General features: G+C 65.3%; 37 protein-coding genes (2 of these 37 cut by a window edge). 14 read left to right on the top strand and 23 right to left on the bottom strand.

Annotation, left to right across the window (positions count from 1 at the left end):
- Window positions 1–3,488 carry the 5' portion of a hemagglutinin repeat-containing protein gene (locus tag BM408_RS19760; protein WP_175541851.1) on the bottom strand. It extends 3,106 nt beyond the left edge of the window, so the window shows 3,488 of its 6,594 coding nt (coding positions 1–3,488); its start codon is at window positions 3,486–3,488; the stop codon falls past the left edge of the window.
- A 458-nt stretch (window positions 3,489–3,946) separates the two neighbouring features.
- Window positions 3,947–4,771: a phosphate/phosphite/phosphonate ABC transporter substrate-binding protein gene (locus BM408_RS19765; protein WP_092132117.1), complete on the bottom strand. Its 825-nt coding sequence runs from the start codon at window positions 4,769–4,771 to the stop codon at window positions 3,947–3,949.
- Between the two features lie 393 nt (window positions 4,772–5,164).
- Between BM408_RS19765 and BM408_RS19770 the strand changes: the two genes are divergently transcribed.
- The 7 genes from BM408_RS19770 to BM408_RS19800 all read left to right on the top strand — a co-directional run bounded on the left by BM408_RS19770 (window position 5,165) and on the right by BM408_RS19800 (window position 13,409).
- Complete coding sequence (locus BM408_RS19770) at window positions 5,165–5,680, top strand: hypothetical protein (protein ID WP_175541852.1); 516 nt, start codon at window positions 5,165–5,167, stop codon at window positions 5,678–5,680.
- A 95-nt stretch (window positions 5,681–5,775) separates the two neighbouring features.
- On the top strand, window positions 5,776–6,951 hold the full coding sequence (locus tag BM408_RS19775) for a phospholipase A (RefSeq protein WP_254774888.1): 1,176 nt from the start codon (window positions 5,776–5,778) through the stop codon (window positions 6,949–6,951).
- Window positions 6,952–7,020: 69 nt separating this feature from the next.
- Complete coding sequence (locus tag BM408_RS19780; RefSeq protein ID WP_092132120.1) at window positions 7,021–8,352, top strand: cation:proton antiporter; 1,332 nt, start codon at window positions 7,021–7,023, stop codon at window positions 8,350–8,352.
- A 101-nt stretch (window positions 8,353–8,453) separates the two neighbouring features.
- Complete coding sequence (locus BM408_RS19785) at window positions 8,454–9,653, top strand: imelysin family protein (RefSeq protein ID WP_092132121.1); 1,200 nt, start codon at window positions 8,454–8,456, stop codon at window positions 9,651–9,653.
- A gap of 24 nt (window positions 9,654–9,677) precedes the next feature.
- On the top strand, window positions 9,678–11,114 hold the full coding sequence (locus tag BM408_RS19790; RefSeq protein WP_371327034.1) for a di-heme oxidoreductase family protein: 1,437 nt from the start codon (window positions 9,678–9,680) through the stop codon (window positions 11,112–11,114).
- A 56-nt stretch (window positions 11,115–11,170) separates the two neighbouring features.
- Window positions 11,171–12,277: an imelysin family protein gene (locus BM408_RS19795; protein WP_092132124.1), complete on the top strand. Its 1,107-nt coding sequence runs from the start codon at window positions 11,171–11,173 to the stop codon at window positions 12,275–12,277.
- 1 nt (window position 12,278) lies between these two features.
- Window positions 12,279–13,409, top strand: coding sequence for a DUF1513 domain-containing protein (locus BM408_RS19800; RefSeq protein ID WP_092132201.1), 1,131 nt, complete (start codon window positions 12,279–12,281; stop codon window positions 13,407–13,409).
- Window positions 13,410–13,445: 36 nt separating this feature from the next.
- Here the strand turns inward: BM408_RS19800 and BM408_RS19805 are convergent, their stop codons facing one another.
- The 14 genes from BM408_RS19805 to BM408_RS19870 form a co-directional block, all read right to left on the bottom strand.
- Window positions 13,446–14,600, bottom strand: a complete 1,155-nt coding sequence (locus BM408_RS19805) for a hypothetical protein (RefSeq protein ID WP_175541853.1) — start codon at window positions 14,598–14,600, stop codon at window positions 13,446–13,448.
- A gap of 106 nt (window positions 14,601–14,706) precedes the next feature.
- Window positions 14,707–15,375 (bottom strand): histidine phosphatase family protein, encoded by a 669-nt coding sequence (locus BM408_RS19810; RefSeq protein WP_092132126.1) that lies wholly within the window; start codon window positions 15,373–15,375, stop codon window positions 14,707–14,709.
- A 51-nt stretch (window positions 15,376–15,426) separates the two neighbouring features.
- The gene (locus BM408_RS19815; RefSeq protein WP_092132127.1) at window positions 15,427–16,428 is read right to left on the bottom strand and encodes a threonine dehydratase; all 1,002 of its coding nucleotides are present in this window, start codon (window positions 16,426–16,428) and stop codon (window positions 15,427–15,429) included.
- Window positions 16,425–17,063 (bottom strand): LysE family translocator, encoded by a 639-nt coding sequence (locus BM408_RS19820; RefSeq protein WP_092132129.1) that lies wholly within the window; start codon window positions 17,061–17,063, stop codon window positions 16,425–16,427. The genes BM408_RS19815 and BM408_RS19820 overlap by 4 nt, the downstream gene beginning before the upstream one ends.
- A gap of 1 nt (window position 17,064) precedes the next feature.
- Window positions 17,065–17,778 carry a VOC family protein gene (locus BM408_RS19825; RefSeq protein WP_092132130.1) on the bottom strand — a complete coding sequence of 238 codons (714 nt, stop codon included), beginning with the start codon at window positions 17,776–17,778 and terminating at the stop codon, window positions 17,065–17,067.
- 26 nt (window positions 17,779–17,804) lie between these two features.
- A complete protein-coding gene (locus BM408_RS19830; protein WP_092132132.1) occupies window positions 17,805–18,737 on the bottom strand; it encodes a PhzF family phenazine biosynthesis protein in 933 nt (310 codons plus the stop codon).
- 48 nt (window positions 18,738–18,785) lie between these two features.
- On the bottom strand, window positions 18,786–19,406 hold the full coding sequence (locus BM408_RS19835) for a glutathione S-transferase (RefSeq protein ID WP_092132133.1): 621 nt from the start codon (window positions 19,404–19,406) through the stop codon (window positions 18,786–18,788).
- Window positions 19,407–19,408: 2 nt separating this feature from the next.
- Window positions 19,409–20,047: a LysE family translocator gene (locus BM408_RS19840; RefSeq protein ID WP_092132135.1), complete on the bottom strand. Its 639-nt coding sequence runs from the start codon at window positions 20,045–20,047 to the stop codon at window positions 19,409–19,411.
- Window positions 20,044–21,243 carry an aminotransferase-like domain-containing protein gene (locus BM408_RS19845; protein WP_092132204.1) on the bottom strand — a complete coding sequence of 400 codons (1,200 nt, stop codon included), beginning with the start codon at window positions 21,241–21,243 and terminating at the stop codon, window positions 20,044–20,046. The genes BM408_RS19840 and BM408_RS19845 overlap by 4 nt, the downstream gene beginning before the upstream one ends.
- Window positions 21,244–21,327: 84 nt before the next feature.
- Window positions 21,328–21,960: a DJ-1/PfpI family protein gene (locus tag BM408_RS19850; RefSeq protein WP_092132136.1), complete on the bottom strand. Its 633-nt coding sequence runs from the start codon at window positions 21,958–21,960 to the stop codon at window positions 21,328–21,330.
- Window positions 21,961–21,990: 30 nt separating this feature from the next.
- A complete protein-coding gene (locus tag BM408_RS19855) occupies window positions 21,991–22,320 on the bottom strand; it encodes a DHCW motif cupin fold protein (protein ID WP_092132138.1) in 330 nt (109 codons plus the stop codon).
- Window positions 22,317–22,664, bottom strand: a complete 348-nt coding sequence (locus tag BM408_RS19860; RefSeq protein WP_092132139.1) for an antibiotic biosynthesis monooxygenase family protein — start codon at window positions 22,662–22,664, stop codon at window positions 22,317–22,319. Before BM408_RS19860 ends, BM408_RS19855 begins: the two co-directional genes overlap by 4 nt.
- A complete protein-coding gene (locus BM408_RS19865; RefSeq protein ID WP_092132141.1) occupies window positions 22,664–23,620 on the bottom strand; it encodes a DMT family transporter in 957 nt (318 codons plus the stop codon). The genes BM408_RS19860 and BM408_RS19865 overlap by 1 nt, the downstream gene beginning before the upstream one ends.
- On the bottom strand, window positions 23,617–24,228 hold the full coding sequence (locus BM408_RS19870) for a LysE family translocator (protein ID WP_092132142.1): 612 nt from the start codon (window positions 24,226–24,228) through the stop codon (window positions 23,617–23,619). The genes BM408_RS19865 and BM408_RS19870 overlap by 4 nt, the downstream gene beginning before the upstream one ends.
- 144 nt (window positions 24,229–24,372) lie before the next feature.
- Between BM408_RS19870 and BM408_RS19875 the strand changes: the two genes are divergently transcribed.
- The 5 genes from BM408_RS19875 (at window position 24,373) to BM408_RS19895 (ending at window position 40,132) form a co-directional block, all read left to right on the top strand.
- Window positions 24,373–25,866 (top strand): aminotransferase-like domain-containing protein, encoded by a 1,494-nt coding sequence (locus tag BM408_RS19875; protein ID WP_092132144.1) that lies wholly within the window; start codon window positions 24,373–24,375, stop codon window positions 25,864–25,866.
- Window positions 25,867–26,318: 452 nt separating this feature from the next.
- Entirely contained in the window at window positions 26,319–26,819 is a 501-nt protein-coding gene (locus BM408_RS19880; RefSeq protein ID WP_092132145.1) for a DUF11 domain-containing protein, read from the top strand.
- Between the two features lie 60 nt (window positions 26,820–26,879).
- On the top strand, window positions 26,880–29,528 hold the full coding sequence (locus tag BM408_RS19885) for a beta strand repeat-containing protein (protein WP_092132147.1): 2,649 nt from the start codon (window positions 26,880–26,882) through the stop codon (window positions 29,526–29,528).
- Window positions 29,529–29,645: 117 nt separating this feature from the next.
- Window positions 29,646–35,726: an SdrD B-like domain-containing protein gene (locus BM408_RS19890; protein WP_139237384.1), complete on the top strand. Its 6,081-nt coding sequence runs from the start codon at window positions 29,646–29,648 to the stop codon at window positions 35,724–35,726.
- 41 nt (window positions 35,727–35,767) lie between these two features.
- Window positions 35,768–40,132, top strand: a complete 4,365-nt coding sequence (locus BM408_RS19895) for a beta strand repeat-containing protein (RefSeq protein WP_092132150.1) — start codon at window positions 35,768–35,770, stop codon at window positions 40,130–40,132.
- Between the two features lie 18 nt (window positions 40,133–40,150).
- Here the strand turns inward: BM408_RS19895 and BM408_RS19900 are convergent, their stop codons facing one another.
- From BM408_RS19900 to BM408_RS19930, 7 genes are all read right to left on the bottom strand, one after another.
- Window positions 40,151–40,486, bottom strand: a complete 336-nt coding sequence (locus tag BM408_RS19900) for a hypothetical protein (RefSeq protein WP_092132151.1) — start codon at window positions 40,484–40,486, stop codon at window positions 40,151–40,153.
- 48 nt (window positions 40,487–40,534) lie between these two features.
- Window positions 40,535–41,827 (bottom strand): flavin monoamine oxidase family protein, encoded by a 1,293-nt coding sequence (locus tag BM408_RS19905; protein ID WP_092132153.1) that lies wholly within the window; start codon window positions 41,825–41,827, stop codon window positions 40,535–40,537.
- Between the two features lie 418 nt (window positions 41,828–42,245).
- Window positions 42,246–42,656 carry a hypothetical protein gene (locus BM408_RS19910; RefSeq protein ID WP_139237385.1) on the bottom strand — a complete coding sequence of 137 codons (411 nt, stop codon included), beginning with the start codon at window positions 42,654–42,656 and terminating at the stop codon, window positions 42,246–42,248.
- 187 nt (window positions 42,657–42,843) lie between these two features.
- Window positions 42,844–43,308 carry a hypothetical protein gene (locus tag BM408_RS19915; RefSeq protein WP_092132156.1) on the bottom strand — a complete coding sequence of 155 codons (465 nt, stop codon included), beginning with the start codon at window positions 43,306–43,308 and terminating at the stop codon, window positions 42,844–42,846.
- Window positions 43,309–43,310: 2 nt separating this feature from the next.
- Window positions 43,311–43,637, bottom strand: a complete 327-nt coding sequence (locus tag BM408_RS23280; RefSeq protein WP_092132157.1) for an EndoU domain-containing protein — start codon at window positions 43,635–43,637, stop codon at window positions 43,311–43,313.
- A gap of 155 nt (window positions 43,638–43,792) precedes the next feature.
- Entirely contained in the window at window positions 43,793–45,538 is a 1,746-nt protein-coding gene (locus BM408_RS19925) for a phospholipase D family protein (protein ID WP_092132206.1), read from the bottom strand.
- Window positions 45,539–45,675: 137 nt separating this feature from the next.
- On the bottom strand, window positions 45,676–47,604 hold the full coding sequence (locus BM408_RS19930) for an ATP-binding cassette domain-containing protein (protein ID WP_092132159.1): 1,929 nt from the start codon (window positions 47,602–47,604) through the stop codon (window positions 45,676–45,678).
- 207 nt (window positions 47,605–47,811) lie between these two features.
- Here BM408_RS19930 and BM408_RS19935 point away from each other — a divergent pair, with 207 nt between their 5' ends.
- Together BM408_RS19935 and BM408_RS19940 are read left to right on the top strand one after the other, a co-directional pair.
- Window positions 47,812–48,291, top strand: coding sequence for a (2Fe-2S)-binding protein (locus BM408_RS19935; RefSeq protein WP_092132160.1), 480 nt, complete (start codon window positions 47,812–47,814; stop codon window positions 48,289–48,291).
- Window positions 48,288–49,829, top strand: the 5' portion of a protein-coding gene (locus tag BM408_RS19940; protein WP_092132161.1) for a xanthine dehydrogenase family protein molybdopterin-binding subunit. 768 nt of this gene lie beyond the right edge of the window; the window shows 1,542 of its 2,310 coding nt (coding positions 1–1,542); its start codon is at window positions 48,288–48,290; its stop codon lies beyond the right edge, outside the window. Before BM408_RS19935 ends, BM408_RS19940 begins: the two co-directional genes overlap by 4 nt.

The raw sequence follows: 49,829 nt of genomic DNA on the forward strand, positions 1-49,829 counted from the left end.
ACGAGAGCGGTGGCCGCATGCAGCGTCATGGCGCCGGCGCTGAGGATGCGGCCCGGGCTGCTTTGTGTGATGACGGGCGTTTGCGGCGTCGAGGTGTAGTCGCGAAAGCCCTCGACGATGACGGCGTTGGCGACGACGGTCATGCGCATCGCATCAATCTGCGCCTGCAGTGCGATCCACGGGGCGGGGTCCACATCAGACGTGGTCTGCGGCCGGGCAACGCCGAAAACATCCCACACAGGACTGCTGGCGTCGTAGCCAAAAAACGCCGCAACAGGGGTTGACACCAGGCCGTCCCGGAAGCCCGTCAGCAGATTGTGCGCAGGAACGTAGGCGCTGGGGCCGAGAAAGTACGGCGCGTACTTGATGTCCGAGTAAGGAGCCCCCTTCAGCAGCAGGCGGCCCCTGCCGTCAACGTTGAGGTGACCGGTGTAGGGCGGTACGCCGTCTTCCGACGCCCAGCGTCCGGGGCCGCCATAGATCTGCTCCTTGCTCGTCGTGTCCCAGTAGGCGTAGCCGCCGCCAATACCTGTCTTGTAGGTCTCGGCGCTGACCACCCAGCCCACATCGTTCGCCGTGTAATTGCCTTGCGCTGTGATGTACTCCCTGCCGCTGCCGCTGCCGCTGCCGCTGCCACTGCTGGCGCTGCCCGTCTGCACGGTGTAGGCGAAGTTGGGGTTGGTGTTGTTGATCTGGCCGGCCGTGATGGCCAGGCCGCCCAGCGACTCGATGGTGCCGCCGCTGTTGTTGACAGCGCCGGCCTGGCCTGTGGCATGGCCGGCGCCGTCCAGGCTGCCGCCAATGGTGAGCGCATCGACCGCCGTACCGCCGCTGAAGATCAGCGCGCCTTCGCCGTTGTTCAAAGTCTGCGTACCGATGTCGAGCCGGTTACGGGCGGCGATCACGGCATCGGCACGCGTGCTGCCTACGGTTTCGGTGCTGTTGTTGACGGTGGTGGCGGCAATGGCGACATGGTCGCCGTAGATGCGACCGGTGCCGATGTTGGTCAGGGTGGCGGCGTTGATGCGGGTCTCGGTGCCATCGATGACGCCGCGATTGGTAAAGGTGTTGGCGGCGGTGACCGTGGTGTTGACGCCGCTGATCACGCCAGTGGCGGCGTTGTTGACATTGGCGGCTGAAGCGGCCAGGTTGCGCCCAGCCTGCAGTTTGCCGCTGTTGCTGAGGTTACCGGTGGTGGAGACGCTGACGTCGCGGTTGGCGATAACGTCGCCGGTGTTGTTGAAGTCACTGGTCAGCGTGAGCGACAAGTCCTGCTGCGACAGCAGGCTGCCGTTGCCGCCCAGGCTGGCGGCGTTGGCCGAGAGGGAAAGACCGGCAATGACGGTGCCTCCCGCATTGGTGACGGCCAGCGTCCTGGTGGCGGCCGTGTCTTGCAATGTGGCCGTGTTACCCGCACTGATCAGGCCGGCGTTATTGTTGATGCTGCCGGAGCTGGTGACGGTGGCGTTGACGCTGGTGCGTATCGCGCCCGAATCATTGGCGATCGAGGCGGCTGTGATGGCGATGTTTTTGCCCTCCACGCCCTGGTTGGCGGCGGAGGTGTTGCTGTTGACCACGCTGGCAGCGGCCAATGTGACCGTCTCATCGCTGCGGACCAGGCCGCCGGTGTTGGTGATGACGCCAGGCCCTGCGGCCACAGAGACATTGCCCACGGCCTGCAGCTGGCCGCCGCTGTTGTTGAAGCCGGTGGTGGTGAAGTCTGCAGTGGATTCGCTGACGATCTGTCCGCCGGCGTTGCTCACATTGCCTGCGGTGGCGGTCAACGCGCTCTTCGCCCCGATAGAGCCGGTTGCGTTGTTCAGTTCGCCCGTCAGCAGGTTGACGGCGCCCTGGGACGTGATGCCGCCCGCGCCGCCGCTGTAGCCCGCAGCGTTCGTGTTTGTCAGCGTCTGGCCGTGGGTGTTGATTGCCAATGCGCCGGTGGATTGAATCAGGCCGGCGGTGTTGGTCAGCGCGCCGCTGGCTATCGTGGTGATGCCGCTGGCAGAGACGGTGCCGCCAGTGTTGTTGAACGCTTGCAGGTGGGTGTCGACGCTGATGGCTGTGCCAGTGATGGTGCTGCCGGTGTTGATCAACCCTGTGTTGCTTAGCGTGACGTTGCCGCCGGCGCTCAAACGCCCGCCCTGTGCCGCGCCGCCGGCCACGGTGTTGCTGGTGGCGCCCGTGGTGGTCACGGCGAGGTAGCCGCTCACCGAGGCGACGGTGCCGGACGCATTGGACAGGCTGGCGGCGTTGACGGTGACCGCACCGTTACCTGCAACAGTGGCTTGCGTGTTTTGCAGTGCGCCTGCCGCAGTGACAGTCAGGGTGCCGTTGGCCACGATCATGGCGCCTGCTTCATTGGCGAGGCCGGCGCCCGTGCTGATGCTGCTGTTGCCCTGGGCGCTGATGACCGCGCCGGCGCCGGTGTTGGTGATGGCGCCGGTTGTGGTGATGTAGGTATTGCCTGTGGCCTGGATTTGCCCGCTGTTGGTGAGCCACCCGTTAGCCTGTAGCACCAGATCGCCGCCGCTCGCGCCTATAACGCCGGCGTTGCGCACGCCCAGACCGGTCTCAGTGCCAATAAGGAAAATCTTGCCGGCATACATGCCGCCGACCTGGGCGACGTCAACAGCGTAAGTAGGTGCCGCGCCAGTTCCAGCGATAGGCGTGGCGCTGGTGTGGTCGGCGTTGATGTCGTTGGCGCCAGTGGCCACGCGCAGCTCTTTGGCCCAGATGCCGGCGTTGACCTGCACGGCGCGGGCGAGGATGCCGGTGTAGTCGGCCGTAGAAGTGTCCAGGCCCGCGCCGCCCACGGTGATGTTGCCGCCCTGCACACGAAAGCCGTCGAGCGCGCCGCCGTTGATGACCGGGGTACCGGTGGTCAACGTGACGCGGCTGGCGTTGAGGAAACCGCCGCCGTTGACGTTGATGCCGGCCGGGTTGGCGATGACGACTTCGGCGCGCTGGCCGGCGACTTCGACATAACCGCGGATCTGGCTGGGGTTGGCCGACTGCACTTCGTTAAGGATGACGCGCGCCGGGCCGGTGGCCAGCCAGGGGTTGGCGCCGACAAAACCGCCCAGCTGGGTTTGCACATTGGTACGGCTGTTGTTGAGGATGGCGCCGTTTTGCTGCACATCAAACTGGCTGTAGGTGTTGCGGCTGACACCGGCTGCGCTGGGCGTCTGGATGTTGACCTGCGGCAGGCCGTTGGCCGTTTGCAGCACGGTGGGGCGCTGGCCGGCGGGCGCGCCGGGGGCCGCAACGATTTGCGCGTGCAAGGTTGGCTGTAAACACAGAACCAGGCCCAGCGCCGACAGCACCGCAAAGCGCAGCGGGTGCAGGCTGGCTTGCAAACCCTGCGGGCCTGCACTGCCGGCCGTGTCGCCGCTGGCGGCTTTGCCCTGGGCGCTGGCGGTTTCGGCCACCACCATGCGTTGGCCGCGTTTGGCGTTAAAGACGATGCGGTGCAGGTTTTTGTTCATGGCAATGCGCATGCAAGGGCAAAGCCGGCGCATGACATGCATGCGTCGATTTTTTGTTGTGCGAATTTTTGGGTGCACGCTGGCACCATCTGGGGTGATGCACCCAAGTCATCGTGTGGCTTGGCCAATCACGCTCTCCCTGATTCCGATTTTTTATGGCCCTGAGCCGTGCGCCCAAAGCAGAGGAATTGTAGATTTGGGGAGAGGGGGGCAGTAAGCCGTGTTAGCTTGATTTGGCGAAAAAATTATTGCGTTCGTTGCCAATCGGAAAGATCAGGCAAACGATAGCGAGTCCACTTGTGTACATGAGCAAAGCGAAATTACCAGTAAATTCACGGCTGTTTACCCACGTACTTCCTGGGTCGAAGGCTGGTTCAGGTCATGGACTCCGCCGAACATCCTGCTGCCGGCGTTTTAGTCCTTAAGGTCAAGTTAACTTGATAGTTATCGCGGGCCCTTTACACGCCCAGCCACTTGCCCAGCTCCATCAGCTTGCCCTGGTCATACTGGGCAAAGCCCTGCACCGTGAGCGACTCCAGCCGCTTCTTGCCGTCGGCGGATTGATCCAGCCCCACAAAGTAGGCGGTGAGCTGGGCGCGTTCCGCTTCGCTCAGCTTGCCGCTGGCGATCAGGTGCTTGATGGGCACGGGCTTGCTGGTGGCCAGCACTTTGCCGCCTTTGGCTTGCCAGTCTTTCACCACGGCGCGTGACGCGGTGACGCCCGAGGTCACCATGTTGTTTTCCACCATGAAGGGCACGGCGTCCTGCAGCTTCACGTAAACAGTGTCCTGCGGCTGTGGCCCCAGCGCATCACGCAGGGTGGCGCGCATGATCACCGAGGTGATGGAGTCTTCGCTGGGCGCGCCAACTTTGTGGCCCTTCAGGTCGGCCAGGCTTTTCAGCGGCGAATCGCTGCGCACCATGAAGGATGCGCTGTATTCGGTGAAGCCTTTGGTCACCGCGACGAGGTGGTAACCGTTTTTGGAGAGCGCGCGGATGGAGTGGTGCGCGGGGTGCACCCAGGCGAGGTCATAGCGTTGCTCGGCCAGGCCTGCGGCCAGCTCTTTGTAGTCGGTGACGGCCTGCACCTTCACGGGCCGCTTGAGCAGTTTGCCCAGGTCTTCGGACAGCTCGCGAAAGCGCTCTACGGTGGCGCCGGGGTTGACGCGGTAGGTCACGCCCTCATTCACGGCAAATACCAGCGGGGCCTGCGCCCGGGCTTGTCCGGCCAGGACTCCCGTCAGGGCCAGTGCCATCACACATACACGCGAAAAAACCTTCATCAAAACACCTTTGTCGATAATGGGGTGGAAGACCGGGCACCTCGAAGATCCCCGTTCGGCGAGCGGCCATTTAACCGCCGGCTTGCCTACGAAATTCGTACAAATGAACAATTTCCCAAGTCTGGCTTGAGAACCCGCTACTGAAAAGCTGACCTTAGTGTCCTTGATACAAATGTTTGCAACTCGCGGGTTTTACCTGTGTTGCGCCTGATACAAGACGTATTCGTGAGATAGTTCGCAAGCCTTGCGGCATGCGTGTTGCTTAAACCCTGCACCCGGCTGACCGCAAAAACCGTTTATCTTTTTCGCCGCATGCGTGGTGCTTTGCCAGCTTCGCGGCTTCCTTCAGTTTCCGTTTCGAACGGCTTCGCCGGCCGTTCACCTGACTCGTCCATGATCTCGAAATTTTTCCGCCCCGCTCTTTTCTTGATAAGCGCTTGCGCAATTGCAATAGCCACAGGGGCTACGGCCCAGACCTCGCCGCCGGGCAAGCCTGAGGGCGTCTGCCCCGCCGCGGCAGACCTGAAAGCCGAGCAGCTCTACGGCCTGTGGGTGGCGCAATTCACCAACCCGCCGGCCGGCCTGCCGGCGCGGGCCACGATGCTGCTGGAGCGGCATGCCGAATTTTCCGAAAGCCTGGCCGGTGTCGTGAGCCGCGACCTCGGCACGGCCGCCGGCTCCAAGGCCATTGCAGGCCACGCCGCCAAGGCCGCGCTCGCCGGCGATTTGGATGGCGGCATGCTGCTGCTGGACGAGTCGTCCGACAATGTCAGCATCACCGGCACCTGGAACGGCGAGATGGCCAAGGGCTCTTGCGGCAAGGTGTTCCAGGGCACCTGGAAAGACACCAGCAGCAGCGCGCCCGAGAACGCGCCCGATATTCCTTTCACGCTGACCCGACTGCCTTGACCGCAGAATCCGCACGCAGAACATTCATAACACGCAGAACACCACCGGACTCAAAGTTGCCCATGAGACTGATACCGAAATCCTTTCTTTCCGCCATGCGCTTGCCGGGAGCCGGCCTCCTGGCGCTCCTGCTCCTTTTTGCAGCGACCCCCGGGCAGGCGCAAAACCTTCCCGCCCGCGGCCCCAGCATGGGCTGGCAAACCTGCCAGGCCATGAAGGGCGACCCCACCGCGCAACTGGCGTGCTTCCAGCAATGGGCGGATTCGCAAACACCGGCCAACACCCCCGCGCCCAGCCTGACCACCGCCCCAGCCAACCCGGCCACCGGCCAGCCCGCCACACCGGTATTGCTGCTGCCATCGCTGAACACCGAGGCGCCCGACGGCAAGCCCATCGGCTGCAAGAACACCAAGTACTCCGAGCTCTCGCGCTTCTGGGAGCTGCAGCGCGGCACCGACTGCGACACCTTCTCGCTGCGCGGCTACCGGCCGATCACGCTGGCTGTCTCTACATCGGACAGCGTGAACATGCAGCCCTCGTCGCCTTCGCTGGGCCACACCGCGCTGACGGCGCAGCCCTATATGCGCACTGAAAACAAGATCCAGCTGTCGGTGCGTACCAAGATCGCCAAGGGCCTGCTGAAAAAAGGCGACAACGACGATGACGACCACGACTCGGTGTGGTTCGGCTACACACAGCAAAGTTACTGGCAGCTCTTTAACGGCGCGATCTCACGGCCTTTTCGCACCACTGACCACGAGCCGGAAGTGCTTTACATCTACCCGCACCAGATCCCGCTGGCCGGCGGCTGGAACTACCGGCTCTCGGGCCTGGGGCTGGTGCACCAGTCCAACGGCCAGTCGCTGCCGCTGTCGCGCAGCTGGAACCGCGTCTACCTGATGGGCGCGGCCGAAAAAACACTGGGCCAGGACTCTGGCCTGATCCTGCAGGGGCGCATCTGGGACCGGCTCAAGGAGTCCTCGGGCAATGACGACAACCCCGGTATCGAGAATTACGTCGGCCGCGCCGAAGTCACCGGCAGCTGGCAGATCAACAAGGCCAACACCGTGGGCGTGACGCTGCGGCATTCACTGCGCAAAGAGGCCCGCGGCTCGGCCCGCTTTGACTGGATGATGGCGCCCACCTCGTCACCCAACTACACCGGCTTGCGTTACCACGTGCAGCTTTTCAGCGGCTACGGCGACAGCCTGGTGGACTACAACCGAAAGCGCAGTGTTCTGAGCATTGGCCTGAGCCTAGTGGACTGGTAGGCGCTTGCGGGGTGGCAAACGGCGCGCCGGCTGATAGCCGGGCGCCTCCGCTTGCCGTAGGCTGGCGCAATGACTTTTGCCGAGCCCACCACCTTCACCCTGGCCTGTATCGTCGCCGGCAGTTTGCTGATTGCGATGACGCTGGGCGGCTCCTTCATCAGGCGGCTGCCGCTGAGCGCGGCCATGCTGTATCTGGGCGTGGGTGTGGCGATCAGCCCGGTGGGCCTGGGGCTACTCAAGCTTGATGCCCTCAAAAATGCCGTGCTGCTGGAGCGCCTGACGGAAGTCGCCGTGCTGATTTCGCTCTTCACCGCCGGCATGAAGCTCGAGTTCCGCCTGCGGGATGGGCGCTGGCGCATTCCGGTGCAGCTGGCGACGGTGTCCATGGTGCTGACGGTGGCGGCGGTGACCGCGCTGGGTGTGTATGTGCTCAATTTGCCGCTGGGCGCCGCCGTGCTGCTGGGCGCCATCCTGGCGCCGACCGACCCGGTGCTGGCCTCCGACGTGCAGGTGGCCAACCCGGGCGACCGCGACCGCCTGCGTTTTGGCCTGACCGGCGAAGGCGGGCTCAACGACGGCACGGCGTTTCCTTTTGTGATGCTGGGCCTGGGTTTGCTGGGCCTGCACGAGCTGGGCGAGGGCGGCTGGCGCTGGTGGGCTGTCGATGTGCTGTGGGCGGTGGCCGGCGGCCTTGCGCTGGGCTGGCTGCTGGGCACACTGGTGGGCCGCCTCATTCTTTACCTGCGCATGCGGCACCGCGAAGCGCTGGGCTCGGACGAGTTCATCGCGCTGGGGCTGATCGGGCTCACCTATGGCCTGGCGCTGCTCAGCCACACCTACGGTTTTCTGGCGGTGTTCGCCGCGGGGCTGGCGTTGCGCCGCATTGACGAGCCGCATTCGCGCGCTGCTGCCCCGGCGGCCCCGCTTCCCGATGAAACGCTGAGCCCTGCAGACCAGGAAGCCTCAGGCGCCGAAGCACCCGCGCACATGATGCGCGCGGTGGAGCGCTTTAACAGCCAGCTCGAGAGCTTTGTGGAGGTGGCCATCGTGCTGGCCGTGGGCGTGCTGGTGGCCACCACGCGCTTTCGCATCGAAGTGCTGTGGTTTATCCCGGTGCTGTTCCTGGTGATCCGGCCCGTGGCGGTTTACATCGGCCTGCTGGGCACGCCGGTCAAGGGCGCGCAGCGCCGCCTGATGGGCTGGTTCGGCATACGCGGCATCGGTTCGCTCTATTACCTGCTCTATGCCATCAACCACCACATCGAACGGGCGCTGGCGCAACAGCTGCTCTCCATCACGCTCGCGGTGGTGGTGGCTTCGGTCGTGGCGCACGGCATCTCGGTCACGCCTCTGATGAAGCGCTACGAAGCGCGCAAGGCTGGCCGGCGCAAATCAGGCTGAAACCGGGGGTGGTGTGGGGAATTTTCCGTACGGGTGTTATTGATAATTATTCGCATTTGTATAATCGTGACTTCCCGATTAACAAATTCCCAGGAGTCGTCATGAACCCAGTGCTGAAACCCGTCGTCCTCGCTGCCGCCCTGGCTCTGCTTGCAGCGCCCGTCATGGCCCAGCCCGCAGCGGCAGCCCCCGTAAAGGCAGCAGCGGCGCAGGCCGGCACCACGGCGGCCACCGTGGCCAAGCACTACGCCAACCTGGTCCAGGCCAGCTACGACGACACGCTGGCCAGCACGCTCAATCTGCAAAAAGCCGTGCAGGCCCTGATCGACGCGCCTTCGGACGAAGCGCTCAAGGCCGCCCGCAAGGCCTGGATTGACGCGCGCGAGTTCTACGGCCAGACCGAAGCCTTCCGCTTCTACGGCGGCCCGATCGACGACAAAAACGGCCCCGAAGGCCGTATCAATGCCTGGCCCATGGACGAGTCCTATGTCGACTACGTCAAGGATTCGCCCAACGCCGGCATCATCAACAACCGCAAAGTCACCATCAGCAAGAAGCAGCTGTCCAGCCTGAATGAGCGCAACGGCGAAGAAAACATCGCCACCGGCTGGCACGCGATCGAGTTTTTGCTGTGGGGCCAGGACCTGAGCACCACTGGCCCGGGCGAGCGTTCGTTTGAAGACTTTGTGGACGGCAAAAAACCCAATGCCGACCGCCGCCGCCAGTACCTCAAGGTGGTGACCGAGTTGCTGGTCGACGACCTGCGCTTCCTCACCAAGGCCTGGGCGCCCACCGCCGGCTCGTACCGCGCCAAGTTCGAGCGCGGCGGCATGGAGTCGGTGCGCAAGATGTTTGTCGGCCTGGGCTCGCTCTCGCGCGGCGAACTCGCCGGTGAGCGTCTCGAAGTCGCCCTGGCCAGCCAGGACCAGGAAGACGAGCACTCGTGCTTCTCAGACAACACACACCGCGACGTGGTGAACAACGCCAAGGGCATCCAGAACGTCTGGCTGGGCCAGTACAAACGCGCCGACGGCACCACGCTGGCCGGCCCGTCGCTGCGCGACCTGGTGGCTGAAAAGAACCCGGCACTGGCCGAGCGCACCAGCAAGCAGATCGCCGCGTCCGTCGCCGCCGCCGAAGGCATCCAGGCGCCGTTTGACCGCGAAATCGTCGGCGCCAAAGATGCGCCAGGCCGCCTGCGTGTGCAAAAAACCATCGACAGCCTGGTGCAGCAAAGCAAGGACCTGGTCGAGTCCGCCAACGCCGCCGGCATCACCAAGCTGACGCTGGTCAAGCCCTAAGTGTCGCGCGCAGCTTCGCCCAAATTGCACACGCGCGCCCTGCGGGTAGCGCTGGTTTGCACGGACGTCGCGGGCTTGGCCTTCTGGGTATTCGCAGGGCCCGCCGCCCTAGCCGGCGCGGCGCCTGACGATGAAAAAACCGGTGGCGAGACCACCGTGTTTGCCACCGGCCAGAACGCGTTTTCATTTCCCTTCGCCAATTTGCCCGATGAAGAGCGCACGCGCTTTGTCATCGGCAATTCTTTTTTCAAACGCAACTGGGTGCAGGCGCCGTCCTCCACCACAGCGCGCGACGGCCTGGGCCCGCACTTCATCGCGCGCTCCTGCGGCGGCTGCCATGTGCAGGACGGCCGCGGCGCGCCGCCGGACTTCACGCGCGGTTTGTCCGAGCAGCCGGTGGGTTTGTTGCTGCGCCTGTCGATCCCCGGCAACGATGCACACGGCGGCCCCAAGCCTGACCCGGTGTATGGTGACCAGTTCTCCAACTTTGCGGTGCTTAACGTCATGCCCGAAGGGCAGATCTCGCTGCGCTACGACACGGTGCGCGGCAAGTTCGCCGACGGCACGCCTTATCAGCTGCAAAAGCCCCGCTACGGTTTCAGCAAACTCAACTACGGCCCCATGGCCAAAGACATCATGGTGAGCCCGCGCATTGCGCCGCAGATGGCCGGCGTGGGTTTGCTTGAAGCGATTCCCGACACCGAAATCTTGCGCAATGCGCGTGAGCAGGCGGCCTCGGGCGGTCCGGTGCGCGGCATCATCAACCAGGTGTGGGATGCACCCTCGCAGCAGATGCGCGTGGGCCGCTTCGGCTGGAAGGCCAATGTCGCCACGCTGGCGCACCAGACGGCCGGCGCCTTCCTGGGCGACATGGGCATCACCTCGCCGACCTTCCCTGACGAGACCTGTACCGCCGCGCAAAAAGACTGCCTGGCCGCGCCGCGCGGCGCGCTGGGCAAGGCGCCCGAGATCGACGAGAAAACGTTCAACGACGTGGTGTTCTACGAAACCGCGCTGGCGCCGGCGGCACGCCGCAATCCGAAAGACGCGCAAGTGCTGCAAGGGCAAAAGCTGTTTGCGCAGGCGCAATGCGCCGCCTGCCACCGGCCCAGCTACGTCACCGGCGAAAGCCCCTTCCCACGCCTGGGCAGCAAGGCCGTGCAAGGCCAGACCATCTGGCCCTACACCGATTTGCTGCTGCACGACATGGGCGAAGGCCTGGCCGACGGCCGGCCCGACTTTCTGGCCAATGGCCGCCAGTGGCGCACACCGCCGCTGTGGGGCATTGGGCTGGTGCCCGACGTGAACGGCCACAACCGCCTGCTGCATGACGGACGTGCGCGTGGCGCGCTGGAAGCCGTGCTCTGGCATGACGGTGAAGCCAAGGCCAGCAAGGACAAAGTCTTGCAGATGAACGCGCAGGAGCGCGCCGCGCTGGTGAAGTTTCTGGAATCGCTCTGATCACCGCGATTCACTGAACGCCCGGCCTGAAACAACACCCACAAGGGGATAGTCCCATGAACCCCATCACGCTTTCATTCAAACCGGCGTTGCGCAAGGCGTCGCTGGCCGTCGCCGGCGCGGCGCTGCTGGCAGCCGGTGGCGCACAGGCGCAAGCCGTTGCCGCCAATGTGGCCGTGCCGTTTTACACCGCGGGCGATTTCATGCGCGGCGCCTACCGCTTTTGGTACGCACCGCAAGCCACCGCATTTGCCGAACAGGCCGGCGGCCTGCCCACGGCGATCTCTGCGGTGTGCGATGCAGGCGCAGACAGCGCTGCCGCAAAGCTGGATCAGGCCCGTGAACGCTGGAAAGCCACCGCCCTGGCCTGGGACCGCCTGAGTGGTGTGCAGGTCGGGCCCATGGTGCAGCGCCGCTCAAACCGGCAGATCGATTTCACGCCGACGCGGCCGGAGCTCATCAAGCGCGCCATTCAAACCGCGCCGCAAGACGCCACCGCCATGGAAAGCATAGGCACACCGGCCAAGGGCCTGCCCGCGCTCGAGTGGCTGCTGTGGAGCCCACCCGCCATCGCACCTGCCACACCGGCCTGCCGTTACGCGGTGCAGGTGGCGGCAGATATCCAGCGTGAAGCCGATGCTCTGGCCAAAGCATTTGGCGAACTCGCTGCGCGACCGCCCGGCCAGTCCGAAGAGAGCAACGGCCCGGCCATGAGCGAGCTGGTCAATCAGTGGACAGGCGCGCTGGAGCGCTTGCGCTGGGCCGAAATGGAAAAACCGCGCATGTCGGGCGCCGCACAGGGCGGCCGCAATGCCGTGCCTTACGCACGCAGCGCCAGCGGCCAGACGGCCGCGCGCTGGGCTGCGCAGTGGCAGGCGCTGCGCACGCTGGGCGCTTCACAGGCCAGTGAGGCGCCGCGCCCCGGCACGGGCCTGGCGCCGATTGAAACCTATTTGCGCGGCCTGGGCCGCAACGAGCCGGCCGACCTGCTGGCGCAAAGCGTGGGCAAGGCCGACAAGACGTTGCAAAACCTCTCGCCCACCAACCGTGCCGGCATTACCGCCGCCGGGCGCTCACTGGCCGACCTGAAAAAACTCACCGAAGCCGAGATCGCACCGGCGCTGGAAGTGAGCATCGGGTTTTCAGATGCCGACGGTGACTGACATGAACAAGCCCTTCACCTTGCAACGCCGGCAGTGGCTGGTTTACGCGTCGTCGCTGGCTGTGCCGTTGGCGCTGCCTGTCATGGCTGCAACGCGCGGCCCGCAACTGGCCGCCGCGTGGGAGGGCACTGAGGGTTACCAGGTCGGCGTGCTGACACAACGCGGCGCCGCGCTGGAAGTGAGCGCCGCACTCGACGTGCCGACACGCGCGCACGGCGTGTGGGCGGAAGCCGGCGGCACGCTGCTGGCAGTGGCACGCAGGCCCGGCGACTGGCTGCTGCGCTGGCGGCCCGATGGCGCGCAAGGCGGCAAGGCCATTGCCTGGGGCTGGATTGAACCCGACCGCGCCTTCAATGGCCACGTGATCGCCAGCGCTGACGGCAAGCTGCTCTACACCACCGAAACCAACCTGGAAACCGGCCAGGGCCTGATCGGCCTGCGCGACGCGGCCACGCTGGAGAAAACCGGCGAGTGGTCTACCCACGGTATGGACCCGCATGAGTTGCTGCTCGACGCCGACGGCAGCCTCATGGTGGCCAACGGCGGCATTCCTGCCCTGCCTGAAACCGGGCGGCTCAAAATTCAAATGGACCGCATGGATGCCTCGCTGGTGCGGCTGGACACCCGCTCGGGCGAGCTGCGCGGCCAATGGCGGCTGGCCGACAAGCGCCTGAGCCTGCGCCACATCGCCTGGGGCGAGCCCGTTGCAGGCGGCAAGCCGGGGCAACGCCTGCTCGGCATTGCGCTGCAGGCTGAGCATGACGATGCCAACATCAAAACCAATGCACCCGTGTTGGCCGTGTTTGATGGGCAGCGTCTGCAAACGTATGCTGCGGCGCCAGGCCAGGTGCTTGCGGGTTATGGCGGCGACGTCGCCCACACAGCGGGTGGCTTTGCGGTGAGCTGCCCGCGCGCCAACGGTGTCGCGTTATGGCGCGCCGATGGCCAGTGGGCCGGTTTTTTACCTTTGCAAGAGGCTTGCGCGCTGGGCGTCACCGCGGCACCAGGCGCCAATGCGGTGGTCTGGGCCGGTGGCCGGCTTGCGGCGCTCGCGCGGGATGGCCGGGGCGAGACCTGGGTGTCCGCGCTCAATGGCGTGCGGCTGGACAACCACTGGACGCAGGTCGGTTAAGGACCCAAAGGTGAAGTGAAGGCGGCCTGGCCGCCTTCAGGGCAGGACCATGTCGGTGGTCACCGGGCAGACCCAGCGCGGGTACTCGCGTGAGGTGTCTATGCAGCCGCCCGATTGATACACACCTTTGGGTTCGCGCATGCGCAGCATCAGCTCGAGGATTTGCGCACTTTCTGCCGGGTTGGCCATTGAGGCCTTGACGCCCGACTCCACAATGCTTTCGTTGATGCGCAGGTCGCCGGCCGCATCGGTGTAGGTGGCATGCCGCCAGTGAAAAAGCTCCAGGCACTTGGCTATGAGTGTGTAAGGCTGCTCACGTTTCCAGAAGTTGGTGAAGAGGCCGCTGCCAAGGTAGAACACCCAGGAGCCCTCATAGCCCGACACGTCGGAAGAGTGTTCATCGGGGTTGCGAAACCACAGCCTGTCACCCGGCACGTAGTAGCGCGGCGGCAGGGGTTCCTGCATGGAGCCGTATTCGCGCAGGAACACATCGTGAAACTTGCCCGACATGATGGCGCTCTTTTCCCAGCGCTGTTGCAGCGCGGCCAGCAACGGCGGGTTGCAGGCTTCGAGCTCCTGCGCAATGGCCAGCAGGATCACGTACTCGGTCGCGCGGTAGCAGGAAAAGGAATACAGCTTGCCCGAGGCCTCGGGCTGCGTGGCTTTTTCCAGCGCGGCAATCAGCGCATGGCCGGGCCGCACGGTAAAGCCGTCGTCTTCGGAATAGGTCCAGCAGTCCTCGGGCCGGTTGACTTCGGTGGTGTGAAACTCCAGCGCGGTTTTGCGTGCGGCCACCACGATGTTGCGGCGAATGCGCACGGCTGAGGCCAGCTCCGCATGACTCGGAAATTCAAAGGCCACGGGGCTGAGCAGCATGGCCAGCAGGATTTCGCGCTCCAGGTCTTGCGCATTGCCCACCGTGTCCAGTTGCAGCTTCTCGACAAGGCCCATGGTGTCCAGGCCGGGCGCCCATTGCGCCGCCAGCGCCACGGGCAGGCTGAAACGCCGGGCGGCGCCGGCGCCTGCGCGAGGCGGCAGCTCCTCGGTTTCCACAGCGTCCTGCAGGCCGAGTTGCTCCAGCTGCACCAGAAAGCTGTAACTGGAGGCCGCCAGTGCGTCCGCACTGTCAGCGCAAAGAACAATGCCCACAGGATGCGGGTTGGCGGCCAGGGAGTGAGGTGTGGCGGTCATGCTGCCAAAGAGTATCTTTGCTTGGCGCAATCCCGGCAATGGCAAAAACACCACGGAATCCCGTGCAAGCCTTGCGTCAGCATGGGCTCAGGCCGCCAAAAGACGCTCAGGCGTAGGTAATCCAGCTCGCATGCTCGGGTGCATCCAGGTGCGGCAGGGTGTTGTAGGTCACCAGCATATGGCGCTTGGGCGTGAAGGCGAACTCCGTGACCGAGCAGTTGCGGATGCGCAAATTGAGCTCAATCGTGGTCTCGGGGCTGGTGCCCAGCACATGGCCGACGGCCGTCGAGATGGGCCCGCCGCTGGAGACCAGCAGCACGTTGCCGGTGTGCGCGGTGCGTACGTGGTCCAGCACATCGGTCACGCCGGCAACAAATTCGTTGTAGCTGGGCATGCCCCTGGGGCTGACTACGCCGGCCATCCACTGCGCCAGGCCGTCGCGAAGCAGGCGGAAGTGGCCGCGGTATTCCTCGGGCGTGGTGGGCTTTTCGAGCTTGTGCGGGTGGATCGCGCCTATCACCGCGTGGCTGTCGTATTCATTGAGCCCGGGTCGCTGTGCGGCTTGCATCTCAATGCCCATGCCTTCGCAGATGCCCGCAAAGGTATTGATCTGCCGCTGCAACGTGCCGGTGAAGGCCGCGTCGAAGGTGATGCCCTTGTACTTGAAGTACTCACCCAGGCGCACGCTTTGCTGGCGGCCCATGGGGCTGAGCACGTCGTAGTCGTCTTCGCCAAATGAGGCCTGGCCGTGGCGCACGAGGTAAAGGGTTCCCATGGGCAAATTGTGGGCACACCGGGCCCAGCGCCCAGTCTCGCGGGTGACCGGTCAGGCCCCAGCTAGCACTTTGGCGACAGTGGCAGTGTCTACATTGCCGCCGCAGAGGGTTGTGCCCACCACCTGGCCCTTGAGCTGGCTGCGATCCTGCATGGCCGCGGCAAAACTGGCTGCGCCCGCGCCTTCGGCCACGTTGTGTGTGTCGGCATAGAGGTCACGCATGGCCTGGGCCACCTCCTCGTCCGTCACCTTCACGATGCGGTCCAGGTGCGGCAGCAAGATGGCTAGCGCCGCAGGGTCGGCGACGCGGCAGGCCATGCCGTCGGCCAGGTGTGTGGTCACCGGCGCCTCGACCACGCGCCGCGCCGCCAGCGAGTCGGCGTAGGTGGTGGCATGTGCACTCACCACACCCACAATGCGCAGCTTGCGGCCCAGCGCCAGCTTGGCGGCAATGGCTGAGCAAGCGCCCGAGCCCTGGCCTATGGGCACATAGACCACGTCGAGCTGCGGCACGGCCAGCATGAACTCCCACCAGTAGGTGCTCACGCCGCGCAGCAGGCCGGCATCAAAACTGGGCACCATATGGGCGCCGCGCTCGGCGGCCAGTGCCATCGCAAATTCACGGCTGGCCTGGAAGTCGTCGCCGTGCTCGATCAGGGTCAAGCCCAGCGCGCGCATGGCGGCGTTTTTTTCTACCGAGTTGCCGTGCGGAACCACGATGGTGCAGGGTACGCCATGCGCGCGTGCAGCCCAGCCTATGCTCTGGCCATGGTTGCCGCGTGTGGCGCTGATGACTTCTTTGGGCATCTCGCCGCGCTGCTTCAGCCCATCAAAATAAGTGAGGCCGCCGCGCAGCTTGAACGCGCCCACCGGTGTGTGGTTCTCATGCTTGATCCAGCAATCGGTGCCCAGCCGCTGGCTGGACAGGCCCCAGCGGTATTGCGGCGTGGCCTGGAACTCGCGGTAGACGACACGCGCCGCGTCTTCAATTTCTTGCAGCGAGGGCAGCATGCTGTTTTGCAGCGCCGGCGCGTGGTCAAGCACCGCGCTCATGCGGCCGCCCGCTTTTCAGCCAGCAGGCGCAACGCCAGCAGGCCCAGCACCGTGCCCATCACATAACGCTGCACGCGCATCCAGCTGATGTTGCGATTGAGGAAGCCCGCAATCGCTGCGGCGAAACAGATCAGGATGGTGTTCACACCGGTACTGACGCTGATCTGCACCGCGCCCAGCGTCAGGCTTTGCAGCAGCAGGCCGCCGCGCTCGGGGTGCAAGAACTGCGGAAAGAAGGAGAGGTAAAACATCGCCACCTTGGGGTTGAGCAGGTTGGTCATAAAGCCCATGAGGAAAAGCGTGCGCGGCGGGTCGTGCGGCAGCTCGCGTGTTTCAAACGGCGCCAGGCCGCCGGGCTTGACGGCCTGCCAGGCCATCCAGAGCAAATAGGCCGCGCCCGCCACCTTGATCGCATCAAAGGCCAGCGGCACCGCCAGCAACAGCGCGGTGAGGCCGAAGGACGCGGCCAGCAGGTGCACCACAAAACCCAGCGCCACGCCGCTCAGCGACACCAGCCCGGCGCGAGGCCCCTGGCACAACGTGCGCGAGATGCAATAAATCATGTTGGGCCCGGGCGTGAGCACCAGCACCAGGGCGGCGAGGGCGAACCAGGCGAGTTCGGTGGTTGTGAACATTTCAGGCTCCTTTGGATTCCAGCGTGACCAGGCCACGCGGCGTTTGCAGGGTGGCAATCAGATTCGGCGGTCCCTCAGCCAGGCCCACGCCTGAAAGACCAATCGCTTCATAAGCACCGCGCAGCGCGTTGGGGCGCGGGTGGCTCGCGTGCAGCGATTGCAGCGTGACACCCGAGGGCGCCATGCCATCGGCCGGATGCACATCGTCCCACTGGATCAGCGTGGGCAGCGCGCCGTAGAAGAGCCGCTGGCCGTCTTCGCGCACGGTGATCTTCCAGGTCAGCAGGCCTTGCGGCGTCATGCGCGAAGGCTCGAGCACTTCGCCGCGGTCCAGCCCCAGGCGGGCAAGCGCCCGCACGGCTCCGCCCACGCGGGGCGTGGAGGCCACAAAGTGCGCGAGCTGCGGGCCGGTCTTGCTCAGCCGCAACTGCAGTTCATGGTCGTCCAGGTCAAACCAGCGCCGGGCCGGCGCCACGCGCGGGCTGGGCTTTGCGGGGTTGATCGCGATGATTTCGAAATAGGCGCGCGCAAAGGCGGGCGAAGCCACCGTGAACAGTCGGTTGTGTGTGCCCATCAGGCCGTGTTCGCCGCCAGGGCCGGGCGTGATGCCCAGCACGCGCTCGCACCACTGCACGCCCTCGGCAAGGTTCGCGGCCACGACCACCAGGTGGTCGACCTGCGAGGTTAGTGGAGGGGATGCGGTGCTGTGTTCCATGGTCGATATGCGGGTTTAAGCGCCGCTTACACCGTCACGCGTCCATCAATGCAGGTCACCGATTCGCCGCCTACCCAGACCTGTCCTTCTCCATCACGCTCGATATGCACCTGGCCGGCGCGGCCCAGGCAGACACCTTGCGAGGCGATGTAGCGCTCGGGCGCGTGGCTTTCGGCGATCAGCCACTGGGCCAGGCTGGCATTGAGGCTGCCGGTGACCGGGTCTTCGTCAATGCCCACGGGCGAAGCAAAAGCACGCACTTCGAAGTCAGGCGCAATGCTGGTCGCGGCAGGCGTGGAGGCCGCAGAGGCCGTGAAAGCCCTGGCTTCGCGGTTGGCCCGCGCGATCAACGGGGCCGTGTCTTCATGCGGGTAGCGTGCCACCACACCGATCTTGGTGCCCAGCTTGGCCAGCGCCTTGTGGTCGGGCGTCAGTTGCAGCACGCTCTCGGGGTTGTCCAGCAACAGGCCCAGCCACATCGGGCCGTTGTCCAGGCACTGCGCGGCCTGGATGCTGCTCGCTTTCAGTCCCAGCGCGCCGGCCACCTGCGCCAGCAGACTGGGGCTGGGAGCGGAGCGTTTGAGGGCCGGCGCGGCAAAGGCCAGGCGTTTGGTGCCGGGCTCGCGGCGGATTTTCACCAGGCCCACCTTGCACTCCTGCACGATGAAGTCTTTGCTGTGCGGCTGCCCGCCGGCCTCCAGCCAGCTGTGGCAGCTGCCCAGCGTGGGGTGGCCGGCAAAAGGCAGCTCGCCGCCGGGGGTGAAGATGCGCACGCTGTAGTCCGCCGTGGGGTCGGTGGGCGGCAGCAGGAAGGTGGTTTCCGAGAGGTTGGTCCATTTGGCAAAGCGCTGCATGGCGTCGTCATCCAGGCCGCTGCCGTCCATCACCACGGCCAGGGGGTTGCCGTAGTAAGGGATGGGGGTGAACACGTCGACTTGCTTGAATGCGCGCTGCTTCATGGGGGCTTTCAGGTTTCCAGGTGAGTTTGAAGAGGAGGCTTGAACGATTTATGACAGGGGCAAATCCAGCACGCCGCGGGTGGCGGGCCGCGCCAGGATGTTTTGGTACCAGCGGTCCAGGTGCGTGCGCGCAGGGCGCGGCTGCGGCAGGCCGAACCAGCGGTGCATCTCGCAGGCCAGCGGAATGTCGGCCATGCCGAAGCGCTCACCGCCTATGTAGGCGTGGTCGGCCAGGTGCGCGTCCAGCAGGGCCAGCAACGCTTCAGTGGCGGCCACCGACTGCGCGATCAACGCCGGGTTGCGCTGCTCCGCCGGTGTGCGGATCCACTGGATAAAAGCGGTGCGGCCGGCCGGGTTGAAGGTGGTCTGCTGCCAGTCCATCCACTGCTCGGCGGCAAAGCGCTCAGGCAGGCCGATGGGGTAAAAATCGCCATGCGAATGTTTGGCGCAGAGGTAGCGCACGATAACGTTGGACTCCCAGACGCGCACTTCGCCGTCTTCAATCAGCGGCACCAGCGCATTCGGGTTCTTGCTGCGGTAGCCCGGCTCTTTCACGATGCCGAACTGGCCGCCCGCGTCGGTGCGCTGCATCGTCAGGCCCAGCTCCTGCGTGGCCCATACGACTTTACGGACATTGATGGAGCTAAGACGCCCCCAGACATGCAGCATGATCAGATTCCTTTGGTGGGACGGTCAAGCAACAACAGGCGCAGCGCCAGCCCGGCCATAACCAGGGCCAGAAACCCGCGCTGAAACTTCGCGGCGCCGGGCCGCGCCTGCAGGCGGCGCCCGATCTGCCCGCTGAAAGCGCCCAGCACAGTGTTGAACACCAGCGCCATCAGCGACAGCAGGATGCCCAGCACCAGCAATTGCAAGGTGACATGACCATGCGCCGGGTTCACGAATTGCGGCAGAAACACCATAAAAAACAGCAGCGCCTTGGGGTTGACCAGGTTGTTCAGCAGCGCCATGCGCACGATGCGCGCAAAGCCGGCGGGTTGCGCCTGGGCAGCACTGCGTGCTCCAGCCGGGTGCAAGGCCTGCCACGCCAGCCACAGCAAGTACAGCGCGCCGGCATAACGCAGCACATCAAACGAAGGCGGCCAGGCGGCGACCAACGCGGTCACGCCGGTGGCGGCGCATAGCGTGTGCACCAGGTCTGCCGCCGAGATGCCGATGGCCGCCGCAAAGCCGCCGCGCACACCGTGCGCCAGGCCGTGCGACAGCACAAAGGCCATGTTGGGGCCGGGCGACAAAAAAAGCGCCAGCACCGCCAACATGAACAGCGACAGGGTGCCCGTGTCTATCATGCGGCGCGCAGTTCAGGAACGCCGGCGGGCAGTTGCTCACGAATGGCCGCGGCCAGCGCGGCGATGCCGATGTTGATCTGCTCGACGCTGGACGTCACGAACGACAGGCGCAGCGTCCGCGCATCGGCATGGTCGGCATAAAAAGCCCAGCCGGGCACAAAAGCCACATTGCGCTCCACCGCCTTGGGCAGCAGGTCGATGGCGTTCATGCCTTCAGGCAGGCGCACCCACAAAAACATGCCGCCGGCCGGTGTGTTCCAGCTCACGCCTTCGGGCATGTCGCGTTTCATCGCGGCCAGCATGGCGTCGCGCTGCGATTTGTAGAGCGCGCGAATGGTGGGCACGTGGCGCTCCAGGAAGTTGTTCTTCATGGTCTCGACCACCATGCGCTGGTTAAAGCCCGGCGTGTGCAAATCGGCCGCCTGCTTGGCCTGCAGCAGCTTGGGGTAGAGCGACTTGGGTGCGACCAGGAAGCCCAGGCGCAAACCGGGCGCCAGGATTTTGGAGAAGGAGCCCATGTACACGCAGCCCTCAGGATTGCGCGCGGTGAGCGGCAGCGGCGGCGGCGTGTCGAACCACAGGTCGCCATAAGGGTTGTCTTCAACGATGGGCAGGCCCAGGCGTGCGGCTTCGGCGCTCAAGGCGGCGCGGCGCGCCTCGGTCATGGTGCGGCCGGTGGGGTTCTGGAAGTTGGGCAGCACATAGAAGAAACGCGCGCCGGCGGCTTTGCTGGCCAGGTCTGCGAGGTCGACTCCTTCGTCGTCGCTGGCCACGCCCACCACTTCGGGCTCCATCGGCGTGAAGGCCTGTAGCGCGCCCAGGTAGGTGGGTGTTTCCACCAGCACGCGGCTGCCTTCGTCGATCAAAATCTTGGCGATCAGATCCAGGCCTTGCTGCGAGCCGGTGGTGATCAGCACCTGCGCGGGGTCGACCTCCCAGGGCAGCATGGCGGCCACCATTTCGCGCAGCGGCGCATAGCCTTCGCTGGCGGCGTACTGCAGCGCGGCGTGGCCGTCTTCACGCAGCACCTTGTCGCAGGCTTCGCGAAAGGCGGCGACCGGAAATGTCTTGGGTGAGGGCAAGCCGCCGGCAAAGCTGATGATGCCGGGCTTTTCGGTGACTTTCAGGATCTCGCGGATCACCGAGGGGTTCATCTTGTGGGCGCGTTGCGCCTGGGTCCATTCTGTCTTGCTCATCTCACTCTTCTCCTTGGGGCCGTAAAAGATGGCCTTGATCAAAAAATTCTCCGCCTGGCTTTCAACGCAGGCGGAATAAGACTTTCATTCTGCGCCGGAAGTTGCCTGCTCAGGAAGGTGGGCGCGGATATGAGACAGGGCGCGCGCCACATACTCGTCTTTCTCGCCGACCGGCGCAAAGTAATGCAGCACCTCGCGCGCGTCAGCCGCGCCCTTCAGGCGCCCGATCAACCACGCCGTCACATACTGGGCCGAGAGGCATCCACCCGCGGTGGCGATATTGCCCTGCGCAAAAAAGGCCTGGTTCAGTATCTTGACGCCCGCGGCCTGCACCCAGGGCTTGCTGGTGGTGTCTGTGCACGCAGGCACCTGGCCGATCAGGCCCAGTTTGGCCAGCAAAAAGGTGCCGGAGCACTGCGCGGCGATGAGCTGGCGCTGCGGGTCCAGCTGGATCTGGCCGAGGATGGACGCGTCGTTCGCCACCTCACGTGTTTTCATGCCGCTGCCGATGAGCACGGCGTCGGCCTGGCTGGCTTCTTTCAGGCCGATGTGCGCGTCAATCGTCAGCCCGTTCATGGATGTCACCCGCGGCGTGGGGCTGGCGATGCTGACTTTCCAATCTGTGTCGCCCCGCAATGAAATGCGGCTGAGCATGCCATAGGCAATGAGCGAATCCAGCTCGTTGAATCCGTCGAAGGTCAGGATGGCGATGTGCATGGGGTCACCTTGGTTCTTTAAAAAAACGCGTCAGTCCACCACAAACAGCGTGGCGCCCAGCGGCGAGGTGGAGCGGTGCGCCTCGGCCTGGTCGGCCACCTGGTAGCTCATGCCGGGCTCCAGCGTGAAGCGGCGGCCGTCTTCCAGCTCGGTGTGCAACTGGCCTTGCAGGCACAGCAGGATGTGGCCTTTTTTGCACCAGTGGTCAGACACATAACCGGGCGTGTATTCGACCATGCGCACGCGCACATCGCCAAACTGCTGCGTACGCCAGAAGGCTTTGCCTTCCAGCGCCGAGTGCTCGGTGCGGGCCACTCCAGCCCAGTCGGTGGTGCCGAAGGGGATGTTGGTGATGTTCATGCGGGCACGCCCTCGCTGCGGTCGCGCTGGTTGGGCGTGATGTGTTCGATCTTGCCGTCGCCATAAGAGCGCAGCACCTGCGAGATGACGATGTGAAAACCCTTGTACCACTCGGTGTACTGGCGCTTGGCCTCCAGGTGCTTGGGATGGGCCGAGAAGGTGCGCAGCGCCTCCAGGTTGTCCCAGAAGTAGGTGGCGTTGTTGCGTGTGCCGTCGGGCGAGCGCCAGGTCTCCGCACCCAGGTAGCCGGGCGTGGCCAGCGCGGCTTCTTCGATCAGGGCGTCGAGTGCGTGAAAGCGCTCGTCGTAAGTGCCGGGCTCAAAAATGAAGGCAGCGCAGTACATCAGGTCTTCCCAGGTTGCAGCAGTGGGTTGGGTGGGGCGTTCGTCGGGTGAACCGGCATCTTCTTGCCGATGAAAACGGTGGCAATCACGGCCAGGCCAAAGCCCACGGTCACCGCGTCCAGGCTTTCACCCAGCAGCGGCACGGCAAATAGCATCGACAAAAACGGCTGCACCAGTTGCACCTGGCTCACGCGCACCGTGCCGCCCAGCGCCAGGCCGCGGTACCAGGCAAAAAAGCCCAGCCACATCGAAAACACCCCTACATAGCCAAAGCCCCACCAGGCCGATGCCTTGATGGGCCCGGCGGGCCAGCTGAAAGCGGCCAGCGGCAAGGTCAGCGGCAGGGAAATCAGCAGCGCCCAGCAGATCACGTGCTCGGCTTGCATGCGCTGCGACAGCCTGGCGCCGTAGCCGTAACCCACGGCGGCGCAAAGCACGGCGGCAAGCAAGAGGAGATCGGCGGGGCTGATGGAGAGGCCGGCCCCGGCATTGCCAGAGCGCAACAGGGCAAAGGCCACCACCAGCGCGCTGCCCACGGCGGCGCACAGCCAAAAGCCTGCCGACGGGCGCTGGCGGTGCAGCAGTGCGCCCACAGCAGCGGTGGCCAGCGGAAGGGCGCCGATGATCACGGCGGCATGCACGGCCTCCACATGGCGCATGGCGATTGAGGTGAAGAGCGGAAAGCCGAACACCACGCCGCCCGCGGTAGTGGCCAGCGGCCACCAGTCTTCGCGCCGGGGCAAAGGTGCGCGCGTAGCCAGCAAAAATACCGCCGACAAACCTGCCGCCACCACGGCCCGGCCCAGCGCGATGAAGAGGCCCGACATTTGCGGTGCATCGGGCGTGCCCACGGCCAGCCGTGTCATCGGCAGCGTGACCGAGAAGATCACGATGCCCAGCAGGCCCAGCCACAGGCCCCTGGTCAGTTGTTTGAGTTGTTTGGTGTCCGGGTTCATATAAAGAGCATCCAGATCGCCGTGACCACCAGCACGCCGGCCATCACGTAGTTGAACCAGCGAAGCCGCAGGCCGCTGCCGTTCGGGCCGGTGAGCCAGTCGCGCAGCAGAGAGCCGGCCAGTGCGTAGACCAGGTTGCTCACAAAGGCATAAACCAGCATGACGGGCAGCACGACGGCCAGGCGCATGGCGGGCTCTTCGCGCCCGGCGATCCAGCCGCTGACGATGGCCAGGGCGAGCATCCAGGCCTTGATGTTGACGAATTGCAGCGCGGCGCCCTGCCAGAAGGTGACGTTCAGCCGGTCGGCATCAGCCTGGCTGAGCTGGCGCGACTGCGAAACCTTGAAGGCCAGCCAGAGCAGGTAAGCCACGCCGATGATCTTGACGGCCCAGCTCAGCAGCGGCACCGCCACCACCAGCGCGCCCAGGCCCAGCGCGCACACCAGCAGCAGCGCGCCCCAGCCCACCGGCACGGCGCAGACAAAAGGCAGCGCGCGCCGCAAGCCATGGTTGGCGCCCAGGGCGGTCGACAGCGTCGTATTGGGGCCGGGCGAAAAGCTCATCGCCGTGGCCAGCACCAGTAAAGCCGTAAATTCTTGCCAATTCATGCTTCAGACTTTATAGTTGAAAGCAGTACACCACCAATACAGTTGTCGGCACAAATCCCCAAACTGTATTGGTCAAATTATCAGCACACATCCAGACAGCCTTTAGCCCGCCCTCTGACACAAGGCCCCAGGAAGGACCCCGCCATGTTGATGAAAGCCGCCTCCCAATCCCTGACCGAGCAGCTTTCGGCCCGCTTTGCCGAACGCATCCGCAGCCGCCTGCTGGCGCCGGGCGCGCGCCTGCCCTCGGTACGGCTGTGCGCCGAGCAGCAGGGCGTGAGCGTCTCTACCGTGGTGGCCGCGTATGACCAGTTGCTGGCGCAGGGCCTGGTGGTGGCGCACAAGAACCGCGGTTTTTTTGTCCGCGATGCTTCGCTGAACGCTACCTCCACCCACGCCAATAAATTGCAGGCGGTAGTCAGCAAAAAAGGCGCGCCCGCCGGGGCCGACGCCGTGGTGGACCTGGCGCCGCTGGGCGCCTGGAGCACGGCCGGCTGGATGGCCACGCGCCAGGCGCCTGTCGACGCCACCGCGCTGATACGCGGCATGTTCCACAAGGTCAGTAACAAGCCGCAGCCGGGCATGGGCGTGTTCCCGTCCGACTGGCTGGAGACCAGCTTCATGCCGACGGCGGTGCGCAAGGTGACCAGCGTCAGCGCGCTGCGCGATTTTTCATTGCAGTACGGCGAGCCCATGGGCGACAGCGGCCTGCGCCGCGCGCTGTCGCACAAACTGGGCGCGCTCAATGTGCACGCCGTGCCCGAGCAGATCATCACCACCGTGGGCGCCACGCATGCGCTGGACATCGTGAGCCGCACCCTGCTGCGCGCCGGCGACTGCGTGATGGTGGAGGAGCCCGGCTGGGCGGTGGAGTTTGCCCGGCTGGACGCTTTGGGCATGCGCATCCTGCCGGTGCCGCGCCGCGCCGACGGGCCCGACCTGGAGGTGATGGCCAAATACTGCGAGATCCACCAGCCCAAGCTCTTTGTCAGCGTGAGCGTGTTCCACAACCCCACCGGTTATTGCCTCACGCCCGGCAGCGCCCACCGCGTGTTGCAGCTGGCCATGCAGCACAACTTCCATATTGTTGAAGACGACACCTACAGCCACCTGGCGCCCGAGCATGCCACCCGGCTGTGCTCACTCGACGGCCTGCAACGCACTATATATGTCAGCGGTTTTGCCAAAATCCTCGCGCCCGGCTGGCGCGTGGGCTTTATGGCTGCGCCGCCTGACCTGGTGGAGCGGCTGCTGGACACCAAGCTGCTGGCCACGCTGACCACGCCGGCCCTGCTTGAAAAAGCCCTGGCCTGGTGCATAGACCAGGGCCAGCTGCGCCGCCACGCCGAGCGCATACGCACCCGGCTGGACGCGGCGCGCGCCCGCAGCGTCAAGCTGGCCATCGCCCACGGTTGCACCTTCGCGGCCGAGCCTGCGGGCCTTTTCGGCTGGGTGGATACCGGCGTGGACACCGATGCGCTGGCGCAGCGCATGCTGGACGAAGGTTATTTGATCGCGCCGGGGGCGCTATTTCATGCGGTGCGTGCGCCCAGCACGCTGATGCGGATCAATTTCGCGACTACGCAGGAAGCCGCCTTCTGGAAAGTGTTCGCGCGCCTGCGCGATGCGGTGAAGTAATAAACACCGCTTTTTTGCCCTCTCCGCCGCCGCATTGCGCGGTTCTGCGCGGAAGCGGCGGCAGCTCCTCACGCCTTTGAACCCTTCGCCTCTTGAGGCAGGGCCGGCTTTGCACGGATACAAGCCGGGTGCGAGTTCCTGTGCCGTTTTTGGTGAATTTTTCACAAAAAACGGCCGACGCCTGCCCATACCGGGCTTCCAAGTCAGTGTAATTAAACGTTACCTATTTCTCAGATTTGGCCGAAAAATCCGTAAATCTGCGATTTTTCTCACAAGTTTTAGGACTTTTTCCTAATTAACAGCCTAAATGTGAAGGAATCGAGCATATAGAAACTGATAAGTAACATAAAGTTACGTCCTGCTACATGTAATTGCATACATGTTTACCCGCAGTGTGCGGCAGATTTTGACGGCGTTTTTCTCGCCGATATGTAACTGAAAGGACGTGACCCATGAAACCAATTCTGAAGTTGTGCATGTTTGCCGCAGGGCTGGCCTTGGGCCAGGCTGTCTGGGCCCAGGCTTCGCCTGTGAGCTCGCAGTTGCTCGCGCAGCGCGTAGACATGGTGGCCGGCAAGCCGGTTCTCAAGCCTGCCGGCGACGGCAAGCCCGGTGAGATCCTGCAATACAGCGCCACTTACCGCAACACAGGCGCCACCCCTGCAGCCAAGCTGCTGGCGACCGTGCCCGTGCCGCCCGGCACTACCTTTATTGCCGCCAGCGCCGAGCCGGCCCAGGCCCAGGCTTCGACGGACGGCACCACCTTCGCCCCGATGCCGCTGACCCGCATGGTCAAGCAGGCCGACGGCAGCACGCGCCAGGAACCCGTGCCGCTGGCCGACTACCGCGCCCTGCGCTGGGAAATCGGCACCTTGCCCGCGGGCGCCACCACGGTGGTCAGCCTGCGCACCCGCATCGATGCACCGGTCGTGGCTTCCGCCGCCAAACCGTAACCCCGATTTTGTTAGTTGTTTGTCGATTCACCGTTGTCTTGTAGCCAGGAGAAAAACGCCATGTATGCCAACCCCCCGAGTCCGCGGCCATTAGGGCTGCCGCACTTCTTCACCCACTGGATTGTGGGTTTGTTCGTCGCCTTCGCGCTCGTGATGGCCGGTATGGCGGCACACGCCGCACCGCCGCCCGCCGGCACGTCGATCAGCAACCAGGCCTCGGCCACGTACTCGGATGCATCGGGCGTAACGCGCACGGTGACCTCCAACGTGGTGCAGACCACGGTGCAACAGATCGCCAGCCTGACGCTGGCCGCCAACGGCGCGCAGAACGCGACGCCAGGCAGCGTGGTGTACTACCCGCACACCCTGACCAACACCGGTAACGGCACGGACAGCTTCAACCTGACCACCAGCAACGCCGGCGCCTTCACCATTCCAGGCGCGAACGTGCAGATCTTTGCCGACAACGGCAGCGGTTCGCCCACGGGCCCCGCGATCACGTCGACCGGCGCACTCGCTGCCGGCGGCCTGTTCAAGTACATCGTGGTAGCCACGATACCGAGCACCGCCACGGCGACGCAGACCAACACCATCACGGTAACCGGCACCAGCGTGTTCGACCCGACCAAGACGCAGTCGAACACCGACGTGACCACTGTGACCACCAACGCGGTTGTCACGCTGACCAAATCGGCCAGCGTGTCCAGCGGCGCGGCCGGCACGGCCATCACCTATACCCTGACCTATACGAACACCGGTAACAGCACGGCCACCGCCGTGGCGATCACCGACGTTCTGCCGGCAGGCCTGACCTACACCGCAGGCAGCGCACGCTGGAGCGTTACCGGCGCCACGGCGCTGAGCGACAGCGGCGGCGCCAGCGGCACCGCGCCCAACACGCTGACCTCGGGCTACACCCTGGGCACCAAGACCCTGCTCGTGACGCTGAACCAGGTTACGGCCGGCCAGTCGGGCACCATCAGCTTCGGCGTGACCGTGGCTGCAGGCACCGCACCCGGTACGCTGAACAACACCGCCACGACGTCTTACAACAACGGCGCCACCACGGTGACGGGCAGTTCCAACACCGTGCCTTTCGCGGTGCTGCAGACCGCCAGCGTGACGCTGACCGGCACCACCGTGCCCGGCCCTGCCGCGCCCGGCTCGACAGTGAGCTTCACCAACACGGTAACCAACACCGGCAACGGCTCCGACACCTTCAACATCACGCTGAGCCCGGGCAACTTCCCGGCAGGCACGACCTTCCAGCTGTTCAAGAGCGACGGCGTCACGCCGCTGGTCGATACCAACAGCGACGGTACGGTTGACACGGGTCCGCTGATTGCCGGCGCCACCTACAACGTGATCCTGAAAGCCACGCTGCCACCGAACGCGACCAACACCGGCGCGCCGTTCATCATCGCCAAGACGGCAACGTCCGTGTTTGACCCGACCAAGTCGGCCACCACCAACGACCAGCTGACCGCCGTGGCCAACTCCGCTGTTGACGCGACCAACAACCTGCCGACCGCCGTAGGCGTTCCCGGTGTGGGCGTGTTCGCCAACGGTGAAGCCGCCGCACAGGTCACCAACACGCTGAACCCCGGTGCTTCGACGACCTTCATCATCGTGGCCAACAACACCGGCCCGTCGCCTGACAGCTACAACCTGGGCGCCAGCACGGTTGCCAACTTCTCCAGCGTGACGCTGCCGGCCAGCTGGACGGTCAGCTTCCGTGCTGACGGCGGCGCAGGCAACTGCTCGACCATGGGCGCAACCATCACCAACACCGGCTCCGTGGCCGCCGGCGGCAACGCCGTCGTCTGCGCGGTGGTGAGCGTTCCCGCAGGTTTCGTCGCAGGCACCACGCAGCTGTACTTCCGTACGCTGTCGCCTACGTCGAATGCTTCGGATACCTTGCACGACGCAGTGACCGTGAATGCAGTTCGCTCCATCACCCTCACGCCTAACGGCGCGGGCCAGACCTATCCAGGCGGCTCCTACGTTTACAGCCACACCCTGACCAACACGGGTAACGTGCTGGAAGGCAACGGCACGGTCTCCACGCTGACCCTGGCCGGCACGAACAACCAGGCCGGCTGGACTTCCGCGCTGTACTACGATGCCAACGCCAACGGCGTGCTCGACGCGACCGATCCGCAGATCAGTAGCACCCTGCATGCCGCAGGCGTCCTGCCCGCAGGCCTCGCACCCGGCGCATCGATCACCGTGTTCAACAAGGTGATCGCACCGAGCGGCGCAACGCCAGGCGCTGTGGACGCCACCACCATCACGGTGACGACCAGCAACGGCAGCTACGTGACGACGGTTCCCGCAGTGGCCACCGCAGTTGACAGCACCACCGTGATCGCCGGCAACCTGACGCTGTCCAAGGCGCAATCCCTGGACACGACCTGCACCGGCGCCACCGGCGGCACGGTTTACGCGGCGGCCACCCTGAGCGCCCGTCCGAACCAGTGCGTGCTGTACCAGATCACCGTGACCAACGTCGGCTCCGCCAACGCGACCACCGTGGTGGTTTCGGATGCGACGCCGAGCTACACGACGCTGAGCAGCGCGGCTGCCAGCACGGTGGGTACCGTCACCGGCCCCGCAGCGGGCGCCAGCGGCACCGTCACCGCGACGATCGGCACCCTGACCCCCGGTCAGTCGGCTGTCGTGACTTTCGGTGTGCGGATCAACCCGTAACCCGGATCTGACCTCTTGCGCGGGAAGCGAAAGCTTCCCCGCTTTTCCAAGGGCACGACAGCGCGCCCTTTGGAAAGCGACGCCCTGCCGCAAACACCAACCACCGATCAACCCCACATGCTTTTTCGCCTGCTGCGCAAACTGCTGATCTCCTGCATGTTGCTGCTTTTCTGGGCAGCAGCACAGGCAGCGCCGACCCCGGCGGGGACGGTGATCAGCAATACGGCGAGCGCGACGTTTGTGGACGCGACGACGGGCCTGTCGGTGCGCATCAACTCCAACACCGTGAACACCACGGTGTCGGCCCTGGAAGCCCTCACGCTCAATGCCAGCCAGAATCTGCTGATCGGTGTGGGCGCGTCTTTCACCATCAACCACAACCTGGCCAACACCGGCAACACCGCCACCAACTACCTGATCACGGCCAGCGTGGCCGGTGGCAGCGGTTTCACCCCGCTGAACCTGCAAGTGGTGCTGGACGTCAACGGCAACGGCCTGGTCGATGCCGGTGAGCCCGTGGTGCCCGCAGGCGGCGTGGTGCCGGTGGCTGTTGGCGCCACGGCCGGCCTCTTGATCACCGGCCAGATCCCGGCCGGCGCGGTGCCCGGCCAGACGGCGCAGCTCACCCTGCGCGCGGTCAGCCAGCTGCAAAGCGCCACGGCCGTCAACACCGACACCATCAACCTGACCAACGGCGCGGCCGTGCAGGTCAGCTACGCGGCCTCGTCTGCCAGCGCCACCCAGGGCGTGGCGCTCGACTTCACCGCCAGGGCCACCAACAACGGCAACATGGCCGCCAGCCCGGCCAACGTGACGGTCAACGGCGCCCCCGCCACGCTGTTCATCCTGCGCGCGCCCGTGCCGGTGAACACGACCTTCACCTCGGCGCAAGCCGCCACCAACGCCGGCGCGCAAACGCTGTACCACCTGACGGGCGCGGCCGCCAACAGCTACGTCACCACGGTGCCGGCAGGCGGCGTGGTCGACGCGGTGGCCTGGTCTCTTCCCGGCCTGGCGCAGGGCGCCTTGTTCCAGGGCCGTTTCAGCGTGATGGTCAATTCGAACGCCGCCGGCAACGTGAGCGGCGCAGCCTACGCCGACTGGACCGACGCCGGCGCACCGCTGACCACCACCAGCAACACCGTGGTGCTGGCGCTGCCCGCGCGCGCGGCAGGCATCTTCTTCTATACCAACAACAGCTACACCAACCGCGCCACCCAGAGCACCCCCGGCAATCCGCTTTACGTGCAGACCGACGCGGCTATCTGCAACGCCGACCCGGCCACCATTGGCACGGTGCCCGTGACCATCGTCAGCCAGCTCACCGGCGATTCGGAAACCTATACCGCTGTCGAAACCGGCCCCAACACCGGCATCTTCCGCATCCTGCCCAGCGTTCCCACGGCCAACGCGGCCACCCACATCGTGGCTTCTGGCGACGGTATCCTGGAAGTGCTGCGCAACGACACGGTGACCGCCACCATCACGGCTTGCGGCGGCATCTCGGTGTCGGCCACCACCACGCTGCTGGTCGACCCTTCGGGCACCGTCTACAACTCGACCACCAACCAGCCCATCGCCGGCGCCACCGTGCAGCTGATCGACATCACCGGCGCCGGCAACGGCGGCAGCCCCGGCGGCCCGGCCGTGGTGTTCCAGATGGACGGCGTGACGCCGGCGCCCAGCGTCGTCGTGACCGGCGCCGACGGGTTTTATGAATTTCCGCTGGTGCTCAACAGCACCTACCGCCTGGTGGTCACCGCCCCTGCGGGCTTTTCCTTCCCTTCGCAGTCGCCCGCGGCGCTGCAGCCGGCCGGCCGCCTGATCGACACGCCAGGCTCCTACGGTGGCAACTTTCTGGTGGCCGGCGTGGCGGTACATTTCGACCTGCCCATGGATCCCGGCGGCGGCACGGGCGGCCTCTTTATTCAGAAAACCGCGAACAAGAAGACCGCCGAAGTCGGCGACTTTGTCGACTATTCGGTCAAGATCAACAACGTCGCGACCGTGCCGCTTCCTGCAGTTGTGGTCAGCGACAACCTGCCGGCCGGCTTCGCCTACGTGCGCGGCACCGCTCGCCTGAACGGCGCGGCGCTGGCCGACCCCGCAGGCGGCGCAGGCCCCACGCTGCAGTTCGCCGTGGGCGCGCTCGCCGCCGGTGCGCAGCCCGTGCTGACCTACCGCGTGCGCATCGGTGCGGGCAGCCAGAGCGGCAACGGCGTCAACACGGCCCAGGCCGCCAGCGGCGCTGTGCGCTCCAACAGCTCCAGCGTGCGCGTGCAAGTGGTGGGCGGCGTGTTCTCCAACAAGGCCTATGTGATCGGCAAGGTCTTTGCCGACTGCAGCCGCGACGGCGTGCAGGACGCCGGCGAGCCGGGCATTCCCGGCGTGCGCATCTACCTGGAAGACGGCACCTATGCCGTGACCGACGAAGAAGGCAAGTACAGCTTCTACGGCCTGGAGCCGCGCACCCACGTGGCCAAGCTCGACAACATCACGCTGCCCGCAGGCGCCACGCTGGCTGTGCTGGGCAACCGCAATGCCTTCGACGCCGGCAGCCGCTTTGTGGACCTCATCAACGGCGAGCTGCACAAGGCCGACTTCGCCATCGCCGAGTGCACACCCGGCATTCGCGACCAGATCGCCGCGCGCCGCAAGGCACTGGGCAACCCGTCTGAAATCACCCAGGCCGCCGGCCTGCTGCTGCAAAGCAACCGCGGCGCCATCGCCACCGACAGCCGCACGCTGCCCGCCAGCGGCGCCATGGGCCTGCCCGGCGCCCAGCAAAACAACGCCGCCGGCAATACCGTTGCGCCGCTGTCAGGCGTCACGAGCGCTATAGGCTCCGTCGGCTCCATCGGCACGCTGGGCGCCGTGGGTGACACCGGCGGCCCCGCCGCTTCCAGTGTGCGTGTGCCCCAGCCCATCTTCACGCCCGCCAATGTGGCGGCAGTGCAGCCTGCCGCACCCGCCGGCGCCGAAGCCGCTGCGGCTGAACAAGCCCTGCAGCCCCTGGAAGACCTGCTGCCCGAGCTCAACGGCGACACCGGTTTTGTCGGCCTGGTGGACGACCAGCTGCTGCCCGTGGCCCAGACCCGTGTCCGCGTGAAGGGCCCGCTGGGCGCGCGTTTTGAACTCACCGTCAACGGTCAGCCCGTGGCGGCCACGCAGGTCGGCAAGAAGAGCAGCCTGGAAAAGAACAAGGTCCTGGCCTGGGAATACATCGGCGTGGACTTGAAGCCCGGCCGCAACACGCTGTCTGTGCGCGCCCTCGACAGCTTCGGCAATGCCCGCGGCACGGCGCAGATCACGGTGCGTGTGCCCGGCGTGCTGGCCAAAATCGACATCGGCGCCCCGGCGCAGCTGATCGCCGACGGCGCCACCGCCGTGCCCGTCATCATTTCCCTGCGCGATGCGCAAGGCCTGCCGGTGGCCGCGCGCACCCAGGTCAGCCTGCAGGCCAGCCTGGGCCAGTGGCAAACCCCCGACCTCGACGCGCGCCAGCCCGGCACGCAGGTGTTTGTCGAAGGCGGCGAAGGCCGCTTCCTGCTGCTGCCGCCGGCCCAGCCCGGCAAGGCCGAGCTCGTCGTCACCAGCGGCACCGTCAAATCCACGGCCGCCATGGAGTTCATGCCCAACCTGCGGCCCATGATTGCCGCCGGTATCGTGGAAGGCACGATCAACCTGCGCAGCCTCAGCCCCTCGGCGCTGCAGCCTGCCCAAAGCGGCGATGTGTTTGAGCGCCAGATCCAGAGCGCCTCGCGCAGCTTCGGCGGCGGCAAGGGCAACGTCGCCGCGCGCACCGCGCTCTTCCTTAAGGGCAAGGTCCTGGGCTCCTCGCTGCTGACGCTGGCCTACGACTCCGACAAGCCCGGCGACACGGCGCTCTTCCGCGACATCCAGCCCAACCAGTTCTACCCGGTCTACGGTGACTCGTCGGCGCGCGGCTTTGACGCGCAGTCCACCGGCAAGCTGTACGTGATGCTGCAAAACGGCACCAACTACGCGCTGCTGGGCGACTACTCGACGCAAAGCGACAACGCGGCGCGCCAACTGACGCAGTATTCGCGCGCCCTCAACGGCGTGAAGGGCCGCTACCAGGAAGGCGCCGTCACCGTCGAAGGTTTTGCCAGCCGCACCTCGACCACCCAGCTGGTGCAGGAATTCCGCGCCAACGGCACCTCCGGCCCCTTCATGCTGAACATCAACGGCGTGGTCAACAGCCAGCAGGTCGACATCCTCACGCGCAGCCGCAGCCAGGCCTCGGTCATCATCAACAACACGCCGCTCACGCAGTTCACCGACTACGAGATCGAGCCCTTCAGCGGCCGCCTGCTGCTCAAGGCGCCGGTGCCCAGCGTGGACACCGACCTCAATCCCATCTTCGTGCGGGTGAGCTATTCGGTCGATTCCGGCGGCGCCAAACACACGGTTGCCGGCGCCGATGCCCGCCTGCAGGTCACGCCCGAGATCACCCTGGGCGCCTCGGCCATGCGCGACACCAACCCGGCCGACCGCCAGAGCCTGGACGGCCTGAACGCAACCGTCAAGCTCGGCGAAAAGACCGTGGCCACCGGTGAAATCGCGCGCAGCACCACCGACCTGCAAGGCAACGGCTCCGGCCAGCGCGTCGAGATCCGCCACGAAGACCAGGCGCTGCAGGCACGCGTCTGGGGCGCCAAGACCAGCGCCGGTTTCTACAACCCCAACAGCGTGCAGTCCGCAGGCCAGTCCGAATACGGCGCCAAGATCGGCTACGCCGTGGATGAGAAAAACCGCGTCGTCGGTGAAGCGCTGCGCACCGCCAACAGCGTCACCGGCGCATCGCAAACCGGCGCCGAGCTCAAGCTCGAGCACAGCATGACCGGCAACGTCAAAGTGGAAGTCGGCGTGCGCTACAGCAGCGCCAACACCGCCGCCGCGCTGTCGGGCCCGGCCCTGCCAGGTACCACCGTGCCTATCGTGCCCTCGGCCACGGCGCTGGCGGCGGGTTCGTCCGAAGAAGTCGGCACCACCACCGCGCGCGTCAAGGTCACGGTGCCCGTGCCCGATGTGCCGCAGGCCGACGTCTACGGCCAGGCCGAGTACGCCATCGACGGCAGCGGCGGCCGTGAAGTCGGTGTCGGCGGCAACTACGCGATCAATTCCACGACGCGCGCCTACCTGCGCCACGACTTCGTCAACAGCCTGAAGAGCGTCTACACGCTCAATGCCTCGACGGCGCAGTACACCACGGTGGCCGGCCTCAACACCGAGCTGACCGACAGCACGCAGCTCTTTAACGAATACCGCATGGGCGACAGCATCAACGGCCGCAGCAGCGAAGCCGCCATCGGCCTGCGCCGCCTCTGGCGCCTGGACAACGGCGTGGGCCTGACCGCCAGCGTGCAGCGCATCAAGCCGCTGTCGGGCGTGGTCATCGACGACTCCAGCGCCGTGACGCTGGGCGCCGACTACACGGCAGCGGCCACCTGGAAGGCCTCCGGCCAGGTGCAGTGGCAGACCTCCACCACCTCGAACAGCTGGCTGCTGACCGGCGCGCTGGCCAACAAGCTGGACGACAGCTGGACCATGCTCAACCGCGGCCTCTACAGCGAGCAGACCAACCTGGGCGTGGGCGGCGGCAAGCGCGAGCTCATCACGGCGCAGTCCGGCGTGGCCTATCGCCCCGTCGAGACCGACGTGTGGAACGCGCTGGGCCGCATCGAATACAAAAAAGATGCGGACAGCACACTCGGCCCGGGCCTGAACCGCGACGAGTCCGGCCTGATCCTCTCCACCCACCTCAATGTGCAGCCCAACCGCAACTGGATCACCAGCGCGCGCTACGCCGCCAAGTGGGGCAGCGACAAGTCCAACGGCATCAGTAGCCGCTCCTTCACGCAGCTGATAGGCGGTAGGACCACCTGGAACCTCACGCAGAACTGGGACGTCAGCCTGCAGGCCAGCCGCATGTGGGGCGACGGCGCCGCCGAGACCGCCGTCGGCGTGGAAGTCGGCTACCTCGCCTGGAAGAACATGTGGGTGTCGGTGGGCTACAACTTCAAGGGTTTCAAGGCCTCGGACATGACGGGCGAGGCCTATACCCAGCGCGGCCTCTATCTGCGTGTACGCTTCAAGTTTGACGAGAACGTGCTCGGCGGAACCGATGCCGCAGCCACGCCAGCTACTATCCGCACGGCGGCTCCCCAATCATGATGCTCTTTCAACGCCCCCAACGGCCCTTCCCCAGCCCTGGCATGCCAAGCAAGCCGGCGTCGTCACGCGGCCTCTTCCGGGGTGCGCGGGCCGCCCGGGCCGCATGGGGCGCCGCCTTCCTGTTGCTGGCCGCGCCCTGGGCGATGGCGCAGACGACCTTCAACTTCACCGGCGCGCTGCAAACCTACACCATTCCCGCAGGGGCCGGCGGTATCCAGATCCAGGCGGCCGGCGGCGGCGGCGGCGGCGCCGCATCCGACTCTCCCGGCGCCGGCGGCAACGGCGGGCGCGGCACGAGGGCCACGTCGATTTACTACGCGGCCCCGGGCACCGTCATCAATGTGTATGTGGGCGGCGGCGGTGCTGAAGGCTATACCTCCACCGGCACGCACGATTGCACCAACTCGGCCGGCGCCGGCGGCTCGGCAGGCGGCGCGGGCGGTATTGCCGGCGGCAAGGCCGGCGAGGCCGGTTGCAATGGCTATTCAGGCGGCGGCGGCGGCGGTGGCGGCGCCAGCGTGGTCGCCACGGCTGCCAATGTGGCGCTGGTGATCGGCGGCGGTGGCGGCGGCGGCCAGGGCGGCGCGCTGAATGTGGCCGGCCGCGTGGGCCTGAACTCCCTGCTGACCGGCACGCTGCCTGGCAGCGTGGGCGGGGTTGGCACCACCACCACCGACGGTGGTGGCGGCGGCGGCGGCGGCGGCGGCTGCCCCGGCGGCGTGGGCGGCGCTTTTAACCCTGACAGCACGACACCCAACAACACCACCCAGGCGGGCGGCGGCAGGTCCTGCTCCAACACCGGCCTGGGCGTCGCAACACCGACGACAGCCGCCACGGGCGGCTTGGGCGGCACGGGCGCCACCGCCAATGCCAGCCCCGGCACGGCCGGCGCCGCCGGTTCCGTCACCCTCACGCCGCTGTTCCCGACGCTGAATATCACCAAGTCGGCGCCCACCCCGGCGCTGCGCGTGGGCACCAACAGCACCTACACCCTGACGGTCACGACCAGCGGCACGACGCCGGCCTATACAGCGCGTGTATTCGACCAACTGCCCACCAACATGACCTATGTGAGCGGCGTTGGCACCGGCTGGACCTGCAGTTCGGCCGCCAATGCAGGCGGCACGCTGGTGACCTGTGATTTTGTCGGCACAATCGCGGCCAGCGGCGGCACGGCCTCGGTGCAGATCACCGCCACGCCCACCAGCGTGACCAGCGTGACCAACCGTGCCTCGGTGGGCACGGGGGGCAACGCCCCGCCGACGGCCTCCACCTGCACGGCAGCCAACACGCCCAGCGCCGGTTGCGCGGCGCCGGTGACCAACGTGCCCACCATCGTGACGCTGGGCCTGGTCAAGTCGGCGCCCTCACCGGCGCTCAAAGTCGGCACCAACAGCGCCTACACGCTGACCGTCACCAACACCGGCACGGTGGCCACCACGACGGCGCGCGTCGTCGACCAGCTGCCCGCCAACATGACCTTTGTCAGCGCCACCGGCACCGGCTGGACCTGCAGCACCTCGGGCAACACGCTGGTCACCTGCGACTACACCGGCAGCATTGCGGCCACCAACGGAACCTCGGTGATCACCATCACGGCCACGCCCACCAGCGTGGCCAGCGTGACCAATTACGCCTCAACGGACCCGCGCGGCGGCACGGCCACGCCCACACCCACCACCTGTACCGCCGCCAATACGCCCAGCGCCGGTTGCGCGGCGCCGGTGACCAACACGCCCACCATCGTGATCCTGGGCCTGGTGAAATCGACGCCTTCCCCGGCTTTGCAGACCGGTGTGAACAGCGCCTACACGCTGACCGTGACCAACACCGGCACGATCGCCACCACCACGGCGCGCGTGCTGGACCAGTTGCCCGCCAACCTGACCTATGTGAGCGGCACCGGCACCGGCTGGACCTGCAGCACAGCGGCCAGCGGCGGCGGCACGCTGGTGACCTGCAACTTCGCTGGCACCATCGCGGCCGGCGGCGGCACCTCGGTGCTCACCATCACGGTCGCGCCGACCAACACCACCACGGCGATCACCAATTACGCGGCCGTCGACTCCGACGGCGGCACGGCGCCGCCGGTTCCCACCACCTGTACGGCCGCCAATACGCCGACCGACGGCTGCGCCGCGCCGGTCACCAGCAGCGTGGTGCTCGGCCTGGTGAAGTCGGCGCCGTCGCCCGCGCTCAGCGTAGGCATCAACAGCGCCTACACACTGACCGTGACCAACAGCGGCAATGCCGCGGCCACCACCGCCCGCGTGCTGGACCAGCTGCCCGCCAACATGACTTTTGTCAGCGCCACCGGCACCGGCTGGACCTGCACGCCCTCGGGCGGCACCCTGGTCACCTGCAACTTCAGCGGCGTGATCGCACCCGGCGGCACCGCCGTGATCACCCTCACCGCCACGCCCACCAGCTCGGCGTCGGTGACCAACTACGCGTCGGTCGACCCGAGCGGCGGCACCGCGCCGCCGACAGCCACCACCTGTACCGCAGCCAACACGCCCAGCGCAGGTTGCGCGGCCCCCGTTACCAACACACCGACCGCGCCCGTGCTGGGCCTGGTCAAGTCGGCACCTTCACCGGCGCTGCAGGTTTTCACCAACAGCGCCTACACGCTGACCGTGACCAACAGCGGCACCGCCGCGGCCACCACCGCCCGCATCCTGGACCAGCTGCCCGCCAACCTGACCTATGTGAGCGGCACCGGCACCGGCTGGTCGTGCTCGGCAGCCGGCGGCGGCGGCGCGCTGGTGACCTGTAACTACAGCGGCAGCATCGCCGCGGGCGGCGGCACCTCCTCCGTGGTGATCACCGTGACCGCCACCAGCAATGCGGCCACCACCAATTACGCCTCGGTGGACCCGACGGGCGGCACCACGCCGCCCACGCCCACCAGTTGTACCGCGGCCAACACACCCAGCGCGGGTTGCGCGGCGCCCGTCACCAGCACCGCCGGCCGGGGCATCACGGGCACGGTGTATGCCGACGTGAACCACAACAGCAGCCTGGAAGCCAGCGAGACCGGCATAGGCGGCGCCATTCCCCTGTTCGTCAAGCTGGTGCCTTTGTCCGGCGGCGTCTGCACCGGCCCCGCCGTGGCGTCGGCATCGGTCACCCTCAGCACCGGCGCCTACAGCCTGTCCAGCGTGCCAGAAGGCAGCTACTGCCTGGTGCTCGACGGCAACGCCACCCCCAGCGATATCGCGCCGGCTTACCCGGCAGGATGGATAGGCACCGAGAACCCCACGGGCGTGATCCAGCTGGCTGTCGGCGCGGCGCCGCCGTCGCCGAAAAACTTCGGCCTCTATAACGGCAGCTCGCTGAGCGGCAATGTCTTTGCCGACAACGGCACCGGCGGCGGCCCCAACAACGGCGTCAAGTCCGCCAGCGAACCGGGCCTGGCCGCCATCGCCGTCAACGCCATGCAGGGCGCGACGACGCTGGACAGCGAACCCACCGCCAGCGACGGCACTTTCATCCTCTGGATACCTGCTTCGGCCAGCGGCACCGTGGTCATCACGCCCGTGCTGCCGGCCGGCTACACCGCCACGGGCGGCTCAGCCGGCACCACCGGCGGCACCTACACCCGGCCCAGCGTGAGCTACACCGCCGGCTCAGGCGTGACCCGCACCGGCATCAGCTTCGGCATGGTGGCGCCCAACACCTTCGGGCCCAACGGCGCGCAGACGGCCCAGCCCGGCACGGTCGTGACCCACGCCCATACCTATAAGGCCGGCACCGGCGGGCAGGTCAGCTTCTCCATGCTGGGCACCGCCACGCCGGCCAGCCCCGCCTGGAACCAGGTGCTTTATCAGGACAGCAATTGCAATGCGGTGCTGGAAGCCAGCGAAACCCAGGTTCCGGTGCCGCTCACCGTCACCGCCGGGCAAACCGTGTGCCTCATCGTCAAGCAGTTTGTGCCCGCGGGCGCCGGCCAGGGCGCGCAAAACAGCGTCGCGGTGAGCGCCGCCTTTACCTACACCGGTTCAGCCCCGGCGCTGGCCGTCAGCACGCTGATCGTTACCGACATCACCACCGTGGGCCAGGCCGGTGACCTGGACCTGACCAAGCTGGTGAGCAACGTCACCCAGGCCATTCCCGCCGCGACCAGCGTGAACGCCAACCCGGGCGACACCCTGCAGTACACGCTGACAGCCACCAACAACGGCACGCAGCCGCTGTCCACGCTGTTTGTGAGCGACTCCACCACGGCTTTCACCGGTTTTGTTTCCGCAACCTGCCCGGGCGCGCTGCCCGCCGGCATCACCGCCTGCACGGTGACAACGCAGCCGGCCGTGGGCGCGCAGGGCGCGCTGAAGTGGACCTTCACCGGATCGCTGGCCTCAGGCGCGCAGCTGGTGGTTACTTACCGCGTCAAGGTCGACCAGTAGGTCCGGCCGGCCCGGGGTTTACAGCCCGCGTACCACGCCCGTGGCGCGCAGAGCCGTGACCCAGCTCTCGGGCAATTCGTCGGGCGAATGGCCGGAAGGAAATGAGAAGTACCCGTCCGCGTCGTTGTGCGCCAGGCGAAACCAGAAGGCGTCATCGCGCTTGAAAGAAACATAGGTGACGAAGACGTTGCCGTCTTCGGCGAACTTCTGCCTGTCGCCGTCCATGTAGCTGGTGGGCACGCCCAGATGGATGTGATCCCTCGGGCTGTTCTTGGGAAAGAAAGTGTTGGCCTGGGCCGGAACGCTGTAGCCGGCATTGGCCAGGGTCAGTTTGGATACCTGTAAATAGCGCATGGGTCTTCTCCTGTTCCTGTCGTTGAAAAAATGGGGTGTCCTTGCGGTTCAGGCCAGAATGGCCCGCGCCGCGCGAACGCCTTCGAAATACGCCGCCTGCAAGGTGCCGTAGCACTTCAGGTTGGTGGCTTCGCCCGCGAAGTGCAGCTTGCCCAGCGGCACGCCCAGGTCGCTGCGGGCCTTCAGCGCATCGGGGTCGTCCGGCCCGCCGCCTATGAAGGCGGTGTACGAATAGGCGCCGCCCGCGCTCGGGTCGTCGCTCCAGTTGGTGATGGCCTTGCCGTTGCTGTAATAGATGCTGTTGTCGTAGGCCTCCTTGAGGTTGGCCTTGAAGAGCGCATACACGTCTCTGTCTTCCATGCGGTCCAGCGCGGCGGCAAAGTCGCCCGCGGCGTGGGCCACCAGCACCAGTGGGTTGTGCGGCAAGCGGTAGTACTGCCAGACGCCCTCGGGCTCCGCCTCGATCAGGTAGTAATTGGTGCCGGGCTCGATATCGGCCGGCGCCACGCGCAATTGCAGCGCCAGTTTTTTGTACGAACCCAGGCGCAGAGCCTTCAGCGCGTTTTTATAGGCGGCGGGCAGGGCCGGCTCAAAGGTGATGGCGCCGCTGCCCAGCACCGACACCGGCACGGTGACGATGCAGGCGTCCACCGCCACGCTGCCGTTCGCGTAGGCCACGGTCACGCCGCTGTCGCTGTGGGTGATGGACGTGACGCGGGTGCCGAAGCGCGCCTTGTAGCGATCCCTGTGCAGGCCCGGCAGCAGCTGGCCGTAGGCCGAGACCAGCGTGCCGATGCCGCGCTTGACGAACAGGTTCGCGGAGCCGTCGCCCGGGCCTTCCCGCGCGCGGTCCGCCGCCAGGTACTGCCAGGTCTCGGCCGATTCGGTGAAAGGGCCGTAAGGCGAGGTCGCGTGGCCGAACATTTCCACCTGGGTGTCAAAGCGGGGCTTGGCGGCCACGACGACATTGGGTTTTTTCTTGGCGAGGTTGTAAGACGTCTTGATGCTTTTCACCACCGCCGCGACTTCCTCATCGGTCGTGGCGACGTCCTCCCACTCACCGTCCCTCTCGACTCGCAGCATGTACTCGTCTTCTTCCTCGATGGTCTCAAAACCCAGGTCTTTGGCAATCTGCGTCAGCGGATTGAGGGTCGGGTCCTGGATGTACTGCGCGCCCATGTCAAAGGCGAAGCCCGGAATCGAGGTGGTGTCGGTCGAAGCCCGCCCGCCATAGCCGCCGTCGGCCTCCAGCAGATGCACTTCGGTGACGTCTGGATCCCCCAGCAAGGTATATGCAGCGGCAATGCCCGCCAGGCCGCCGCCTACGATGGCTACTTTCATGGTGCAGTTCCTTGGTGCGCCGGTTTTGGCGCGGGTGCGCTGCGCGGCTTGGAACTTACTTTAGGGTTGGGGGGCGGTTGGGGCGATTACAGGGGATTACAGCCGCTGTGGTTGGTTGCGAAGCGGTTTTGGGCTTGTGAGGCGCCTGGCTGTTGAATTGCGCTGAAGTCTGACCCCCCGGGGGGCAGACTTCAGCGCAATTCAACAAATCAGCCTTGTTCAGATATTCCCTAGCTCCTTTGCATTCAGCAACGCGCCACAGCATGATCAGTGCACTTGTTCAGACATTCCCTAAAGTAGTCGCTGGCACTGAATATTCCGGATAGATTGACTAATTAGGCACGCTGATTGGTTGCCGAACCTTAAACATGCGTACCACTTCATACTCAATTCTGGCCGGGGACCATGAGGGGTTGAATTATTCAGGAAATGGCACTTCAATGGATTTGCGCTCGGGGTCGCGCAGGAACTGGAGGTATGTTTGGACGGCCAGCTTGAACTGGCCCAAGGTGACTTCACCACCTTTTTCGGGACCGTTTTCGCCGTACTGGAATTCGAATACCACGCCTTCTTTGCTCAACCAGCAGATATATGCATGGCCTTCCGCTTCGATTTCTTCTGTAGCCGTTTCAGCAGCGAACGCTTTTTCAAGGACGCCTTCTCCATACTCGACATCAATAAATTCATCTATCGCACCACACATGGTTTTGTAGGGAGAATCAATTCCAACAGCACCTTGAATCGAGCCAACTTCGATAGTCGAGCGCCAATATTCCCGACCCTCAGATACGACGATGGAACGAGGTTGACACCTAAGCCATAAATTCATACCGTGTCCTTCTTGACTATTTTCCAGTGGGATAGAAAGTGGTCCGCAAGGCACCAATGAAGAACTGTATCTCCAGACCACTCGGAGTCGTTCCAATATCTCCCGTACCATTTGACGCCGGTCTTCTCACCTTAAACGCCTGTGCCACCTCATACTCGATCCTGGCTTGGGACCATGAGGGGTTGGACTATTCAGGAAATGGCACTTCAATGGGTTTGCGCTCCGGGTCGCGCAAAAACTGAAAGTAAATTTGGAGCACTAACTTAAATTGAGCCAGCGTGATTTCGCCACCCTCCTCACCAAGCCCGTCATCAACGTAGCGCTCGCTAAACCCAAACTCGAACCAGAAAATAGTTTTGGTGGCATCAAATATGGCCGCCACAGCATCGTTTCCAGTGCTCGATTTAATGATTTCGCCTCGCTCGATTTGAGCAATTTTTTCCAGTCCGCTTTCTACAGAATGTAAAGAAAACCCACTAATCGCAGCGCACATCACTCGGAAAGGTAACGCGATGGCATCCCACATTACGCGTGCAGCCTTCTGACTGGGCATGTCTGAATCGATTACGCCAATATATTTACTATCCCACTTGACGCTGGGATCGTCGTCTGCGATGCACTGGATGGTTCGAGCTACCAATTTGTACGTCATGCTCAATTACCTATTGGATAAAAAGTAGTTCTGGCTGGAGTGGAATATCCCTGTATTTCTATCCCCGCAGGGCTTGTGCCGCGCCATTGATTGGGCACACTCGTGGGCTGCCTAACTTTAAATGCCTGCGCCACCTCATACTCAATCCGGGCCTGTGACCATAAGGGACTGAAGAAGGTGGAGGGCTGCAAATTTCCGACCTTATCGATTTTGTGGCTTGGCCATCTCGCCCTCCCTGATTCCGTTTTTTTCTTGGCGCCAAGCCGTGTACTTGAGGCAAGCGGAATTTTAGGTTTGGGCGGGAGCTCCGAAAGGAGTGTTACCTCGATTCAGCAAGAGAATTTTGCATTTGTGGGTCAACGGAAAGATCAGGCAACAGGCAGGTCGACAGGCTGGGCCTTTGAGGCAACAGAAGGCTATTAAATTAGTAGCTTCTTGCGCTCGTATTCATTGGCCTGGAGATTAAGGATGCTTAAATATTCCTTTAAAGCATCTCGTCTGGCGCAAATGGCCCAATCAGCTTGAGCATCAACTTCAAGCCCCAGCTTGCGTCCGGCTCCACCCGGGTGTCTTTCAGCGGCGACCCTTGGGGCGCCCGCCAGACCAGCTGGCCGTCTTCCAGCTCAACCCGGTACGCCCCGCCGGCCAGCGTCGGCTCAATCAGCTTTGTGGCTTCGGCTGAAATCGCGCGGTTGCGGATGACGATGGCGACTTCGCTGTTTTGCAGTTGTGAGCGCAGGTCCAGGTTCATGGAGCCGACGACCAGCAGGCGGTCGTCCATCACCACCACTTTGGAGTGCAGGCTGGCGCGTGAGCCGCCGGTGGAACCCCCGGTGGAGCCGCCGGCCAGGGCGGCGGAGCCGAAGCTGCTGAAGGAGCCTTCCTGTTCGGCGCGCATTTCATAGATTTCTATGCCCATCTCCAGCAAGGCCTTGCGGTAGCGGGCGTAGCCGACGTGTGCGGCTGGCGCGTCGTTGGAGGCGAGCGAGTTGGTTAGCACACGCACACGCACGCCGCGATGCCGCAGCTCGGCAAAACCTTTCATCATGCGTTCGCCGGGCACGAAGTAGGGCGAGACGATGAGCAGATTGCCTTTGGCCTGCGCCATCAGCTGCAGCAGGCCGTCGACGGCGGTGTCCTGGGATTCTTCGGTGGAGTCGGCGTCGGCGGCGATTTTGGAGGGTTTGTCGACCAGCAGCACCGAGGGCGCCCAGGTCCAGGTGAGAAGGCGCAGATCGGCCGAATCGGGCAGCGGCGCGATGGTCGTTGTGACGCCGCTGGGTGAGGTGGTGGTGCGTGTGGTGGTCGTGCTGTTGACGCTGGTGGCGGCGTCGGCATTCGATTTGGCAATCGCCGCCTGCGTGGTGGCGGCCAGCGTGGCGGGGTCATCCAGGTTCTTGGAGGGGCCTGGGGGCGGCAGCTTGAGCGCATCGATCTGCTCGGCTGTCATCAGCGATTGCACCGGATAGGCCAGCGGGTTGTTCCAGTACTGGTCAAAGCTGGCCGACAGGTCGCGCGCGATGCGGCCGGCGGCCAGCACGTCGATGTCGACAAAGTTGGTGCCTTCGCTCTGGCCGAAGTAGGTTTCGCCCAGGTTGCGACCGCCGGTGATGGCCACCGCGTTGTCGGCCACAAAGATCTTGTTGTGCATGCGCCGCTGCATGCGCGCGGCGTCTTTCAGATTGCCCAGGATGCGGAACATCAGCGAGCCGCGCCCGCCCGGGATGGGGTTGAAGAGGCGCAGCTCGAAGTTTTTCTCAAAAGCGAGCTTGAGCACCTGGGCGTTTTTGCCCGAGGTGTTGAAGTCGTCCAGCAGGATGCGGATGCGCACGCCGCGGCCGGCGGCTTCGCGCAGGGCTTCGAACATGCGTTCGGTGGTGTCGTCGGCAAAGATGGCGTAGTACTGGATGTCCAGCGTCCTTTGCGCCGCCTTGATCAGCGTCATGCGGCTGGTAAAGGCCAGCTCGGCATCGCCTACCAGCGCAAAGCCCGAGTCGTTGCGCGTGCCGGCCTTGGCGGCGCGGGCGGCGACCAGCGCGCCCAGCCGGGTTTCGGCCGGGTTGGCCAGGGCGGTGGAGACCGGCCGTTCAACCTCGCTGGGCAGCGAGGCGCAGCCGGCGAGCCACAGAGCGGTGAATGCGATGGCCAGCGCCGGCAGCACGCGCCGGAACGCCGGGAGGGAAAGCTTGCGGGGAAGCTTGCAGGAAAGGGCGCTGGGGGTGGTCGGCATGGTGCAGACCACTGTAGCGTAAGGAGATGTAGGGAATACCGGCGCCGCCTGCGCTGGCGGCTACTCTTGTTGTAGGAGCCCGGCTTGACTGCGCAAGCCGGGCATGTCTGCGCTAGTGGGCGCTTACGCTGGGCGTCTTAAGCCGACAGCGTTTCCCAGCGCTGCAGCGCCTCCATCAGCTCTTCCTCGATCTTGGTGTTGCGTGCATTGAGCTCCGCCGCCCGCTTGGCGTTCGTCGTGTAGAGCGTGCCGTCGTAAAGCTCCTGCTCGATGGCCTTTTGTTGCGACTCGAGCTGCTGGATCAGCGCCGGCAGGCCGTCGAGCTCGCGCTGCTCTTTGTAGCTCAGTTTCTTTTTGGCAGCCGGCTCGGCGGCGTTCTTGCCGGGCTGAGGCGTGGTTTTGCTGGCAGCTTTGGCGCTGGAAGGCGATGCGGGCGCTTTTGCGGCGCCGGTGATCTGCGCGGCCCGCTTGGACTGGGTGATCCAGTCCGTCACGCCGCCTTCGTACTCGCGCCAGAAGCCCGGGTTCTCGGGCGTGCCTTCATAGGCAATGGTGCTGGTGACCACGTTGTCCAGAAAGCGCCTGTCGTGGCTGACCAGGAAAACCGTGCCTTCGTAGTTTTGCAGCAGGTCTTCCAGCAGCTCCAGCGTGTCGATGTCCAGGTCGTTGGTGGGCTCGTCCAGCACCAGCACGTTGGCCGGGCGCGCAAAAAGGCGCGCCAGCAGCAGGCGGTTGCGCTCGCCGCCCGAAAGCGTGCGCACCGGCGAATTGGCGCGCGCCGGCGAGAACAGAAAGTCGGTCAGGTAGCTCTTGACGTGTTTTTTGGCGCCGTTGATCTCCACCCACTCGCTGCCGGGGCTGATGAAGTCTTCCAGCGTGGCGTCCAGGTCCAGGCTGTCGCGCATCTGGTCGAAATAAGCCACCTGCAGGTTGGCGCCCTGGCGGATCTTGCCGGGGGGCGTGGTCACGTCGGGCTGCAGCTCGCCCAGGATGAGCTTGAGCAGCGTGGTCTTGCCGGCGCCGTTGGGGCCCAGCAGGCCGACCTTGTCGCCGCGCAGCAGGGTGCCGGTGAACTTGTTGACGATGAGCTTTTCGCTGCCGGGGTGGCCGAAGCTTTTGCTCACATCGGTGAGCTCGGCGACGATCTTGCCGCTTTTCTCGCCGCTGGAAACATCCAGGTTGACGCGGCCGACGGCGTCGCGCCGCGATGCACGGCTTTCGCGCAGGACTTCCAGGCGGCCTATGCGCGCCACGCTGCGGGTGCGGCGCGCTTCCACGCCCTTGCGGATCCAGATTTCTTCTTGCGCCAGCAGCTTGTCGGCCTTGGCGTTGATGACGGCTTCCTGCGCCATCTGTTCTTCTTTTTGCAGCAGGTATTGGGCGAAGTTGCCGGGGTAGCTGTTGAGCTTGCCGCGGTCCAGCTCGACGATGACGGTGGCCACCTGGTCGAGGAAGGCCCGGTCATGGGTGATGGTGATGATGCTGCCGTTGAAATTGACCAGCAATTCCTCGAGCCAGGCGATGGAGTCCAGGTCCAGGTGATTGGTGGGCTCGTCGAGCAGCAGCACGTCCGGCTTGGCGACCAGCGCCTGGGCCAGCGCCACGCGCTTTTTGGTGCCGCCCGAAAGCGAACCGACGATGGCGTCTTTGTCCAGGTGCAGGCGATGCAGGGTTTCTTCGACGCGCTGCTCCCAGGTCCAGCCGTCCAAGGCTTCGATTTCTGATTGCAGGGCGTCGAGGTCGGTGTTTTCGTCGGCCGCCAGGTATTGCTCCACCACGTGCCTTGTCCTTGCCAGACCTGCGCTGGCAGCTATGAAAACAGTAGCGTGCGGATCCAGGCTGGGCTCTTGTGGCACGTAGGCAATGCGCAGGTTTTGCTGCAGCTGCAGCGTGCCATCATCGGGTTTTTCCAGGCCGGCGAGGATTTTCAGCAGGGACGACTTGCCCGTGCCGTTGCGGCCGATCAGGCCGATGCGCTGGTTGGTTTCAAGGGAAAAATCTGCGTGGTCCAGCAGCGCGACGTGCCCAAAAGCGAGTTGGGCGTCCAGTAAGGTAATAAGTGCCATAAGGGGGCAGATTATCCGCCCCTGTTGTGACGCGGCCTCTTTATAGGCCCTTCAAGGCCTTCCTTTGGCCGCATGGCTCCCTTTTGCACCATCTCTTAAATACAAGTTATTACGCAGGCAGCGGGTGTGGCGTCCGCGCCCTATCGCCTCTCAAGCCTCGTCGATATAGTCGTCCATTCCGGCGATCCGATCGCTGAAGGAGGGACCTTGGAGCTGCAAATCAACGGCCGGACCGTTCAGGCTGACGCCGACCCCGGCATGCCTTTGCTGTGGGTGCTGCGCGATGTGCTGAACATGACGGGCACCAAGTTCGGCTGCGGCGTGGCCGCCTGCGGCGCCTGCACGGTGCGGGTGGACGGCGCTGCGGTGCGGTCTTGCGCTGTGCCGGTGTCCGCCGTGGTGGGCAAACGCATCCAGACCATTGAAGCGCTGGGCACGCCGGACAAGCCCCATGCCTTGCAACTGGCCTGGATTGCGGAGCAGGTGCCCCAGTGCGGCTATTGCCAGTCGGGCATGCTGATGGCCGCTGCCGCCCTGCTGGATAAAACGCCCAGGCCGACGGACGCGGACATCGACGCCGCCATGACCAATATTTGCCGTTGCGGCACCTACCAGCGAATCCGGGTGGCCATCAAGCGCGCGGCGGGTGTTGCGCCCGGCGGTGCTGTGAAAAAGGCCAAGGCATGAAAAGAAGGGCATGGCTGCTGAGCGCGGCGGGAGGCGCGGGGGCCCTGGTCGTGGGCTGGTGCCTGCTGCCGGCCCGTTCACGCCTGGGCAGTGCCGCCAAGCCCTGGCCGGCCGGCGGTGAGCCCGACCTGACGGGTGTGGTTTTTAACGGCTGGATCAAGATCAAGGCCGACGGCGGCGTGGTGCTGGCCATGCCGCGCAGCGAAATGGGGCAGGGCGTGCACACCGCACTGGCCATGCTGGTGGCCGAAGAGCTGGATGTGCCCCTGCTGCGGGTGAGCCTGGAGCAGGCCGGCGCCGACACGATTTACGGCAACGTCGCCATGCTGGTCGGCAGCCTGCCGTTTCACCCCCTGGAGGTAGACGACTACTCGGCAGAGGGCGCGCCCCGCGTGCGCCCCGCCAAAGTCAGGGTGGGTGAATGGATGATGGGCAAGCTGGCCCGCGAGCTTGGCATCAATGCCACGGGTGGGTCTTCCAGCGTGGCCGATGCCTGGGAAGTGCTGCGAACGGCCGCGGCGACCGCGCGTGCGTCCTTGCTGGGGGCGGCTTCGCTGGACTGGAAACTGCCGGTGGATGAGCTGAGCGTCAAAAACGGCGTGATTTCGCATCCCTCGGGTCCGTCTGCCCACTATGGCGAGCTGGCGAAGTTCGCCGCCGTGACGCCGCCGGGCGAGGTGACCCTCAAAAACCGCAAGAACTGGACCTTGATAGGGCGCAGCGCCCCGCGCCCGGATATTCCGGCCAAGGTCAACGGCAGCGCTGTCTTCGGGCTGGATGTGCGGCTGCCGGGCATGTTGTATGCGGCGGTGCGGCTGTGCCCCATGCTGGGCGGCTCGGCGGGCGCGATTCAGGCGAATGCCGTTCTGGCGCAGCCGGGGGTGGAGCGCCTGGTGCGGCTGCCGGGTTATGCGGGTTCGACGGCCGGCTTGGCCGTGGTGGCGAAAACCTGGTGGCAGGCCCAGCAGGCAGCCCTGGCGGCGCCGGTGGATTGGCAGCAGCGGCCCGCCGGCGGGCTGAACAGCCGGGATATCGAAAAGGCGCTCGAGACTGCCTTGGGCCAGGAAGACGGCTATACCTTCTATATGAAGGGCGACACCGGCAAGGCCGAGGCGGGTGCTGCGCGGAAAGTCGAAGCGCTGTACCGGGCGCCTTATCTGGCGCACGCCACGCTGGAGCCCATGAACTGCACGGCACAGGTCAAAGACGGAAAAGTCTGGCTCTGGGCGCCCACGCAGGTACCGCAGATGGCTGTGGCTGTTGCCGCGCGTGTGGCCGGGGTGGCGGCGGAAGATGTTCACCTCACGGTCACGCTGCTGGGCGGCGGGTTTGGCCGCCGGCTGGAGGTGGACTGCGTGGCTCAGGCCGTGCGGGTGGCCTTGGAGTGCGGCGGAAGGCCGGTTCAGCTGATCTGGTCCCGCGAAGAAGACACCACGCACGACTTTTACCGGCCCATGCAGGTCGCCAGGCTCAGCGCGGTGGTGGATACGGACGGGCAAATCAGCCTGGCTATCAAGTCGGCGGGGGATGCCATCACC

It is taken from the genome of Polaromonas sp. YR568 (genome assembly GCF_900116715.1).
Classification (GTDB): Bacteria; Pseudomonadota; Gammaproteobacteria; order Burkholderiales; family Burkholderiaceae_C; genus Polaromonas.

Coding starts and splice junctions, on each gene's coding strand:
- BM408_RS19765 (WP_092132117.1), bottom strand. CDS start 4,771: ATGAAGGTTTTTTCGCGTGTATGTGTGATGGCACTGGCCCTGACGGGA.
- BM408_RS19770 (WP_175541852.1), top strand. CDS start 5,165: ATGATCTCGAAATTTTTCCGCCCCGCTCTTTTCTTGATAAGCGCTTGC.
- BM408_RS19775 (WP_254774888.1), top strand. CDS start 5,776: ATGCGCTTGCCGGGAGCCGGCCTCCTGGCGCTCCTGCTCCTTTTTGCA.
- BM408_RS19780 (WP_092132120.1), top strand. CDS start 7,021: ATGACTTTTGCCGAGCCCACCACCTTCACCCTGGCCTGTATCGTCGCC.
- BM408_RS19785 (WP_092132121.1), top strand. CDS start 8,454: ATGAACCCAGTGCTGAAACCCGTCGTCCTCGCTGCCGCCCTGGCTCTG.
- BM408_RS19795 (WP_092132124.1), top strand. CDS start 11,171: ATGAACCCCATCACGCTTTCATTCAAACCGGCGTTGCGCAAGGCGTCG.
- BM408_RS19800 (WP_092132201.1), top strand. CDS start 12,279: ATGAACAAGCCCTTCACCTTGCAACGCCGGCAGTGGCTGGTTTACGCG.
- BM408_RS19805 (WP_175541853.1), bottom strand. CDS start 14,600: ATGACCGCCACACCTCACTCCCTGGCCGCCAACCCGCATCCTGTGGGC.
- BM408_RS19810 (WP_092132126.1), bottom strand. CDS start 15,375: ATGGGAACCCTTTACCTCGTGCGCCACGGCCAGGCCTCATTTGGCGAA.
- BM408_RS19815 (WP_092132127.1), bottom strand. CDS start 16,428: ATGAGCGCGGTGCTTGACCACGCGCCGGCGCTGCAAAACAGCATGCTG.
- BM408_RS19820 (WP_092132129.1), bottom strand. CDS start 17,063: ATGTTCACAACCACCGAACTCGCCTGGTTCGCCCTCGCCGCCCTGGTG.
- BM408_RS19825 (WP_092132130.1), bottom strand. CDS start 17,778: ATGGAACACAGCACCGCATCCCCTCCACTAACCTCGCAGGTCGACCAC.
- BM408_RS19830 (WP_092132132.1), bottom strand. CDS start 18,737: ATGAAGCAGCGCGCATTCAAGCAAGTCGACGTGTTCACCCCCATCCCT.
- BM408_RS19835 (WP_092132133.1), bottom strand. CDS start 19,406: ATGCTGCATGTCTGGGGGCGTCTTAGCTCCATCAATGTCCGTAAAGTC.
- BM408_RS19840 (WP_092132135.1), bottom strand. CDS start 20,047: ATGATAGACACGGGCACCCTGTCGCTGTTCATGTTGGCGGTGCTGGCG.
- BM408_RS19845 (WP_092132204.1), bottom strand. CDS start 21,243: ATGAGCAAGACAGAATGGACCCAGGCGCAACGCGCCCACAAGATGAAC.
- BM408_RS19850 (WP_092132136.1), bottom strand. CDS start 21,960: ATGCACATCGCCATCCTGACCTTCGACGGATTCAACGAGCTGGATTCG.
- BM408_RS19855 (WP_092132138.1), bottom strand. CDS start 22,320: ATGAACATCACCAACATCCCCTTCGGCACCACCGACTGGGCTGGAGTG.
- BM408_RS19860 (WP_092132139.1), bottom strand. CDS start 22,664: ATGTACTGCGCTGCCTTCATTTTTGAGCCCGGCACTTACGACGAGCGC.
- BM408_RS19865 (WP_092132141.1), bottom strand. CDS start 23,620: ATGAACCCGGACACCAAACAACTCAAACAACTGACCAGGGGCCTGTGG.
- BM408_RS19870 (WP_092132142.1), bottom strand. CDS start 24,228: ATGAATTGGCAAGAATTTACGGCTTTACTGGTGCTGGCCACGGCGATG.
- BM408_RS19875 (WP_092132144.1), top strand. CDS start 24,373: ATGTTGATGAAAGCCGCCTCCCAATCCCTGACCGAGCAGCTTTCGGCC.
- BM408_RS19880 (WP_092132145.1), top strand. CDS start 26,319: ATGAAACCAATTCTGAAGTTGTGCATGTTTGCCGCAGGGCTGGCCTTG.
- BM408_RS19885 (WP_092132147.1), top strand. CDS start 26,880: ATGTATGCCAACCCCCCGAGTCCGCGGCCATTAGGGCTGCCGCACTTC.
- BM408_RS19890 (WP_139237384.1), top strand. CDS start 29,646: ATGCTTTTTCGCCTGCTGCGCAAACTGCTGATCTCCTGCATGTTGCTG.
- BM408_RS19895 (WP_092132150.1), top strand. CDS start 35,768: ATGCCAAGCAAGCCGGCGTCGTCACGCGGCCTCTTCCGGGGTGCGCGG.
- BM408_RS19900 (WP_092132151.1), bottom strand. CDS start 40,486: ATGCGCTATTTACAGGTATCCAAACTGACCCTGGCCAATGCCGGCTAC.
- BM408_RS19905 (WP_092132153.1), bottom strand. CDS start 41,827: ATGAAAGTAGCCATCGTAGGCGGCGGCCTGGCGGGCATTGCCGCTGCA.
- BM408_RS19910 (WP_139237385.1), bottom strand. CDS start 42,656: ATGAATTTATGGCTTAGGTGTCAACCTCGTTCCATCGTCGTATCTGAG.
- BM408_RS19915 (WP_092132156.1), bottom strand. CDS start 43,308: ATGACGTACAAATTGGTAGCTCGAACCATCCAGTGCATCGCAGACGAC.
- BM408_RS19925 (WP_092132206.1), bottom strand. CDS start 45,538: ATGCCGACCACCCCCAGCGCCCTTTCCTGCAAGCTTCCCCGCAAGCTT.
- BM408_RS19930 (WP_092132159.1), bottom strand. CDS start 47,604: ATGGCACTTATTACCTTACTGGACGCCCAACTCGCTTTTGGGCACGTC.